Raw genomic sequence first — 55,374 nt, 5'->3', positions numbered from 1 at the left:
CCGGCCGCGAGGGCGCGCACGGCGGCGCCGGCCAGGCCGTACTTGCCGCTCACCCCGCGCATCTCGATGGCGTCGGTGACGATCAGGCCGCCGAAGCCGAGCTCCTCGCGGAGCAGGCCGGTGATGATGCGGCGGCTGAGCGTCGCGGGGATCTCCGGGTCGTACGCGGGCACGAGCAGGTGCCCGGTCATCACGACCTGGATGCCGGCCTCGACGGCGGCCCGAAAGGGCACGAGCTCGCACTCGGCCAGCTGCTGCCGGTCGCGGTCGATGAGCGGCAGGGCGAGGTGGGAGTCGACGCTGGTGTCGCCGTGGCCGGGGAAGTGCTTGGCGCACGCGGCGACGCCGGCCGCTTGAAGGCCGCGGACGAAGGCGGCCGAGTGGCGGGCGACCAGCTGCGGCTCGGCGCCGAACGCGCGCACGCCGATCACCGGGTTGCCGGGGTTGCTGTTGACGTCGGCGTCGGGCGCGTAGTCGAGGGTGATGCCGGCGTTGGCCAGGTCGTTGCCGAGGTCGCGGGCGACCGCCTCGGTCAGCGCCGGGTCGTCGATGGCGCCGAGCGCCAGGTTGCCGGGTCGGGAGCTGCCCAGCCGCGACTCGAAGCGGGTGACGTCGCCGGCCTCCTCGTCGATGGCCACCAGCACGTCGGGCCGCTCGGCGCGCAGCTGCGCGGTGAGGGCCGCGACCTGGGCGGGCGACTCGACGTTGCGGGCGAAGAGCGCCACGCCGCCGAGGCCCTCGCCCAGCCAGCGCCGCACCCAGTCGGGCGCGCTGATGCCGACGAACCCCGGCTGGAGCACCGTCGCGGCTAGCTCCGGCAATTCGCCAAATTCCGGCATTTGTCCCCCGTTGTTCCGGTGACCTGGTCCCATGCGGGTCCCATAGTCACATCGGAGCACGATTTAGTCAACAAACCTTCCTATTAGTTGCCGGTCGTTAAGCTGGCGGCCGTGACTACCCATCCCCTCGCCGCCTCGGGCGTCGACTGGTCCGAGGTGCACGCCGTCCGCCTGCTCGGGGTCGCCCTGGCCGCGCTGCTCCTGCTGTGGGCGATCCGCCGCATGTTCGGCGGCAAGAAATAGCCGCATGTTCGGCGGCATGATTTAGGGGTACCCATCCGACCGCCCCACCCGCCGCCCTTGACCGGACTGAAGGCAGAGCTGGATATGCGCATCGGATACTTCCTGTCCTGCGAGGAATACTCGCCCGCCGAGCTGATCGAGCAGGCCCGCGGCGCCGAGCGCGCCGGCTTCCAGGGCCTGTGGATCTCGGACCACTACCACCCGTGGGTGGACGCCCAGGGACAGAGTGCCTTCGTCTGGTCGATGATCGGCGCGATCAGCCAGGCCGCGCCGAGCCTCGAGATCACCACGGCGGTGACCTGCCCGACCGTACGGGTCCATCCCGCCGTGATCGCTCAGGCCGCCGCCACGAGCGCCGTGCTGACCGGGGGCAAGTTCCGGCTCGGGGTGGGCACCGGCGAGGCGCTCAACGAGCACATCTTCGGCGACGCGTGGCCCGAGCTCGACGTACGCCTGGAGATGCTCGAAGAGTCGATCGAGATCATGCGGGGCCTCTGGCAGGGCGGCAACTACTCCCACCACGGCAAGCACTACACAGTGGAGAACGCGCGCATCTACACGCTGCCCGACAAGCCCGTCGAGATCCACATCTCCGGGTTCGGCCCCAAGGCGGTCGAGACGGCCGGCCGTCTCGGCGACGGCTACGTCAGCGTGATGCCCGACGGCGACCTCGTCGCGCGGTTCCGCAAGGCGGGCGGCGGCGACAAGGTCGTGCAGGGCGGGTTCAAGGGCGCCTTCGCCGCCACCGAGGAGGAGGGCGCGCGCCTCGCGTACGAGAAATGGCCGAACGCGGGCGTGCCCGGCGAGCTGTCCCAGGTGCTGCCGACGCCGAAGCACTTCGAGCAGGCGTCGCAGCTCGTCACCCAGGACATGGTCAAGGAGAGCTTCGTCTGCGGCAACGACCCGCAGGCCCACCGCGAGATGATCGACAAGTACCGCCAGGCGGGTTTCGACGAGGTGTACGTGGCCAACACCGGCCCGCATTACCAGGGACTGCTCGACATGTACGCCAAGGAGATCCTGTAGGCGTTTGCGTTCGCGGGCACCGGGGCACAATGGCCGCTCGATGAAGATCCCCGTCTACGGACCACGTCTGCGCAAGGTCGCCCGCAAGCACTTCGGGTGGTCCTCCCTGCGCCCGGGCCAGTTCAAGCCGATGCGCGCCGTGCTGCGGCGCCGCGACGCCCTGGTCGTGCTGCCCACCGGCGCCGGCAAGTCGGCGATCTACCAGATCCCGGCGGTCCTGCTGCCCGGGCCCACAGTGGTGATCTCGCCGCTGCTGGCCCTGCAGCAGGACCAGATCGCCGCCCTCAACGAGCGCGACGACCCGAAGATCCGCGCGGTGCGGGTCAGCTCGGCCGAGACCCCCGCCCAGCAGCGCGCCGCCATCGCCGCGGTCGCCGCCGGCGAGGCCGAGTTCCTCTTCATCACGCCCGAGCAGCTCAGCGACCCGGAGCGGATGGCCGAGGTGCGCGCGCTCAAGCCCGGCCTGGTCGCCGTCGACGAGGCGCACTGCATCTCGGCGTGGGGCCACGACTTCCGGCCCGAGTTCCTGGCGCTCGGCGACCTGATCAAGGGCATCGGCCGGCCGCCCGTGCTGGCCCTGACCGCGACGGCGTCGCCGCCGGTCCGCGAGGACATCATCGAACGGCTGCACCTCAACAAGCCCGAGGTGCACGTCTCGGGCCTGGACCGGCGCAACCTGTTCCTCGAGGCCGCCTACTGTCCCGACGAGGACTACCGCTGGCGCAGGCTCACGTCGCTGCTCGACGCGGCCGAGCGCCCCGGCATCATCTACGTCCCGACGCGGCGCTCCGCCGAGGAGCTCGCCGCCCGCCTCACGGACGCCGGATACCCCGCCGAGTTCTATCACGGTGGCATGGCCGCGGGCGCCCGCGAGCAGAAGCACGAGGACTTCACCGACGACAAGGTCGACATCATGGTCGCCACGTCGGCGTTCGGCATGGGCATCGACAAGCCCAACATCCGCTGGGTCGCGCACATGGCCCTGCCCGACTCGCCGGACAGCTACTTCCAGGAGATCGGCCGCGCGGGCCGCGACGACGAGCCGGCGCAGGCCCTGCTCCTGTGGCGCGCCGAGGACGAGGCGATCCAGCGCTTCTTCACCGGCGGCGCCCCCGACGAGGTCGAGCTCCGCGAGCTGGCCGCGGCCGTCCGGTCCGGCCCGGCCACGAAGGCCGAGCTCAAGGAGAAGACCGGCCTGGGCCCGCGCAAGCTCTCCGCCTACCTGGCCCTGCTCGAAGAGGTGGGCGCGGTCGTGAGCGGCCGCGGCAACCGGGTCACCGTGCCCGTCTTCGCCCCGCTGCCGGCCGCCGCCGCGTCGGCCGCGGTCAAGGCCCACGAGCGGCAGCAGGTGCTCGACCGGTCGCGCACGGACATGATGCGCGGCTTCGCCGAGACCCGGGCATGCCGTACGCAGACCCTGCTCGCGTATTTCGGCGAGGAGCTCGCCAAGCCGTGCGGGCACTGCGACAACTGCGCCGAGGGCTCCGCCGAGGAAGTGGAGTCCGCGTCCGGCGACGAGCCGTTCGCCGTGCACAGCAAGGTCCGCCACCCGGAATGGGGCGCCGGCATGGTGATGGGCTACGAGCAGGACCGCGTCACCGTGCTGTTCGACGAGGTCGGCTACAAGACCCTCTCGGTCCCGGTCGTCGTCGAGAACGAGCTGCTCACCGCCCAATAGGCCGAAGCTGCCGGTGAACGGCCGGTTGTCGTTCTGGTGAGGCGCGCCCTTTCCCCGTTGACTGGGAGCACGTCGATGTCAGCGCAGGGCGGCCAGGGCTTCACGGACGTCGTCGGCCTCGGGACCGCCCAGCACGGTGTAGTTGTCCAGCGCCTGGCGCAGGTGCGAGCGGGCCGGTTCGGGGCGGCCCAGGTCGCGCCACGAGCGGCCCAGGCCCAGATGGGCGCGGGCCAGCTGGTCCGGGGCGTCGGCCTCCGCGGCGACGGTCAGGGCGGCCGTGTGCTGGGCGACGGCCTCGGCGGGACGGCCCGCGGCACGGGCGGCCTCGCCGAGGCCGTTCAGCGCGGACGCCTCGCCGTCCCGCTCGCCGATCTCGCGGAACAACTCCAGGGCGGACTCGTGGGAGGAGGTGGCATCGTGCGGACGGCCCAGGCCCGTGTACGCCACGCCGATGCCGTCCAGCGTCCACGCCTCGCCCGACCGGTGGCCGAGCGCGCGGAACAGGTCCAGCGCCCGCAGCTGATGCCGCGCGGCCACGGCGAAGTTGCCCAGCTTCTCCTCGATCTCGCCGAGATTGGTCAGCGCGGCGGCCAGGCCGGTCCGGTCCCCGGTGCGCTCGTGCAGCGCCAGCGCCTCGCGGTGCCACTGCGCCGCGGCCGGATAGTGGCCGAGTCGCGACTCGATCTCGCCGAGGTTGTTCACCGCCCGCGCCTCGCCCACCAGGTCACCGGCGCGCCGGAAGGTCGCCCTCGCCCGCTCGTGGAAGGCGACGGCCTGCGCGTACCGGCCGGACCGCTGCTCCACCGCGCCGAGGTTGCCCAGCGTGCGGCCCATCCCGACGGCGTCGCCGAGCCGCTCGAAAAGCTGCAGCGCGGCGGTCAGGTCGGCGGTCGCCTCCCGGTGCCGGCACAGCCGGCTGTGCACGGTGCCGGAGCCGAGCAGCGCCGAAGCCTCCCCGGCCGGGTCGCCGGCCGCCCGGGCGTCGGCCCGCGCGTGGCCGTGGACGGCGAGCGCCTCCGGATAATGGCCGCCCAGCAGGTAGCGGAACAGCGCCGAGGCCAGCGGCACCGAGCACCGCGGCCCGCCGCGCGCGGCCACGGCCACCAGGCAGGCCCGCTCGGCGTCGAGCCAATCACGGGCGGCGCCGGGATCGGTCAGATCGGGCGCGGGCGTGTCCGGCCGCGCGACGTGCGGGTGCCGGGCGGCCTCCTCGGGGTAGAGCACGTTCGCCGCGGTCACCGCGGTCGCCAGGTAGTGGTCGAGCAGCCGGTGCCACGCCGCGTCCGGGTCGTCGCCGGACTCCGTGACGAGGCCGGCCGCGTACGCCCTCAGCAGGTCATGCATCGCGAAACGGCCCTCGCCGGCCGGAGAGGCCAGATGCGCCCGAGTGAGATCACGAAGCGCGCGCCGGGCCGCCGGCAGGTCGAGACCGGCGAGCGCGGCCGCCGCGTACGCGTCGAAGTCCGGACCCGGATGCAGGCCCAGCAGGCGAAACGTCCGCGCCGAGGCGGACGGCAGCGAGCGCAGCGACCACGAGAACACGGCCCCGACCGCCGACCGCTGATCACCGCCCGGGTCGAGCAGCCCGAGCCGCTGCCGCTGGTCGGCCAGCTCGGCGACCAGCTCCGCCAGCGCGCTGCCCGGCCGGCTCGCGGCCAGCTCGGCGGCGACCCGCAACGCCAGCGGCAGCCGCGCACACTGCTCGATCAAGGCCGCGGCCGCCTCCGGCTCGTCGTCGACCCGCGCCCCGATCAGCCGGCGCAGCAGCGCGGTCGCGTCCGCCACCGGCAAAAGATCGAGATCCAGGCGGTACGCGCCCTCGCGCGCGACCAGCCCCGCCAGGCTGTCCCGGCTGGTCACCAGCGTGACGCAGTCCCCGGCGCCGGGCAGCAGCGGGCGCACCTGCTCGACCGAGCCGGCGTTGTCGAGCACCACGAGCATGCGGCGGCGGGCCAGCAGGGTGCGATAGCGCGCGCCCTGCTCGTCCACCTCGAGCGGGATCTCGGCGGGCGGCACCCCGAGCGAGGCAAGCATGCGGGCGAGCGCGTCGCCGGGCTCCACCGGGCGTCCCGGGTCGTAGCCGCGCAGGTCCACATAGAGCTGACCGTCGGGGAAACGCTCCCGGGCGCGGTGTCCCCACCGTACGGCCAAAGCGGTCTTGCCCACCCCCGCGGTGCCCGCCACCGCGCAGATGATCGCCGTGACGCCGCCGGTGGTCAGCATGTCGTCGAGCCGGGCCAGCTCCGCGGCGCGCCCGGTGAAGCCCGCGACATCGGCCGGAAGCTGCGCCGGAACCGGCGGCGCGGCGCTCCCCGCCGCGGCGGTCGCCGTTGCGCTCGCTTCGCCTGCCGCTTCGGTTGCCGCGTTCGCTCCGGTTGCCGCGCTCGCTCCGGTTGCCGCGCTCGCTGCGCTTGCCGCGCTCGCTGCGCTTGCCGCCAGGAGGAACGTCTCCCGCTGCGCCCCCTGCAAGGAGAACGCGTCGGCGAGCAACCGCACCGAGGCGGCCCGCGGCGCCCGCCGCCGATCCGCCTCCATCTCGCGGATCGTGCGCACGCTGACCCCGGTGCGCGCGGCCAGCTCCTCCTGGGTCAGGCCGAGACGCCGCCGGTGCTCGCCGACCAGCCGCCCGAACATGTCGCCAGTGTGCCAGCATGTTCCCCATGCGTGCTTCCCTGACCACGCAGAGACTGCGGCTCCACCACTTCACCATGGACGACGCCGAGGAACTGCACGGCCTGTTCGCCGACCCGCTGACCCACACCATCGGCTCGGGCCCGTTCACCGACCCGTCCCAGACCGAGCAGTGGATCCGCAACCGCACCCGCGCTCAGCAGGAGCACGGCCTGTGCTGGTACGCCCTGCGCGACGCCGACACGGGCACCTTGATCGGCAACTGCGGCATGCTGACGGGACGCACCGGCCACGCCGAACCGGAGCTCGGCTACCTGATCGGCAAGTCACACCGGGGCCGCGGCTACGCCGCCGAGGCCGCGAGCGCAGTGCTGGCCGAATGCCACTCGGCGGGGCTGCATCGTGTGTGGGCCAGCATCCGTCCCGCGAACGCGGCGTCACGCCGTATCGCTGAGGCTCTCGGCATGCACGTCGACCACGCCGAGCGGGACGAGCGGGGGGAGCTGCTCTTCTACGTCATCGACCTGCGCGCGCGGTGACGGCGGCCGCCCCGCCGGTCTGTGCCGCAGGGCAGAACGAACGTTCTTTCTGCCCTGCGGGGACGTTCCGTCCCGGCGCACGGGTTCACGTGCCGCTCTGCATGGCGAGACAGAACGTTCGTTCTGCCCCACGGGTAGGGCAGACGGAACGTTCTTTCTCCCGGGCTGGGGTGCGAGGGGAGGCGTCTACTCCTGCCGACCGGGTTCGGTGTCCATCAGGTGGACCTCCGTGATGCCCGGGACCGTGCGCGTCAAAGCTCTCACCACCGCCCGGTCCGTCTCGTCCCGGTAGGGGCCTGTCACGGTGGCCACGCCGGCCTTCACCGTGGCCGTCCAGTGTGGGGCGTAGTCGTCCAGCCGGTGCTGGGTCTCGGCGGCCAGGACCTCGTCCGTGCGGACCATGGCTCGGAGGATGTCGCGGCGGCTGACGATGCCTACCACTGTTCCCGCGTCGAGGACCGGGATGCTTCGGACGTCGTGTTTGAGCATTGCGGCGGCTATGTCGGCCACGTCGGCTTCGGGCCATGTGGTCACGGGGTCGGGGGTCATGGCCTCGGCGACCGTGGTGGGGCGGGTGGCCTCGGGCGCGGGTGGGGGCATCAGGTGGGCCGTCGGGTCGGCGGGGACGCGGTGGCGCAGCAGGTCGCCCTCGCTGACCATGCCGGTCAGGTCGCCGGTCGAGGTGATCACGGGGAGGGCGGTCACGCCGTTCGTGGTCAGCAGGGCCACCGCGTCCTCGACGGGGGCGGTGGGGGCGACGGTGAGCACGGGGGTCGTCATCACGTCCTTGGCTCTCATGTCTCCATGGTGTCGCACCGGCGGGCCGGCGGCCCGGGACCAAAGTCCCGGGACGGTCGGGAGATTCGGCCCGGGTGGTCCGGTGATCTCCGGAGGAGGGTGAGTGACGTCAAAGCGATAGAGGAGGAACGATGAACGTCACCGCCACGAGCCGCGTCAACCACCTCGAGAACGTCGAGGCCCCGGGTGCGATGCTCACCACGACCGCCGCCCGCGCCCTTGCCGTCCTGCGTATCTCGACCGGCCTGGTCTTCCTCTGGGCGTTCCTGGACAAGACCTTCGGCTTCGGCTATGCCACCCCGGCGGAGCGGGCCTGGATCAACGGCGGGTCGCCCACCAAGGGCTTCCTGTCCAACGTGGAGGTGGGTCCGCTGCAGGGCTTCTTCGGGGACATCGCCGGCGCGCCGTGGGCGGACTGGGCGTTCATGCTGGGCCTGCTCGGCATCGGCCTAGCGCTGGTCCTCGGCATCGGCCTGCGGATCGCGGCGGGCGCCACGATCGCGATGATGGCGCTGATGTGGGCGGCGGAGTGGCCGCTCGCCCGGGGTGCCGGATCGAGCAACCCGCTGATCGACTACCACGTCATCTACGCGATCGTGACCGTCGTCCTCGCCGTCACCTACGCCGGCCACACCTGGGGCCTGGGCCGCCAGTGGGCGAAGCTTCCGCTGGTCCGCGGGAACCGCTGGCTGATCTGACCCGCGAGCAACAACTGGCAACTCTTTGCCGCCGCCGCACGCCCGACGAAACCATCGCGTAACAGTGATGCGGGTCACCCCGCACCGTCAGCGCGAAGGAGACGAGATGAGAAAGATGCGTGCGGCGACGGCGCTGGCCGGTGCGACGGTGCTGGCCGTCGCGCTGACGGCCTGCGGCGGCGGGGACGACGGGGGCGGCGACGGCGAGGGCAAGACGCTCAACGTTCTGATCGGCGCGAACACGCAGTACCCGGAGGAGTTCCAGGCCTGGCAGAAGGACATCAGCGCGAAGTTCAAGGCGCAGACCGGCGCCGAGGTCAAGTTCGAGACGTTCGCGAGCGCCAACGACGAGCTCACGAAGATCCAGACCTCGGTGGTCGCGGGTTCGGGCCCCGATGTGTACGCGGTGGGCACCACGTTCACGCCGACGGCGTACTCGACCGGTGCCTTTGTGAAGCTGGGCGACGAGCAGTGGCAGAAGATCGGGGGCAAGGACAAGTTCAACCCCGCCACGCTCGGCATCTCCGGACCGGACGAGCAGAACCAGGTCGGGATCCCGTGGGTCAGCCGGCCGTTCGTCATGGCGTACAACACCGATCTGCTCAAAGCCGCCGGCATCGAGAAGCCCGCGACGACGTGGGACGAGCTCACCCAGCAGGCGAAGCAGCTCACGAAGGGCGACCAGTACGGGCTCGCGATCGCGTACAAGGACAACTTCGATCCCTGGAAGTTCGTCTGGGGCATGGCGGCGCAGGCCGGCAACCCGCTGGTGGACGGCAAGACGGCCCGGCTGCAGGACCCGACCGTGCAGAAGGCGTACGAGACCTACTTCGGCTGGCTCGCCAAGGACAAGGTGGTCGACCCGGCCGCCGTCGGCTGGACCAACCCGCAGGCCGTCGCCGCCTTCGCCAAGGGCAAGACCGGCTACTTCATGCTGACCACGACGACCGCGGCGAACTCGCTCAACCAGGGCGCGGTCAAGGGCAAGTGGAAGTTCGCCCTGCTGCCGACCGTGCCGCCCGGCGCGACCAGCCGGCCCGCGAACGGCGTCGAGGCGGCCAGCATCCTCTCCGGCGACAACCTGCTCGTCGCCGACTACTCCAAGAACAAGGACCTGGCGTTCGAGTACGTCAAGCTCGTCACCGACCAGGACGTGCAGCTCGACTACTACAAGAAGTTCGGCAACCTGCCGGCGAACGCGGCCGCCCTCCAGTCGCTGGCGAGCGACCCCACCCTCGGCCCGGTGACCGAGGCGGCGAAGAAGTCGGTGGCCACCCCGTTCACCGGCGCCTGGAGCGACATCCAGCTCGCGCTCACCAACGTGGCGGTCCAGTCGCTGCCCGACCTGGCCAAGGGCTCCATCAGTACGCAGCAGATCGACGCTCGCGTGGCCGACGCGCAGAAGGCCGCCCAGTCGGCGCTCGACAGGGCCAAGTGATGACCACCTTGACCCGGCCCGAGCAGAAGGCGCCGGCGGCCCCTCGCCGCCGCCGGGGTGTGACGCAGCAGCAGCGCCCGCTGTGGCTGCTCACCCCCGGCGGGGTGCTCCTCGTGCTGGTGGTGCTGATCCCGCTGGCGCTCGCGGTCTACCTCTCGCTGCTCGACCTCGACCAGTACACGCTGCGCCGGTGGATCGAGGCGCCCTTCATCGGGCTGGGCAACTACGTCGAGTCGCTCGACTCGGGCCTGCTGCACTCGATCTGGATCAGCGTGTCGTTCTCGGTGCTGTCCACGGCGGTCACGGTGCCGATCGGCATCGCGGCGGCCTTGGTCACCCAGAACGCCTATCGGGGGCGCGGGCTGGTGCGGGCCGCGTTCCTCATCCCGTACGTGTTGCCGTCCTTCGTCGTCGCCTCGGTGTGGCGCACGATGCTCCAGCCGGACGGCGTCGTGAACGCGTGGCTCGCCAAGGCCGGCGTGGACGGCGGGCTCTGGCTGAGCGGCTCGAAGTCGTACTGGACCCTCGTGCTCGTGGAGATCTGGGCGGCCTGGCCGTTCATCTACCTGATGGCGCTGGCGGCGCTGCAATCGGTCGACCACGAGGTGCACGAGGCGTCGGCGGTCGACGGAGCGACGTGGTGGCCCAAGCTGCGCCGGGTGATCCTGCCCTACCTGCGCGGGCCGGTCCTGCTGGCCTGCCTGCTCGCCACGCTCAACCACATCAACAACTTCACGCTGCCGTTCGTGCTCTTCGGCGCTCCGGCGCCGGACGACGTCAACGTGATGCCGATGCTGGTCTACGTCACCAGCTTCCAGGGCCTGCGGTTCGGGCTCAGCGCGGCCATGGCGGTGGTGTCGCTGATCCTCATCGCGATCCCGCTCTACGTCTACCTGCGGGCCGTGCGGCTCGACGTGCACGAGGAAGGGGGCCGCAAGTGAGTGCTTCCGCCGAGGCGACCCGGCTGCTGCCGCGGCCGATGCTGGTCACGCTGACCGTGCTGCTCTGCGCGATGGTGCTGGTGCCGGTCTCCTACATCGTGCTGGCGTCGCTCAACTCCGACGTGGGCGTGGCCTCGGGCGAGTTCTGGCCCAGCTCGTTCAGCCTGGAGAGCTACACCAAGATCTGGACGACGGCCGACCTGTCCACGGGCATCGTGAACAGCCTGATCGTCTGCGCCTGCACCGCGGTGGCCTCCGCGTTGCTGGGCACGACGACGGCGTACGTCCTGGTCCGCTACAGCTTCCTCGGGCGGCTCACGATCCTGCGCGGGCTGGTCGGCCTGCAGAGCATCCCCGGCACGCTGATGCTGCTTCCGGTCTTCGTGCTCTTCTCGTCGGCCGGCAACTACCTGGGACTGACCGTCATCGGCACCCGGTGGGGCCTGTTCGTGGCCTACCTGACCTTCGCGCTGCCGTTCTCGACCTGGGTGATGGTCACCTATCTGCGCGGACTGCCGCGCGAGCTGGAGGAGGCGGCGCGTACGGAGGGAGCGTCCACCCTGGTCATCCTCTGGCGCATCGTCTTCCCGCTGAGCCTGCCGGCGATCGTGGTCTCCGGCATCTTCGCCTTCCTGCTCGGCTGGAACGACGTGCTCTTCGCCTCGGTGCTGACCCGGCCCGAGACGCACACCGCCGCGGTGGCGCTCCAGATCTTCGGGACGTCGCAGGAGGGCGGCGCGCTGCCGGTCTACTCGCAGATGATGGCGGCGGCGCTGATCTGCGCGATGCCGGTGGTACTGCTCTATCTGACCTTCCAGCGCTACCTGGTGGGCGGGCTGACGGCGGGTGGCGTCAAGTGAGGGTGGCGGTGATCGGGCTCGGCACCGTCTCGGTGGTGCACCTCGCCGCGATCGACAAGCTCGACGTCGAGCTCGTGGGCGTGTCCGAGGGGCGCTACCGGGACCATCGCCTGCTGCTCGACGAGCTGCGGCCCGAGGTGGTGCACATCTGCACGCCGCACGACCAGCACGTGCCGGTGGCGATCGACGCGCTGGAGCGCGGGGCGCACGTGCTGCTGGAGAAGCCGGTGGCGCACGTCCTCGGCGAGGCGGATCGCCTGGTGGCCGCGGCCAAGGACCACCCCGCGCTGACCGTGGGGGTGTGCCTGCAGAACCGCTACAACCTGGCGTCGGTGGCCGCGAAGAAGCTGTTGGCGTCGGGGGAGCTGGGCGCGGTCGTCGGCGGGTCGGGAACGGTTCTCTGGCATCGGGACGACGCCTATTACGACGCTCGGCCGTGGCGTGGGCAGCTGCGGCGCAGCGGTGGCGGCGTCTTGATCAACCAGGCGATCCATACGGTGGACCTGTTGCAGTGGCTGCTCGGCGAGGTGGCGGGCTTGTCGTCTTATACCGGGCATTTCGCCTCTCGTGAGGTCGAGGACACGGTTACCGCCGTGCTCGATCACGCCGGCGGGGCGCGCAGCGTCTTCTTCGCGACGGTGGCCAACGCGGTGGACTCGCCGGTGACCATCGAGATCACCACGGAGCGGGCCGTGCTCACCATCCGTGGCGACCTCACGATCCGGCACGCCGATGGCCGCGTCGAGGTGATCACGGAGCGTCGCGCCGACGGCGGCGGGCGCGACTACTGGGGCGCCTCGCACGAGCTGCTGATCGCCGACTTCTACCGGTCGCTGCGCGCCGGCGAACCGTTCCCCATCGATCTGGAGGAGGGGATGACCTCCCTGCGCCTCGTCGACGAGATCTACCGACAGAACACGTGAAAGGGCGGCGCCATGTGGACTCTCTCCGGCTTCTCCGACGAGATCTCTCCCGACTTCACCGAGCAATGTGAGGTGGCGAGCGGGCTCGGCCTCAAATATCTGGAGGTGCGCAGCGCCTGGGACGTCAACATTCTCGACCTGTCGCCCGATCAGCTGGCCACACTGCGAAAGACGCTCTCCTCGTACGGATTGAAGGTGTCCAGCATCGGCTCGCCGATCGGGAAGATCTTCATCGACGAGGAGTTCGAACCGCACCTGGCGCGCATGCGGCACGCGGCCGAGGTCGCCAAGCTGCTCGAAGCGCCGTACATCCGGATCTTCTCGTTCTTCCTGCGGCCCGGCGCCGACCCGGCGGAGCACCGCGAGGCGGTCATCGAGCGGATGCGCGCGCTGGTGCGGGTCGCCGAGGAGGCCGACCTGATCCTGCTGCACGAGAACGAGAAGGAGATCTACGGCGACGTCCCCGCCCGCTGCCTCGACCTGATCCGCTCGGTGGGCTCGCCGTACCTGCGGCTGGCCTGGGATCCGGCGAACTTCGTGCAGGTGGGCGTGCGGCCGTACACCGACGGCTACGCGACGCTGCGGCCCCACGTGGAGTACGTGCAGATCAAGGACGCGCTGTTCGCGGACGGCTCGGTCGTGCCCGCCGGTGAGGGCGACGGCGAGCTGGCCGAGACCGTTCGCGCGCTGCGCCACGACGGCTTCGACGGCTTCTTCTCGCTGGAGCCGCACCTCGCCTCCGGCAACGCCTACGGCGGGTTCTCCGGGCCGGAGCTCTTCCGTACGGCCTGGTCCGCCTTCACCACCCTGCTCCAGAACGAGGAGATCGAGTACGCATGAGCTCTTACCGAGTCGCACTGGCGGGCGCCGGGGTCATCGGGCGCCACCACGCAATGGTCATCAGTCAGCTCGCCTCCGCGCTGGAGCTGGTGGCGGTGGCGGACGTGGTGCCGTCGCGCGCGGCCGCGCTGGCCGCGGAACGGGGTGGGCGGCCCTATGCGTCGCTCGGCGAGGCGCTGGCGGCCGAGGAGGTCGACATCGTGGTCGTCTGCACGCCGACCGGGTTGCACGGCGAAGTGGCGATCGAGGCGCTGGCCGCGGGCAAGCATGTGATCGTCGAGAAGCCGGCGGAGATCACGGTCGCCCGCACCGACGAGATCATTCGTGCTCGGGACAAAGCGGACAAGATGGTTACCGTGATCTCGCAGCATCGGTTCGATCCGTCGACGGTGCGGGTGCTCGACGCCATCAGCTCGGGGCAGTTCGGGCGGGTCAGCTCGGGGATCGCGTCGATCGACTGGTGGCGGGGGCAGAGCTACTACGACTCCGGCGACTGGCGTGGCACGTGGGAGCTCGACGGTGGCGGCGCGCTGATGAACCAGGGCGTGCACACCGTCGACCTGCTGGTGGCGGCGCTCGGCAAGCCGGTCGAGGTGTTCGCGTACACCGGGACGCTCGCCCACGCGCGGATCGAGGTCGAGGACGTGGCCACGGGCGTGGTGCGCTTCGAGTCCGGGGCGCTCGGGGTGCTGCACGCGACGACCTCGGCGTACCCCGGCCTCAGCGCGCGCCTGCAGGTGCACGGCGACCGCGGCTCGGCGGTGATCGACAACGACGAGCTCGCGTTCTTCCACGCGACGCCGGTCGGCGAGCCCATCGAGGAAAGGCTGATGGGTACGACACAGGCATTGTCGGCCGCCGATTCGTCAGTGGCCGCCGACCCGGGCGCCCTGTCGGACGCGCACCGGTTGCAGTATCTCAATTTTCTCGGCGCGCTCGACGGAACCGAACGGCTCGTGGTCGACCTGGAGACCAACCGCCAATCGATCGCCGTCATCACCGGCGCGTACGAGTCGGCGCGCACCGGAAAGCCGGTGAGGCTCGCATGAGCCGGATCGCCGCGAACCCCATTCCCTATTGGGCCACCGCCGGCAAAACGCGCGCCGTCTTCGACGAGGCGTTCGCCGACTTCCGGGACATCGGATTCACCGCGGTCAAGGCGGACGTGCCCGACGACATGACGGCGGCCGCGTACCGTGACTGGATCGGCGGTTACGGACTGGAACCGGCGCTGAGCCTGTTCAACTCTCCGTTCGACGAGACCGTCACGCTGGCCGACGAGGTGGAGAAGGCGAAGCGGTTCGCCGCCACCCAGGCCGAGCTGGGCCTCGACCGTACGATGATCTCGTCGATGGCCCGCCCGGAGCGCCTGGCGCAACCGGCGGTCGGCGCGGGCTTCGACGAGGCGCGGCTGACCCGGGCGATCGACATGTGCGGCGAGGTGTGCCGGGCGCTGGCCGCCGAGGGCCTGCGGCCGCTGCACCACTCCCATGTGGGCGGCGTCTTCGAGACCGAGCACGAGATCACCCGCCTGCTCGACGACCTCGGCCCGGACGTGATCGGCTTCGGCCCGGACACCGGCCACCTGCGCTGGGCGGGCATCGAGCCGGCCGCGTTCCTGCGCCGCTACGCCGACCGGCTGGGCGGCATCCACCTGAAGGACTGCTTCCCCGATCACCTGGACGCGCGGGGCCTGTCCTACCGCGAGGCCACAGCGTCCAAGCGCCTGTGGGCCGAGCCGGGCCTCGGCGTCGTCGACTTCGACGCGGTGCTGGCCGCCATCCCGGCGGACTACGACGGCGACTTCATGATCGAGGTGGACGAGCCGAGCGTGGAGTCGAAGCGGGAGTCGCACCGCATGTCGTACGCCTGGGCGCGGAAGGCCCTCGCGGACCGGGTCACGCCCTGACGCGCTCCGGTGGCCTTTGCCGTGGCTCGGCTCAGTCGCTTGTCGCCGTCGCCGTCGGCTTCTTTTGGTTGCCGGCTTCGGGTGGGCGGTTATCGTCGTCGGCTTCTTTGGGTTGCCGGCTTCGGGTGGGCGGTTATCGTCGTCGGCTTCTTTTCGTTGCCGGGCCTCGGCCGGGCGCTTATCGTCGTCGGCTTCGGGCGCGGGCGCGGCCGGTGGAGCGGCGCACGACGAGCCGGACGGGCAGCACCAGTGGCTGCCCGCTCGGCCGGGCGCCCTGCGCGATCGCGATGCAGTTGCGCATGCCCGTCAAGCCCATCCGGTACAGCGGCGACGCGATAGTGGTCAGCTGCGGCTCCACCAGCTCATCGAAGATGATGTTGTCGAACCCCACCACGCTCACCCGCTCGGGCACCCCGATCCCGAGCTGCCGCAGTCCTTTGAGGACACCGATGGCAAGCTGATCGTTGTACGCCTGCACGGCCGTCGCCTCGAGCTCGGCCACGCGCAGCGCCGCGCTCAGCCCCGCCAGCACCGTGGGCCCGTACGGCCCCACCCGCCGCGCGTCGAGACGCAGATCCGCCGCCGCCTGCCGCAGCGCCCGCCACCGCACCCCGTCCGACCAGCTGGTCTCCGGCCCCGCCACGTACGTGATCCGCTCGTGCCCCAGCTCCGCCAGATGCTCGACGGCCCGCCGTATCCCCCGCTCGGCGTCGTTGAGCACGCAGTTCGCCTCCGGAATGATCCGGTTCAGCAGCACGACGGGCTTGCGCCGGGCCACCATCCGCAGCGCCGAGTCGGTCATCCGCGAACTGGCGATCACCACACCGTCGACCTGCTCCAGCTCCTGCTCGATCGTCTGCCGCTCCACCTTCGGCGACTCGTTGGTGTGCGACAGGATCAGCTGATACCCGGCGTCGCGCGCGGCCTCGTACGCTCCCTTGATGATGTCGCCGTAGAACGGGTTGGTCACATCGGCCACCACCAGCGCGATGGCCTTGCGCGGCGCCTCGTCGCCGGCCGGCGCCCGCCTGGCCGGCCGCGCCCGATACCCGATCCGATCCGCCGCCTCGAAAATCTTCTCGGCGGTCTCCACGTTGACCCGCCCCGGCCGCGCATAGGCCCGCGAAACGGTGGAGGGGGCGACACCGGCCTCCCGAGCCACGTCATAGATAGTCGGGCGGCCCATTTCAAGGATGTTAAATCGGCGCGGCCCTCCCGCATAGACGGCCAACGATCATGACTTGCGCAACTGGCGCCCTGCCGGCCCGCGGCGTTCTCCCGGTCTGCGCCCTCCCGGCCCGCGGCGTTCTCCGGGCCCCACGCTTTCTGGGCCCCACGCTTTCTAGGCCCCCCGATCTCTGGGCCCCACGCTCTCTGGGCCCCACGCTCTCCGCGCTCCGCAGCTCCCGGCCCGCGGCTCTCCCGGCCCGCGGCTCTTCCGGCCTGTGGCGCTCTCCCGGCCTGTGGCGCTTTCCCGGCCTGTGGCGTCCCGCCGGCACCGCGGCGCACGCGGTGTTGCCCTTGTGCGCCGTGTCGTTGCCGCTCGGGCCTGCGCCGTCCCCGCGGGCGGAGGAAGAACGTTCTGTCTGCCCTTGCCTGGCGGCACGGATCCGCCTGAGACGCCGGTTCTGCTCGGCGGCGGAAGAACGGCTGGCTACTGTGGTCGGCCGAGCAGAACGAACGTTCTGTCTACCTGGCGGAGTGGGTGAAACGAACGTTCTGTCTTTCGGCCCGGGGTGGGGCGGAACGAACGTTCTGTCTTCGGTCCGGGTGGGGTGGAACGAACGATCTCCCTCTCGGCCCGGCTGGGGTGGAACGAACGTCCTGTCCCTCGGCCAGGATGGTGGGTAGAACGAACGTTCTGTCTGCCAATCGGGGGGCCGAGGGGAACGAATGTTGCCGGGCGTCGAGGGGGCGAACGTTCCGTCCACAGTCGCCGAAGCAGAACGAACGTTCTGGCCAGGCGCCCGATAGACGAGAACGAACGTTCTGTCCACCGTGCCTGGAAGGCCGGAAGTCCGCCGTGGCTGGGAGGTAGGGAGTCCGCCGTGGCTGGGAGGTAGAGAGTCCGCCGTGCCTGGGAGGTAGAGAGTCCACCGTGCTTGGGAGGCCGGAAGCCCGCCGTACCCGATAGGCAGAAAGAACGTTCGTTCTAGGCACCTGGGGACAGCACCCGATCGACGGCCACCGGTGCGGCTACCGCGGGCCGGAAAGGCGTTACCCCGTCACCGGGCGATCGGGGCCAGGCGGGTCAGCTGGGTGACGTGGCCGGGGTTCAGCTCCTCCAGCGAGTGCGTGCCGAGCAGCTTCATCGTCCGGATGATCTGGTCGCTGAGGATCTGGATGGCCTTGTCGACTCCGGGGCGGCCGCCGGCCATCAGGCCGTACAGGTAGGCGCGGCCGATGAAGGTGAAGCGGGCGCCCAGGGCCACGCAGGCGACGATGTCGGCGCCGTTCATGATGCCGGTGTCGACGCTGACCTCCACGTCGGCGCCGACCTCGCGGACCACCGACGGGAGCAGGTGGAACGGGATGGGGGCGCGGTCGAGCTGGCGGCCGCCGTGGTTGGACAGGACGATGCCGTCGACGCCGAAGTCGGCCAGCTTGCGGGCGTCCTCGACGGTCTGGACGCCCTTGACGGCCAGCTTGCCGGGCCACATCTCGCGGATGACGCGCAGATCCTCGTAGCTGATGGTGGGGTCCATCGCGGCGTCCAGCAGCTCGCCGACCGTGCCGCCGGTGGCCGACAGGGAGGCGAACTCGAGCTTCGGGGTGGTGAGGAAGTCGTACCACCACCAGGGGCGCGGGATGGCGTTGGCGATGGTGCGCAGGCTCAGCTGCGGCGGGATGGAGAAGCCGTTGCGCTTGTCGCGCAGGCGGGCGCCGGCCACGGGGGTGTCGACGGTGAAGAACAGGGTGTCGAAGCCGGCCTTCGCGGCGCGTTCGACCAGCGCGTACGAGATCTCGCGCTTGTTCATCACATACAGCTGGAACCAGTTGCGGCCGGCCGGGTTGGCCTCCTTGACCGTCTCGATGCTCGTGGTGCCGAGCGTGGAGAGGGTGAACGGGATGCCGGCCGCCCCGGCCGCGCCCGCTCCCGCCGTCTCGCCCTCGGTCTGCATGAGCCGGGTGAAGCCGGTGGGGGCGATGCCGAACGGGAGGGCCGACGGGCCGCCGAAGACGGTGGCCGACGTGTCGACGTGGGCGACGTCGCGCAGCACGTGGGGGTGGAACTCGATGTCCTTGAACGCCTGGCGGGCACGGGCCAGCGAGAGCTCGCCCTCGGCGGCGCCGTCGGTGTAGTCGAAGGCGGCGCGCGGGGTGCGGCGCTTGGCGATCGCGCGCAGGTCTTCGATGGTGAGCGCGGACTCGAGCCGGCGGGTGCGCGCGTTGAGCTGCGGCCTCTTGAACCGCATGAGCTCGAAGACCTCGACGGGGCGGGGGAACTGGCGTTGGACCACGGATCGACGATATTCCACCGGCTGATCGCGGAACAGGGTCGCGCGGTCCCCGTACCCTTGCAAGGGTGTTGAAACCCACCCGGCGAATCGCCGCCGCACTCAGCTCAGCCGCCCTCGGTCTCGCGCTCCTCACGGGATGCAGCAGCGACAACGTCGACTGCGGGCTCGACCAGTGCACCGTGACGATCCAGCGGGAGACGAACGCCAGCGCGAGCTTCCTCGGTGTCGAGGCGAAGTTCATCAGCGCCGACGAGAACACGGTGACCCTCGAGGTGGCCGGCGAGCAGATCTCGCTCACCAAGGGGCAGCAGGCCGTGGACGTCGCGGGGCTGCAGGTGTCGCTCGACAGCGTGACGTCCGACGCGATCGGACTGCAAGTGTCCAAGGCGTGACGTTTCAACAACGACGCTTTCGGTGACATCGGAGGGCATGACTTCCGCCGCCTCGAACGTCAAGTACACGGCATCGCGGGCCGCCGACAGCAAACCGCTGGAGTATCTGGCCCGGGGTGGGTTCATCGGTTACGGCATCATCCACCTCATCTTCGCCTGGATCGCCCTCCAGGTGGCCTTCCAGGGTTCCTCGCAGGAGAGCGACCAGTCGGGCGCGCTGCAGACCCTGGCCGGCAACGGGCTCGGCAAGACGCTGCTGGTCGTGATCGCCATCGGCATGGCCGCGATGGCGATCTGGCAGGCCTTCGAGGCGGTCATCGGCGAGAGCGGCGAGCAGACCCGCGGCATGATGGCCGAGCGCGTGCTCTCCGGCGTGCGCGCCGTGCTGTACGGCTACCTCGCCTGGATGGCCGTGAAGATCCTTCAGGGCTCGAACGCCTCGATGGGCGACAGCTACCAGAGCAAGTCGTCGGGCATGATGGGCAGCACGGGCGGCCGCTGGCTGGTCGGCCTCATCGGCCTGGTCATCCTCGGTGTCGGTGTCGGCATGGTCTACTACGGGCTGCGCCGCAAGTTCGTCAAGCACCTCAACACCGAGCAGATGACCCACGGGACGCGCCAGCCGATCATCCGGCTCGGCATGGCGGGGTACGCGGCGAAGGGCGTCGCCTACGCGATCGCCGGCGTGCTGTTCGTCGTCGCCGCCGTCAACTACGACCCGGACAAGGCGCGCGGGCTCGACGCCGCGCTGAAGACGCTGGCCGGCTCGTCGTGGGGCGTCTGGCTGCTCGCCCTGATCGCGGCCGGCATCGCGGCCTTCGGGGTCTACTGCATCGCGCAGGCCAAGTACCGCAAGGTGTGACCAAACTCCGATCCGCTGCTTGAGCGTTGCGGGAGCCGGCGACCTGGGAAAGTCAGGTCGCCGGTTCCCGCTTTTCTGCGACAGGAGAGGAACGTGCCTGACGTCATGACCGCCCTGCTGATCGTTCTCGGGTCGGCGGGTCTCGCGATCGTCGTGGTCGAGGTGTTGCACAGGCTGGTCGTCCGGGTCGGCCGCCGGTCGGCCCTCGCCGCCGACCTCGCCCGGACCGCGCATCACCCGTTCCTGGCCACGGTCACCGTCTTCGCCGTGCAGCAGTCCATCCGGGCCGGCGCCGGCGAGTTCCCGGCCCGGGGCGGGGTGCTGCACGCGCTGGTGATTCTGTTCATCGCCTCGTTCGCGTGGCTGGTCGCCGCCCTGCTCCTGGTGGTGGAGGACGCGGCGCTCAACCGCTGGCGCCTCGACGTGCCGGACAACCTGCGGCGCCGCCGCTTCAAGACCCAGCTGGTGATCCTGCGCCGGGTCACGGTGGCCGCCATCGTGGTCATCGCCTTCGGCGTCGTGCTGATGACCTTCCCGAACATCCGGGCCCTGGGCGCCAGCGTGCTGGCCTCGGCCGGCATCGTCAGCGTCGTCGCGGCGCTGGCCGCGCAGAGCACGCTCGGCAACGTGTTCGCCGGGCTCCAGCTCGCGTTCAGCGACGCCGTCCGCGTCGACGACGTGGTGGTGGTCGAGGGGGAGTGGGGCCGCATCGAGGAGCTCACCCTGACGTACGTGGCGGTGCAGATCTGGGACGACCGGCGGCTCATCCTGCCGACGTCCTACTTCACCACCAAACCCTTCCAGAACTGGACCCGTACGGGCTCCGCGGTGCTCGGCACCGCGGAGGTCGACGTGGACTGGGCGACGGACATCGAGCCGCTCCGCGCCGAGCTGCGCAGCACGTGTGAGGGCTCGGAGCTGTGGGACGGCCGGGTCTGCGTGCTCCAGGTGACCGACGCGGTCGGCGGCATGGTGCGCCTGCGGGCCCTGGTGAGCGCGAACGACGCCGGCGCGTTGTGGGACCTGCGCTGCCTGGTGCGTGAGCGGCTGGTGGGCTTCGTCTGGCAGCACCAGCGCGACTCCCTGCCGCGGGTGCGCGCCGACGTGAGCCGCCCGCAGCCGCCGAGCCCGGTGAGCCCTGTGCCCAAGACCGACCCGGACTCGCCGGACGCGCGGGTCTTCTCCGGCGGGGACGACGGCGACACCAGGGGTCTGGTCTTCGGCGGACCCGACGAACCGGCACCGGCGAGTGCCCGTCCCTGATCAACTTGTGGCGGGTTTCCAGCAACAGGATTGACTCTCCGGTGATCAGGGCATACACCGAGACACGGAAGGAGGTCACCATGGCCGATGTTCTGAACGGCAGCGAGGCTCGACCGCTCGCCGATCAGTCCACCTCCGAGTTGGTGCAGCGCGCGAGCGACCAGATCAGCAGGCTGGTCCGTGACGAGATCGCGCTGGCCAAGGCGGAGCTCGCGGAGAAGGGTAAGCACGCCGGCATCGGTGTCGGCCTGTTCGCCGGGGGTGGGGTCTTCGCCCTGTACGGCGTCGGTGCCCTCATCGCGACCCTGATCATCGTCTTCAATCTGTTCCTCGATCTCTGGCTCGCCGCCCTGATCGTCACGGTCGCCCTCTTCCTGGTGGCCGGCGTCCTGGCGCTGATCGGCAAGAAGCAGGTGTCCAAGGCGGTGCCGCCGGAGCCGAGCGCCGCGATCCAGAGCGTCAAGGCCGACGTCGACGAGGTCAAGCAGGCCGTCAGCAGGGAGCGGAACGGGGCATGAGCGTGGACGACAAGAACCCGCCCGCGGCCCCCAAGCCGTCGATCGACGAGCTGCGGGCCGAGATCAAGGCGACCCGGGCCGAGCTCGGTGAGACGGTGCAGGCGCTCGCCGCCAAGGCGGACGTCAAGGCCCGCGCCAAGGATCAGGTCGAGCAGACCAAGGCTCGCGCCAAGGACCAGGTCGAGCAGACCAAGCAGCGCCTCCTCGGCAAAGTCCGCACCACGGCGGACCGTGTCAACCACACTGGCGAAGAGGTGGTGCGCACCAGCCCGGTGCCGCTTCCGTTGGTCGTGGCCGGCGTGGTCGCGATCGTGGGTGTCATTCTGATCGTTCGAGGGAGGCGCCGGTGAGCGGCGGCAAGGTTGGCAAACTCGCCTACAAGCCGGTCGGCATTCTGCTGGGCATCGGGGCGGGCGCGGTCGCCGGCTTCGTCTTCAAGGAGGTCTGGAAGCTTGCCTCCGGGGACGACGACGCACCGAACGCCACCGATGAGGACCGTGGCTGGGGCGAGATTCTCGCGGCGGCCGCGTTGCAGGGTGCGATCTTCGCTCTCGTGAAGGCGGCCGTCGATCGGGGCGGTGCCACCGGCGTACGGAAACTGACTGGTCAATGGCCGAAGTGAAGACTGCTTAACAGTCCCGGGTCTCCCACATCGCGAGAGCGAAGTGGGGGACCCTTTCTCGAATCCGCCGACATTTATCGGATTCTCCGGGGGGCAGCTTTACGGGCCGCTTTTCAGGTACAGTGTGCCCAGTTTTTGCGTACGTGGTTCGCTGCTTCCGCCTTGCTTGCTGATCCAGCCGGGGTCAACGATCTTGACGGATGGGACGTCCTCTGAAAGGCCGCCTCACGGCGCCGCTGCTCGAAAACGGTCATCGGCCCGGGCATCACAGGGTCGGCATTTTCAGAAGGAGAGTTCAGCATGGCGCAAGGAACCGTGAAGTGGTTCAACGCAGACAAGGGCTTCGGCTTCATCACCGTCGACGGCGGGGGTGCTGACGTGTTCGTCCACTTCTCGGCCATCCAGACGAGCGGCTACCGCACGCTGGAGGAGAACCAGCGGGTCGAGTTCGAGATCGCCCAGGGCCAGAAGGGCCCGCAGGCGGAGCAGGTTCGCCCGCTCTGAGACCACCCTGCCGGTCCTCCGACCGGCTGCCGATCGCCTGGCGGAGGTCGGCTCTAGTCAATGAATCCCCCGCATCCGGCAGGATGCGGGGGATTCGCTCTTTCGCAGAGCTTTTAGACTCGCTTGGAACGGGCGCGAGCGCGCTCGCCCACAATGATCAAAATCAGTCCCGCTACCGCGATCACGGGGCCGATGATCGACCAGATCGCCACGCCGCTCATCCGGCTGTCGGTGATGATGTCGAAACCCTGCAGCGTCCACAGGGCACCAACGACCAGCGCCAGCACCCCTAAAGCCATGAGAAGCCAGCCTTTGAGCTTTTTCTCCGGCGGTGCCGCTTCGTTCACCATCTGTCGTGGACCTGCGGGCGGATCAGCTCGTCATAGACGGCCGTGACAGCCTCGTGCGTCTCCGGTGGCAGCGGCGCGAGGTCCCCGGCGGCCGCGTTCGCCCGGGCCTGTGCGGGGTTGCGGGCGCCCGGGATGACCACGGTGACGGCCGGCTGGTCGATGATCCAGCGCAGCGCGAACTGTGCCATCGTGGCGCCCGCGGGCACCAGCGGGCGCAGCCGCGAGACCGCCTCGAGCCCGGTCGCGAAGTCCACACCCGAGAAGGTCTCGCCGACGTCGAACGCCTCGCCGTGCCGGTTGTAGTTGCGGTGGTCGTTCTCGGCGAACGTGGTGTGCGAGTCGTACTTGCCGGAGAGCAGGCCGCTGGCGAGCGGCACCCGGGCGATGATGCCCACGCCGGCCTCGGCGGCCGCGGGGAGCACCCGCTCGAGGGGCTTGAGCCGGAACGCGTTGAGGATGATCTGCACGCTCGCGGTGCCCGGGCGGGCGATGGCGGCGAGCGCCTCGTCCACCTTTTCGACGCTCACCCCGTACGCCTTGATGCGCTTCTCCTCGACCAGGGTGTCGAGCGCGTCGTAGACGGCGTCGGTCGAGAAGACCGGGGTGGGCGGGCAGTGCAGCTGCACCAGGTCGAGCGTGTCGACACCCAGGTTGGCCCGCGACCGGTCGGTCCAGGCGCGGAAGTTGTCGAGCGTGTAGTTGCCGGGCTCCTGCGCGACCCGGCGTCCCATCTTGGTGGCGACGGTGAGCTGCGGTTTGTCCTTGATGAACGAGCCGATGATCTGCTCACTGCGGCCGTCGCCGTAGACGTCGGCCGTGTCGATGAAGGTGACACCGGAGTCCACCGCGGCCTGCAGGGTGGCGTGCGCGTCGGCCTCGCTCACCTCGCCCCAGTCGGCTCCGAGCTGCCAGGCGCCCAGGCCGATGACCCCGACGGTCCGTCCCATCCTGCGAAAACTTCGATTGTCCACAGGTTCGCACCCTACCGTTTTCCTGATAGTTTGCTTGCAAAACGTACGTACGGTTTGGGAGGAACGATCATGTGGGATCCGGCCGTCTACCGCCGGTACGGCGCCGAGCGCTCGCGCCCCTTCTTCGACCTGGTCGCACGGGTCGGCGCCACGTCGCCCCGGGCGGTCGTCGACCTCGGCTGCGGCCCGGGGGAGCTGACCCTGTCGCTCGCCGAGAGGTGGCCCGGTGCACGGCTCACCGGCGTCGACTCCTCGCCCGAGATGATCGGCAAGGCAAGGGCGCACGGCGGGCCGGCCCACTTCGAGCTCGGCGACGTCCGTGACTACCGCCCCGCCGCCGACGTGGACGTGCTGGTCACCAACGCGACGCTGCAGTGGGTGCCGGGCCATCAGGACCTGCTCGCGCGCTGGGCGGGCGAGCTGCCGGCCGGCGCGTGGCTGGCGATGCAGGTGCCGGGCAACTTCGGCGCCCCCTCGCACCGGCTGCTGCGCGAGGTCGGCCGCCGCTACGGGCTCGGCGACGTGCTGCGGGAGGCGCCGGTCGACGACCCGGCCGACTATGCGGGGCTGCTCACCGGCGCGGGCTGCGACGTGGACGCGTGGGAGACCACGTACGTCCATCTGCTGCCCTCGGCCGGCGCGGAGCACCCGGTGCTGCGCTGGATGGAGGGAACGGCGTTGCGGCCCGTCAAGGCGGCGCTGGACGAGAATGCTTGGGAGTCGTTCCGTGCCGACCTGGCGCGGGAGCTGGCCGGCGCCTACCCGGCGGCCGGTGGCTACGTCGCGTTTCCGTTCCGCCGCGTCTTCGTGGTGGCGCGGACCGCCCTCCGATCGTCTGACAGGGAGTAAGCATGACCGAGCTGACCTCGTTCATCGCCGGCCTGCCCAAGGCCGAGCTGCACGTCCACCACGTCGGCTCGGCCTCGCCCCGCATCGTCGCCGAGCTGGCCGCCCGCCACGAGGGCAGCACACCCGTACCGGCCGACCCGGCCGCGCTGGCCGACTACTTCGCGTTCCGCGACTTCGCCCACTTCATCGAGGTCTACCTCAGCGTCGTCGACCTGATCCGCGACGACGAGGACGTGCGCACGCTGACCTACGAGGTGGCCCGCGAGCTGGCCCGCCAGCAGGTGCGGTACGCGGAGCTCACCATCACGCCGTACTCCAGCGTGCGGCGCGGCATCGCGGCGCCCGCCTTCTGCGCCGCGATCGAGGACGCCCGCCGCTCGGCCGCCACCGACTTCGGCATCGAGCTGCGCTGGTGCTTCGACATCCCCGGCGAGGCCGGTCTCGCCTCCGCCGAGGAGACCCTGCGGATCGCGCTGGAAGAGCAGCCCGACGGCCTGATCAGTTTCGGGCTCGGCGGGCCCGAGATCGGCGTGCCGCGGCCGCAGTTCAAGCCGTTCTTCGACAAGGCGCGCGCCGCCGGGCTGCACAGCGTCCCGCACGCGGGCGAGACGACCGGGCCCGAGACGATCTGGGACGCGCTGCGCGAGCTCGGCGCGGAGCGCATCGGGCACGGCATCTCGGCCGCCCAGGACCCCGCGCTCATGGCGCACCTGGCCGAGCACCGGATCCCGCTGGAGATCTCGCCGACCTCCAACCTGCGCACCCGGGCGGTGCCGTCGCTCGACGAGCACCCGCTGCCCCGGCTCGTCGAGGCCGGCGTGCTCGTCAGCATCAACTCCGACGACCCGCCGATGTTCGGCACCACGCTCGAGGAGGAGTACGCGGTCGCCGCGAAGCTGCTCGGCCTCGACGCGAAGGGTGTCGCCGGGCTGGCCCACGCCGCCGTCGAGCAGAGCTTCCTCGCGCCGGAGCGCAAGCGGGAGCTGGCCGCCGAGATCGACGGCTACCTGACGCGCAACGCGTAGAGGGGCTCCTGCCACACCGCCAGCACGACCACGATCCCGATGGTGAGGATCGCGATCACGCGGATCAGGCGGCGCTTGTTGAACCTGGCCGGGCCTTCCTCCGGCTCGGCCAGGGGCTTGCTCAACGTGCTCGGCATGGACTCACTCCTTGCCTAGTCGGGTACCGCCGTCCAACTCTGGTGACGCTGACCGTTGCCCTTCTGGAGCACGAGCACGCGGTGCGCACCGAAACGCTGGCTGCCCACCCCGGCGACGAGGTCGCCGACCGTGGTGCGCAGCGTGAATCCGTAATCGGAGGCCTGGAGGGTCCACTCGGCGCCGCCCGCCGCGCAGTCGACCTGCACGAGCGGGGCGCCCGCGACGACGTCGCCGCCGAGCGGGCCCACGCACTTGCCGGTGGCGCGCGACACCAGCGAATAGCTGCCGCCGCTCGCCGGCACCAGCTGCCACTGCTGCTGCGCGTCGTCGTCGGTGCCGCTGAGCGTCACCGGGGTGCCGAGGGCGGTGCGCGCCGCGTAGAGATCGGCGGCGCCGCCGGTCAGCGCGTTGGTCAGGGTGAACCAGGAGCTCTGCGCGGGACGGGCGGCCGGCGCCGTCTCGACGGTGGCGCGCGCCTTGTACGAGCTGCCGGACCGGACGGTGACCTGGTATTTCGCGCCCGGCTTGAGGCCGATCAGCCGCGCCCGGGTCGCCTTGGTCGTGGCGATCGGCTCGTTGTCGACCCAGACCTGATAGGTGGCCGTGTCGGAGGCGGCGCTCCAGGTGAGCCGGACGGAGCCGCTCGTGGCGTCGCGCACCTCGACCACGGCCTGGACCGCGTCGCCGGTCGGCACCCCGCCGGCCGCGGGCACCTCGGAGGGGGCCGGCGGGGGAGCGGCGGTCGCCGGGGCCTTGCGGCCCGGGTTCGGCTGAGCCGCCTTGGGGTGCGGGCTCGCCACCTTGGCCTGGGCGGCCTGTGCCACCTGTGCGGCGTCGGCGGCCTGCTCGGGCAGCTCCGTCTCGCCCTTCGGATCCTCGGCCGGCGGCTCGCTGGGGCTCTCGCTCGGCGAGACCGACGGTGTCGGCGGGGCATCGCCGCCGCCGTCGGCCGGGCCGGGGCCGGCGCTCGGGGTGGTCTCGCTGGGCAGCGCCGACGGCGTGGAGGCGCTGGGCGACGGCGTGGCGGGCGAGGTGGGCGTGGCGGTCCGGGACGGAGCCGGCTCCGGGGCGCCCGGCGCGTCCGGGATGTCGTCGCCGCCGTCGCTGCGCAGCAGGAACTCGCTCTGCGCGACGTTCCAGCTCTTCGCCAGGTAGCTGCCCGGCCTGGGGTCGGTGCTGAAGTAGTCGTCGTGCCCGCAGTCGAGGCGCGTCTCGTGCCTCTTGGGGCAGGCCGTGCGGACCTGCTTGCGCGATCGGTCGGGGCCGCAGAGCAGGTCGTAGTCGTCGAGGCAGCCGCCCGCGCCGCTGGCGTTCGGGGAGCCGGCCTGGAGGGCGCCGAGCGTGTGGGCCAGCTCGTGCGCGGCCATCGCCGAGCTCCAGCAGCCCGCGTCGACCCGCCCGTACGACGGGCCGCCGTTGTTGCGGTTGCCCAGGCCCGGACGGCGGTCGGCGACGAACGTGGCGATGCCGCAGTAGACGTTCGCGTCGGCGAACATCAGGTATTTGCGGTCGGTGCGGTTGTAGCCGAGGGCGCGCAGCGCGGCGATGCTGCCCGCGAACGACTCGAGCCCGCCGGCGGGCAGCTGCACCTCGTAGACGTCCACCCGGCACTGCGGCGTGGTCACGAAGCGGACGTGCCGCGAGCCGCCGGTCTCGGCAGCGCTCTCGTCGAAGATCTGGTCGACGCCCGCCGACCACGTGCGGATGGAGCCGAGGAACTCGGTGTAACGGCTCGGGGTGCCGAACTCGTGCAGGTAGAGCACCTGCACCCGCTTGCCGCTGCGGCCGTCTCCCTCGCAGGCCACGTCGTGCGCGCCCATGATGAAGTCGGCGTCGCCGGGCGCCGCGTCGGGGATCAGGGCCGGGGCGTCGGCGGTCAGCGCGCTGCCGCCCTCGTCGCGGGCGATCTCGGCGTCGGTCGGCACGGCGGCGGCCGGCTCGCGGCCGGGCTGCACCGGCTCGGGCGCCTTGGCGGTGATCGGGCTGACGTCGCTGCGCACCTTGAGGCCGACCGGCGCGGGGTCGGGCCCGTGCGTGCACGTCTGCTCGTCGACCTGATAGGAGCCGGCGCAGACCGAGCCCGCCCGGCCCGCCTGGAGCCCGTCGTAGACCAGGCCCTGGTCGGGCACGTCCTGGGGCACCGACGTGAGGGCGAGGTCGCGCGCCGGCTCACCGGTGCCCGCGACGTTGTCCACGACGCTGGGGCCGACCACGCCGCCGACACCGAGCAGCGCGAGGCCGAGCGCGATCGGCAGCAGCCGGTGGGATCGCGTGCGGGCCGCGCGGCGGTGGCCCTTGGGGACCGGCCGGCGGTGGGTGGACAACTCAGCTCCTTGCCTGGCGGGTGCGCGGTGGGAGACGGCGATGGGGCGGCCGCCTCTCACCGCGCGGAGGCCTCCGCGGCTCGTCTCGTGGGGACGGAGCGCGCCGGGAAGCCGGATGGGATCGGAGGGTAGGTTGCCAGCCCGCGCGCGCGAGGGGAACCCCTTTAATACAGATCTAAGCAACTATCCGGCCCGGTTCACTCTGAGCGTGACGGCTTGCCGCCGCGCTCGCGGGCGAGGCGACCGACCAGGCCGAAACGGTTCACCTGCTTGGGCGTCGCGTCCGCGTCGGCGAGCAGCATCACGACGCTCGCGCCGCCCATCGCGGCCCGGTCGAGGTTGACCGAGCCGCCGGCGGCCTGCGCGGCACGCCGGGCGATGTCCAGCCCGAGGCCGGTCGAACCCTGGTTGCTCTGCCCGCGCTGCATCGCCTTCTCCGGATCGGGGATACCGGGGCCCGCGTCGTCGACCCGCACCGCCACCCAGCCGTCCCGCCGGGAGATGCCTACTTCGAACGCCGTGCCCTGGGGGGTGTAGCGGAACACATTACCCAGAATCGCGTCGAGCGCCGCCGCCAGCTCCGCGCGGGCGACGGGCACCGGGATGCGCATCTGCGCGCCGACCACCCGGTAGCTGCGGTTCTGGTCGTCGGCGAGCGCCGACCAGAAGGTCATCCTTTCGCGCACGACCTCGCTGACGTCGCAGACACCCGGCTCGGGCGCGGCGGCCACCTGGGCCGCGACCGCCTGGCGCGTGGTGTTGATGAGCTGGTTGACCTCGCCCTCGAGCGTGACGATCGCCTGCCGGATGCGCCGGATGCCGCGGCGCCGGTCGACCTCGTCCGCGGAGAGGTCGATGATCTGGGTGTCGTCGGGGTCGAGCGCCTCGGCGTCCAGCCGCAGCGCGGTCAGCGGGGTGCGCAGCCGGTGGGACAGGTCGGCGACCAGCTCCCGCTCGTTCGTGCGCGAGGTGACCAGGCGGTCGGCCATGCGGTTGAAGGCGTAGCCGGCCTCGGCGAGCTCGCGCGGGCCCGACGGCGTGATCCGGACGCCGAGGTCGCCGCCACCCACCGCCAGCGCCGCGTGCACGAGGTTGCGGGCCGAGCTGACCGCGCCCCGGGCGAGCCGGTCGACGACGATCACCGCCCCCACGACCAGCACCAGCGCGATGCCGAGCAGCACCCACCAGTCGCGCGCGGTGCCCGCCTTCAGCTCGGCGTCGGGGACGAAGACCTCGACCACCGACGTACGGGTGCCGGCCGTCACCGGTTGCAGGCGCGCGACGCCGCCGTCGACGTCGGCCTCGATGGTGCGGCCGGTGCTCGCCGCGCGCTGCACCTCCTCGCCCGGCGCCCGGCCGCCGGCAGTCTGGCCGGGCGGGTGGATCACGGTCTGCCCGCCGGCCGCCGCGACCGTGGCGGCGACGCCCTTGGCCGGCGCTCCGGACACGATGGCACCGGCCACCGTGGCGCTGCGCCGCTCGGCGGCGGCCATGGCCTGGTCACGGTGGTCGTTGCGGAGCTCCCAGCCGAGCGGGACGAGGAAGACGAGCGCGGCGACGGCGGTGGTGGCGGCGGTCGTGTACGCCAGCCGGGCCCTCAGTCCGGCGCCACCAACCGGAATCCGACCCCCCGCACGGTGCGCAGGTAGCGAGGTTTCGCCGCGGACTCGCCCAGTTTCCGGCGTAGCCAGTAAAGGTGCACGTCGATTGTTTGATCCTCGCCGACCGATGGCTGTCGCCATACCTCCTCCAGCAGCTCACGGCGCGAAACCACTCGGCCCGGACGGGCGGCGAGGTACGCCAGCAGGTCGAACTCCTTGCGGGTCAGAGCAAGCGGCTGCTCCGCCAGGGTGGCGCTGCGCTCGCCGACGTCCACCCGCAGCTCGCCCACCTCGTGCACGGCCGGCTGGGCCGCGCGGCTGGCGCGGCCCACCCGCCGCAGCACGGTGGCGATGCGGGCGTCGAGGTGGGCGCCGGTGAACGGCTTGACCATGTAGTCGTCGGCACCGGCGCGCAGCAGCCGCACGACGGTCTGCTCGTCGTCGCGCGCGGTGGCGATGATGATCGGGACGTCGGTGATGCCGCGCAGCATGCGCAGCGCGTCGGAGCCGTCCAGGTCGGGCAGCCCGAGATCGAGCACGACCAGGTCGGGCGTCTCGGCGGCGACCCGGCGCAGCGCGTCGAGCGCCGTGCCGACGGCGTGCACGGCGTGGCCCCGGTCGGCGAGCGACCGGAGCATGGCGCCGCGCACGACGTGATCGTCCTCGACGAGCAACACCGTGGCCATGCGAAGAAGGTACTGCGCATGGCAAGCCGGGCCTAACCGGTCATCCAGGGACACCCTTCAATCACCGACAGTGATGAGATATCGTCCCTTTCGCCGATGTCATTCACTCTCTTCCCCGGTACGCGGCTGGCGCTGGCCCTGGAGAGCCTCGCCGGTCTGAGCGTGGGTGACGCGCTCGGCGCCCAGCATTTCGCCGCCCCCGTCGACCTCGCCGACCCGCCGCCCGCGCCGTGGGAATGGACCGACGACACCGAAGAGGCCTGCTGCCTCGTCGCCGTGCTCGCCGAGGGTGACTTCGACCGGGACGGTTTCGCCGCGATGCTCGGCCGGCACCACGATCCCTACCGCGGCTACGGGCCGGGCGCGGTGGTCATGCTGCGCGAGATCCGCGAGGGGCTGCCCTGGCCGATCGCCGCGGCCGCGGCCTTCGACGGGCAGGGCTCGGCCGGCAACGGCGCCGCGATGCGGGCCGCGCCGCTCGGCGCGTGGCACGCCGACTCGCTCGCGCACGCGGCGGCGCAGGGCGCCCGCGCCGCCGAGGTGACCCACGCCCACGCCGAGGGCATCGCGGGCGGCGTCGCGGTCACGGTCGCGGCGGCCCTGGCGGCGGCCGGGCGGCTGGACGGCGTGCGTCCCCCGCTGCTGCGCGCGGTCATCGCGCACACGCCCGAGGGGCACGTCCACGACGGCCTGGTCAGGGCGGCCCGGATCGGCGATCCCGGCGAGGCGGCGCACCAGCTCGGCAACGGCGCCCGGGCGATGGCACGCGACACCGTGCCCTTCGCGGTGTGGGTGGCCGACCGCTATCTCGACGACTATCCGGCGGCCATCGGCGCGTGCCTGGCGGCGGGCGGCGACGTCGACACGACCTGCGCGATCGCCGGGGGCATCGTGGCGGCGTACACCGGCCTGGACGGCATCCCGCCGCACTGGCTCTCCGCCCGCGAGCCGCTGCCGGGCTGGCTGGCCGCCGCCACCGCGGCCGGCGAGTGACCTGCCCCTCACTCGCTCCCGAACGGTGACTCATGTGTCCCGCGCGGCCACCGATTGCATGGCCGTGATCAAGAACGAGAACCTGATTCCCGGCGCGAGTGTGCTGGTGGCGGCCCTGTGGTGGATCGTCGAGCCCACCGCGCGTGGTGGCCTGGAGGCCGTCGCCGTGCTGGTGATGATGCTGCTGGCCTGGCGGCTGCTGGCGCGGCGGAGCGCGAGCCTGCGCGCCCTGCGCCGCGCGGTCGCCCGGGAGCAGGTGCTCAGCGAGCTGGGCACCGTTCTGATCACCACCACCGACGAGGCCGAGGTCCACCGGCACGCGGTGCATGCCGCCGAGAAGCTGCTCGCCGAGTGCCCCGGCGCCCGCGCCTCACTCGCCGCGACGGCGGGCGACGGTTTCGCCATCACCGACTCGGCGGGCGAGGGCAAGGCCGCCGTGCTCGGCCGCCAGGTGCCGGTCGCGAGTGTCCCGGCGGACGTGCTGGCCCGGCTCAGGGGCGGCGAGGTCGTCAGGATCGCCGACATGGCCGCCGCCGGGTACGCGGACGTGGACGAGGCCACCTCCCGCCCGTACACCCTCCTGCCCTTGATCAACGGTGAGCGGTTCTTCGGCGTCCTCAGCGTGAGCGCGCTCGCCGAGCTGCCCACCGAGGTGTTCCAAGCCCTCCAGGCGCTGCGCACGCAGGTGTCGCTGGCCCTGGGCAGCGTGGCGCTCACCGCCGAGCTCACCGAGCGGGCGCTGCACGACCCGCTGACCGGGCTCGGCAACCGGGCGATGCTGCGCGAGCGGCTCACCGCCGCGATGGCCCGTTCCCGACGCAGCGGCCGGCCGGTCGGCGCGCTGCTGCTCGACCTCAACGGCTTCAAGCAGGTGAACGACGCGCACGGGCACCTGACCGGCGACGAGCTGCTCAGGGTGGTGGCCGAGCGGCTGCGCGGCTGCGTGCGCACCGAGGACGTGGTCGCGCGCCTGGGCGGCGACGAGTTCGTGGTGATCGTCGAGGACCTGCGCTCGGCCCGGGACGCCGTGGTGATCGCCGACCGGATCGTGGCGGCGCTCGACGAGGCCGTGACGGTGGGCCGCCGCGAGCTGCGCACCCCGGCCAGCGTGGGGATCGCCCTGTCGCACGCCGACGTGACGGACCCGGACGAGCTGCTGCGCATGGCGGACACCGCGATGTACGCGGCCAAGCGGCGCGGCGGCGGATCGTACGAGCTGCACGGCGCGCCCGTCGCACCGGAGCCCTCGCCGGTCGCCGCCGCGGCGCCCGCCCTGCACGGCGCCACCCTCACGCCGTCCACGCTGCGCGGCGCGACCGTCGCGCCGGCCCTGCCGCACGGCGCGACCGTGGACCGGCGGCGGCCTAAGCTGCCGGTGTGACCGACGACGCTGCGTACTCACCGACCGTGGGCGAGCCGGACGGCCTGGAGCGGCTGTGGATGCCGCACCGCCTGGCCTACGTCACGGGCGAGAACCGCCCCGAGGGGTGCCCGTTCTGCGTGGCGCCCGGCCTGGTCGAGCCCGACAGCCTGGTGGTGGCGCGCGGCGATCTCGTCTACGCGATCCTCAACCTCTACCCGTACAACCCCGGCCACCTGATGATCTGCCCGTACCGGCACGTCGCCGACTACGCCGACCTCACCGAGGAGGAGACGGCGGAGCTGGCCGCCTTCACCCGCACCGGCATGCGCGTGCTGCGGTCGGTGAGCAGCCCGCACGGCTTCAACATCGGCATGAACCAGGGCTCGATCGCCGGCGCCGGCATCGCCGCCCACCTGCACCAGCACATCGTGCCCCGCTGGGGCGGCGACGCGAACTTCATGCCCGTGATCGGCCGCACCAAGGTCCTGCCCCAACTCCTTGGCGAGACCCGGCAGCTGCTGATCAAGGCGTGGCCCGCTTAGCTATTTGGCGGTCTCCTTTCGTACGGCCTCGGCCAGGTGGGCGGGCATCGGCTCGTGCCGGACGTACGTGCGCGTGAACGTGCCCGAGCCGGAGGACAGCGCGCGCAGCTCCACCGCGTACCGCACCAGCTCTGTCGCCGGGACCTCGGCGCGCACCAGGCTGTGGTCGCCGTCGTTGTCCGTGCCGAGCGGGCGGCCCCGCCGGCCGGAGAGGTCGCTCATCACCGGGCCGACGTAGACGTCCGGCACCCGCACCACGATCTCGTCGATCGGCTCGAGCAGCGTCACCTGGCCCGCCGCCGCGGCCTCGCGCAGCGCCAGCGCACCGGCGGTCTGGAAGGCGGCGTCCGACGAGTCGACGCTGTGCGCCTTGCCGTCGAAGAGCGTGACCCGCAGGTCGACGACCGGGTAGCCGGCTACCAATCCCTTGTCGAGCTGGGCGCGCACGCCCTTCTCCACCGACGGGATGTAGTTGTGCGGGACCGCGCCGCCGACCACCTTGTCGACGAACTCGAAGCCGGAGCCGCGGGGGAGGGGCTCCACCGAGATGTCGCAGACCGCGTACTGGCCGTGGCCGCCGGACTGCTTCACGTGCCGCCCGTGTCCCTTGGCCGAGCAGCCGAAGGTCTCGCGCAGCGGCACCTTGACCGGCTCGGTGTCGAGCTCGACACCGCCGGAGCGCAGCCGGTCGAGCACGACGTCGGCGTGCGACTCGCCCATCGTCCAGAGCACCAGCTGGTGGGTGTCGGCGTTGCGCTCCAGCCGCAGCGTCGGGTCGCCCGCGACCAGGCGGGCCAGGTTCTTGGCCAGCGCGTCCTCGTCGGAGCGCGACTTCGCGACCACGGCGATCGGCAGCAGCGGCTCGGGCATCGACCACGGCTCCATGAGCAACGGCTGATCCTTGCTGCTGAGCGTGTCGCCGGTCTCGGCGCTGCCCGACTTGGTGATCGCGCAGATGTCACCGGCGATCGCGTACGGGACCTCGCGCAGCTGGGCGCCGAGCGGCGAGTAGATGTGCGCGACCCGCTCGTCGGCGTCGTGATCGGGGTGGCCGCGCTCGGCCAGGCCGTGCCCGGACACGTGCAGCGTCTGCTCGGGGCGCAGCGTGCCGGAGAAGACCCGGACCAGCGAGACCCGGCCGACGTGCCGGTCGATCGTGGTCTTGACGACCTCGGCCACGAGCGGGCCGTCCGGGTCGCAGGTGATCGGCGGCCGCGGCGAGCCGTCCACGCCGGTGACCACGGGCAGGTCGTGCTCCAGCGGCGAGGGCGCGCCGTTGACCAGGCCGTCGAGCAGCGCGTCGAGGCCCACGCCGGTGCCCGCGCAGACCGGGATGACCGGGAAGAAGTTGCCCCGCGCCACCGCCTTCTCGAGGTCGGGCACCAGCGTGTCGGTGCTGATCAGCTCGCCGCCGAGGTAGCGGTCCATGAGGGTCTCGTCCTCGCTCTCGGCGATGATCCCCTCGATGAGCGCGTTGCGGTCGTCGGAGATGGGGTTGAGGTGCTCGGGCTCGGCCTCGCGGGCCCGCGGCGGGTAGCCCTCGGAGTAGTCGAGCACGCGGAGCGTGACGAGGCCGATCAGGCCCTCCACCGACTGGCCGTCGTCGCCCAGCATCGGCTGGTAGATCGGCATGACGTTCTCGCCGAACTTGTCCTGGCAGTCCTCGAGGGTCTGCTCGTAGTCGGCGCGCGGGTGGTCGAGCCGGGTGATCGCCACGGCCCGCGGCATGCCGACCGCGGCGCACTCCTCCCAGAGCGCGGCGGTGGCCTCGTCGACGCCGTCGACGGCCGAGACGACGAAGAGCGCGGCGTCCGCGGCCCGCAGGCCGGCGCGCAGCTCCCCGACGAAGTCGGCGTAGCCGGGCGTGTCCAGCAGGTTGATCTTTACGTCGGCGTAGCTCAGCGGCGCGCAGGACAGCGACACCGAGCGCTGCTGGCGGATCGCGGCCGGATCGTGGTCGGACACCGTGGTGCCCTCGGTCACCGATCCCGCCCGTGAGATGGTGCCGGTGGCCGCCAGCAGGGCCTCGACCAGGGTCGTCTTGCCCGAGCCGGAGTGTCCCACCAGCACCACGTTGCGTACTCTGCCGGGCTCGGTCACCACCGGCGCCGCCGCGCCGTTGAGCCCCTTCTCCGAGGTCTTCTGCGCCATGTGCGGCCGCTCCCGTCGTTTCTTGACTGTTACGGGCCTGTTGGTAAATCCCACACCCGCCGGTGTGCGGCTGGCAACCCTTTGGAGTTTGGGCCTTTGCCCTTTTCGCGCCGGGTGCTCAGATGGATCTTCAGGCCGTCGGAAGCGACGATACGGGCACGTTGGCTTGCCGGGGCGCGAGGACCCGGGCGTCGCCGATAAGGTGGGCAGGCCATGGCAAAGATCGTCCAAGTTCCCGCGCGCGCCGTAGTCGCCTACGGCGTCAACCCGACCGCACGCTTCCTGCTGCGCCTCGGGGTCACGCCCAACGCCGTCACCGTCGCCGGCACCGTCGGCGTCCTGATCGGCTCCTACTTCGGCGCGATGGGTCACCTGTTCTGGGCGACCTGGATCGTCACCGCCTGCGCGCTGACCGACGTGCTCGACGGCACGATGGCCCGCATGCGCGGCGGTGGTGGCAAGTTCGGCGCGCTGCTCGACTCGTCGATGGACCGCATCGCGGACGCGGCGGTCTTCGGCGCTGTCGCGTTCTATCTGGCCGGCGAGGGCAATCCGTACGGCGGCATGGTCGCGGCCCTGATCAGCCTGGCCGCCGGCCAGGTCGTGTCGTACGTGAAGGCCCGCGCCCAGAGCCTGGGCCTGAACGCGGACGTCGGCATCGCCGAGCGCCTCGAGCGGCTGGTCATCGTGGGCATCGGCGGCCTGATCGGCAGCACCGGACAGGACTGGGGCCTGCCGGCGGCGCTCTGGGTGCTGGCCGTGCTCTCGATCATCACGATCTTCCAGCGGCTGATCTCGGCGAGCCGCTCCGACCTGCCCGCCGGCGCCCGCACCGAGCCGAGCGTGGCCGACTCGCCCGTCGCGGTCCCGCCCGCCACGCCGCCTTCCGCTCCCGCGGCGCCGGCCTCCGGGGCGCCTTCCGCTCCCGCGGCGCCGGCCTCCGGGGCGCCTTCGGCTTCCGCGGCGCCCTCGGCCGAGCCTAAGGATCCGTCTGCGTGAAGGATCGCCTGATCGAGTTCGGCTACGCGGCCGGGTGGCGGGTGGTGCGCGCCCTGCCGCTGCCGGTCGCGCGCCGGCTCTTCACGGCCGCCGCCGACCGCGCGTACCAGAAGAACGGTCCTGGCACGCAGCGGCTGCGGCGCAACCTGCGGCAAGTGGTGCCGGACATGCCCGACACGCTGGTACGCGACGCGCTGCGCTCCTACGCGCGCTACTGGATGGAGGCCTTCCGGCTGCCGTCGCAGACCAGGGAGGACTTCCTCGCCGGCCTGCACATGGCCCCCGAGCACTACGACGAGCTCAAGTCGGCGATCGCCGACGGCAAGGGCGTGGTGCTCGCGCTGCCGCACGTCGGTAACTGGGACGCGGCCGCGGCGTGGGTGGTCTCCAACGGCTGGCCCATGGTCACGGTGGCCGAGCGGCTCAAGCCCGAGGGCGTGTTCCGGCAGTTCGTGGCGTACCGCGAAAAGCTCGGCATGGAGGTGCTGCCGCTCACCGGCGGCCGGCGGCCCCCGCTCGACGTGCTCGGCGAACGGCTCCAGCAGGGCTGGGCGGTGGCGCTGCTCGGCGACCGCGACCTGTCCCGCGGCGGCGTCGAGGTGACCTTCTTCGGCGGCCGCACCCGGATGCCCGCCGGCCCCGCGATCCTGGCCATCCGGACGGGCGCGCCGCTCTACGCGGTCGACCTCTCATTCTCGGACACTCAGACGGTTGCGGTGCTCCGGCGGATCATCCCGCCGACCGAGGGCCCGTTGGACGTACGCGTCAAGCAGACCACGCAGGCGCTGGCCGACGCATACGCCGAAGGCATAGCCGAGCATCCACAGGACTGGCACATGCTGCAGAAACTGTGGCTGTAGGGGGAGTGCCATGCGGATCGGGATCGTCTCGCCCTACTCGTTCGACGTGCCCGGCGGCGTGCAGAACCACATCATGGACCTCTCCGAGGCACTGATCGGCCTCGGACACGAGGTGTCGGTGCTCGCCCCGGCGGACGAGGACGCGGACCTTCCGCCGTACGTGGTGCCTGCCGGCCGCGCGCTGCCCCTGCCGTACAACGGCTCCGTGGCCCGCATCGCCTTCGGCCCGGTCTCCACCGCACGGGTGCGGCGCTGGCTCAACCGCGGCCAGTTCGACGTGCTGCACGTGCACGAGCCGATGACGCTGAGCCTGTCGCTGCTCGCGGTGCTCTCCGCCCGCGGCCCCGTGGTCGCCACGTTCCACACGGCGATGACCCGCTCCCGCGCCCTGTCGGCGGCGCAGGGCCTCCTCCAACTGGTCGTCGAGAAGATCACCGCCCGCATCGCGGTGAGCGAGCTGGCCCGCAAGGTGCAGGTCGAACATCTCGGCGGAGGAGCGGTCGAGATCCCGAACGGGGTGGCGGTCGCCAAGTTCGCCACCGCCGAACCGCTGCCCGGCTGGCCCGGCGACGGCGGGACGCTCGGCTTCCTCGGCCGCTTCACCGAACCGCGCAAGGGCTTCGACCTGCTGCGCTCGGCGTTCGTGACCCTGGCGCGCCGCCGAGCCGGCCTGCGCCTGCTGGTGGCGGGCCCGGGAGACCGAGCCGACCTGTACGACGAGATCCCCGCCGACCTGCACGACCGCGTGACCTTCCTGGGCCTGGTCTCCGAGGAGGACAAGGCCCGCATGCTGCGCAGCGTCGACGTCTACGTGGCCCCCAACACCGGCGGCGAGAGCTTCGGCATGATCCTCACCGAGGCCATGGCCGCCGGCACGGCGATCGCCGCCAGCGACCTGGACGCCTTCCGCCGGGTCCTCGACGGCGGCCGGGCCGGCGCCCTGTTCCCGACGGGCGACTCGTCGGCCCTCTGCGGCCTGCTGGACCAGCTGCTCGACGCCCCCGACCGCCGAGCCGCCCTGTCCGAGGCGGCCCGCACGGCGGTGGCGGCCTTCGACTGGCCCAGCGTGGCGCTGCGGGTCCTGGAGGTCTACGCCACCGCCATCGAGGCCACGGACGGCCGCGTGATGGACGAGGCCCCCGACCCGCGTCTGGGATAGCGGCGCTGTGACGGGCCGGACAGGCCCTAACATGCCCGAGCGTTGGGGCACTACCATTCCCGCCATGTGGTGGGTCCTGGCAGTCGTCGCGGTCGTCGCACTGCTCACGGCATACCTGGGCTGGACGGCCCACCGCGTCGAGCGCGTCCACCGCCGGGCCCAGTCCGCCGAACGAGCCCTCGACGCCCACCTCATGCGCCGCGCGGCAGCCGCCGCGGTGGTCGCCGAGCTCGGCGACCACGTGGAGCTCTACGCCGCGGCCCGCCTGGCCCTCGACGCCGACCCCGGCGACCGCGAATCCGCCGAGAACGACCTGACCCGCCAGCTCAACACCATCGAGCTCGCCGAGTCCGACCCCGCCGGCCGCACCCTGATCGCCTCGAACCGCCGTGTGGTCCTGGCCCGCCAGGTCCACACCGACACGGTCCGCGACGCCCTGACCGCCCGCCGGCGGCCGCTGGTGCGGGCGCTCCGGATGGCGCGGCGTTATCCGCGGCCGCAGTACTTCGACATCGAGGATCCGGCGCTGCCGGTCACCACGGTGCCGGCCCCTACGTCGCCGGCGGTTCCGCTGGAGGCGGTTTAGCCGTCCCTTCCCGCCCGTCACGCGGAGTCGTTCTGCCATCGCGGCGCCGGCGAAGTTCCGGCTGGGCACGTTCGTCTCCGCACGGTTCGGCTGCGGCAGGCAGAGAGAAAGAACGTTCGTTCTGCCTTTGGGGCGCCTGCGCGTGTCCGTCTCGGCGCGAACGTCTTGGCGTGGTCGGGTTCGGCGCGCTGAGAGAAAGAACGTTCGTTCTCCCCTTGCGGCGCCGGCCGGCGCCCAGCACGGCTCGGCGCCGAGATAGACAGAACGTTCTTTCTGCTGTCCTGAGGCGGGGGTGGGGCGCTAAGCCGACGGCACCCGTGTCTCATGGGTAGAACGAACGTCCTGTCTGTGCATGCGCGCCCTGAGCCGACGGCGTCCGCGTCTCATGGGCAGAAAGAACGTTCTGTCCAGGCGCCACCGCCAGGCGTCCGGTGTAAGGCCGTCATGCCCCAAGCGCAAGACGCCAGGCGTCAGGTCCCCAGCGCGAGGCGCTAGGCGTCAGGTCCCCAGCGCGACGCGCTAGGCGTCAGGATCCGAGCGCGAGGCGCCAGGCGTCAGGCGTCAGCCATCGGGCGCGAGGCCCGTCAGGCAAGACAGAACGTTCGTTCTGCTCCACGACACGCTTGTCCTGCCCGTAGCCGTGGGTGCGGCGTCAGCGCGGATCCCAACCTCCGATCCGGCTCCCTCCCACGGCGAGCGTTCCACGGCCCGCCGAGAGAAAGAACGTTCGTTCTGCCTAACGAGCGGGCCGCGAGAAACAGCCCCGGCCGCACGCCTCCGAGACGCCGGCCGGTGCGCCGCGAACAGGCACCAGGGAACCGATGCCGGACGGCGCAGCCTGCCAGCCGCTCCGATGCGGGCTACCAGCCGCGCTCGGCGAGGCGGTGGGGGACCGGCACGTCGTCGACGTTGATGCCGACCATGGCTTCGCCGAGGCCCCGGGAGACCTTGGCGAGGACGTCGGGGTCGTCGTGGAACGTGGTGGCCTTGACGATCGCGGCGGCGCGCTGGGCCGGGTTGCCGGACTTGAAGATGCCGGAGCCCACGAAGACGCCCTCGGCGCCGAGCTGCATCATCATGGCGGCGTCGGCGGGGGTGGCGATGCCGCCGGCGGTGAAGAGGACCACGGGGAGCTTGCCGAGTTCGGCCACCTCGCGGACCAGCTCGTACGGGGCCTGGAGCTCCTTCGCGGCCACGTACAGCTCGTCCTCGGGGAGGGTCTGGAGGCGGCGGATCTCCTGCCGGATCTTGCGCATGTGGGTGGTGGCGTTGGAGACGTCACCGGTGCCGGCCTCGCCCTTCGAGCGGATCATGGCGGCGCCCTCGGTGATGCGGCGGAGGGCCTCGCCGAGGTTGGTGGCGCCGCAGACGAAGGGGACCGTGAAGTTCCACTTGTCGATGTGGTTGGCGTAGTCGGCGGGGGTCAGCACCTCGGACTCGTCCACGTAGTCGACGCCGAGCGCCTGGAGGATCTGGGCCTCGACGAAGTGGCCGATGCGGGCCTTGGCCATGACCGGGATCGAGACGGCGTTGATGATGCCGTCGATCATGTCGGGGTCGGACATGCGGGAGACGCCGCCCTGCGCGCGGATGTCGGCGGGGACCCGCTCGAGCGCCATGACCGCGACCGCGCCGGCGTCCTCGGCGATCTTCGCCTGCTCGGGGGTGACGACGTCCATGATCACGCCGCCCTTGAGCATTTCGGCCATGCCGCGCTTGACGCGGGCGGTTCCGATGGCGGGCTTGTTGTCGGACATGGAGATCGGCTCCTCACGCAGGGTTGTCGGTACCGGGGAAGCGTACGGACGCGTGAGGCCCGGGCCGATGGCCAATCGACCCCAAGGTGGCCTGCGAGCCGCTCAGGAGAGCAGCTGCGGGATGCGGGCGAAGAGCTGCTCCGTGTACGTGATCATCTCCTGGAGCATCCAGTTGCCCGAGAACAGCAGGGCGGCGCCGACGGCGGCGGCCTTCGGGACGAACGAGAGCGTCGCCTCCTGAATCTGGGTCACCGACTGGAACAGCGAGATGGCGAAGCCGACGACCAGGGCGGTGATCAGCACCGGGGCGGACATCTTCGCCGCGATGGTCATCGCCTGGAGGCCGAGCTCAACGATCATCGTGTCGGTCATACCCTGCTGTTCGGGCGTTTCGGGCCGATGAAAAGTGCACAACGGTTGCTAAATGGTTAGACCCGCGAAAAAGACTTAACTCCGGCGTTCGACCAGCACCAGCCAGTTGCCCGTGTTGTCGCGCATGACCGCTTCCACGCCGTACGGGCGGTCGGACGGCTCCTGAAGGAACGTCACGCCGGCGGCGCTCAGCTCCTCGTACGTCTGCCGGCAGTCGTCGACCCGCAGCCCCAGGCCGCCCATCTGGCCGGATTCGAGCTGCTTGCGTACGAAATCTGCCGCCTCGGGGGAGAGCGGCGGGCCGGGCACCATCAGCGTGACCTCGAGCTCCGGCTGGGCCGGGTGGACCATCGTCACCCAGCGGAACTCGCCCATCCTGGTGTCGACGCGCGGCTCGAAGCCGAGGTGCTTGACGTAGAAGTCGCGGGTGGCGCCCTGGTCGAGGCAGTAGACCGTGGTCAGCGAGATGTTGAGAATCATGCGCCGACGCTATGCCCGTGCGGCCGCGCCACGCTTCTCCGCGATTGAGGTGCGGGCGAGGGCGGCGGCGCGGACTGCGGGATGACGCCCCGCATGAACAGGTAACAGCCCGGGATGTGCGGAGCCGCCGAAGCCCAGCGGCGCTGATAGGCGAGCGGGCTCTCGCCGACCAGCTCGGTGAAGCGCGACGAGAACGACCCCGGCGAGGAGAACCCCACGGCCATGCAGACCTCCGTGACCGTCAGGTTCGCGTGCCTCAACAGGTCCTGGGCGTGCGCGATCCGGCGGCGCGACAGGTACTGGATCGGCGTGTCGCCGTAAGCCGCGCGAAACGCTCGTACCAAATGAAAGCGCGACATGCCCGCCATGACCGCCAGATCGCCCAGCGTCAGCGGGTCGGCGGAATGCCGATCGATATGGTCGCGCACCCGGCGGAGGCTGAACACGCAGCAAGCCTAAGCTTGGCGCGTGAACATCGGAGTGCTCGCCCTCCAGGGCGACGTGCGGGAACACCTGGCCGCGCTGGCCGAGAGCGACGTGCTGGCCCGGCCGATCCGGCGGCCCGAGGAGCTGGCCGGCGTCGAGGCGCTGGTGATACCGGGCGGCGAGTCGACGGCGATCAGCAACCTCGCCGTCTCGTTCGGCCTGCTCGACCCGATCCGCAAGCGCATCGCCGACGGCATGCCCGTCTACGGCTCCTGCGCCGGCATGATCATGCTGGCCGCGAACGTGCTCGACGGACGGCCCGACCAGGAGTCCTTCCAGGGCATCGACATGACGGTGCGGCGCAACGCGTTCGGCCGGCAGGTCGACTCGTTCGAGGCGGACGTCGCGATCGAGGGCATCGCGGGCGATGATTTTCACGCCGTTTTCATCCGCGCGCCATGGGTCGAGGAAGTCGGCGACGACGTGCGGGTGTTGGGCCGCGTCACCGGCGGACCCGCCGCCGGTAGGATTGTCGCCGTTCGGCAGGGCAACCTGCTCGCCACGGCTTTCCACCCGGAGCTCACCGGCGACCTCCGCGTCCACCGGTACTTCGTCGAGATGGTCCGCCAGGCCGCCTGAGACCACGGAGGTTTTTGCATGTCCGGCCACTCCAAGTGGGCGACGACCAAGCACAAGAAGGCCGTCATCGACGCCAAGCGCGGCAAGATGTTCGCGAAGCTCATCAAGAACATCGAGGTCGCGGCCCGCACCGGCGGTGGGGACCCGGCGGGCAACCCGACCCTCTACGACGCCATCCAGAAGGCGAAGAAGAGCTCCGTCCCCAACAACAACATCGACAACGCGGTCAAGCGCGGCTCCGGCCTCGAGGCCGGCGGCGCCGACTGGCAGACGATCATGTATGAGGGGTACGGCCCCAACGGCGTCGCCCTGCTCATCGAGTGCCTGACCGACAACCGCAACCGCGCGGCCACCGAGGTGCGCACGGCCCTGACCCGCAACGGCGGCACCTTCGCCGACGCCGGCAGCGTCTCCTACCTGTTCAACCGCAAGGGCGTCGTGATCGTCCCGAAGGGCGCGCAGAGCGAGGACGACATCATGCTGGCGGTCCTCGACGCGGGCGCCGAGGAGATCAACGACCTCGGCGAGTCCTTCGAGGTGGTCAGCGAGCCCACCGACCTGGTGGCGGTCCGCACGGCCCTGCAGGACGCCGGCATCGACTACGACTCGGCCGAGTCGTCGCTCGTCCCCACGATGACCGTCCCGGTCGACGAGGAGGCGGCGCGCAAGGTCTTCAAGCTGATCGACGCCCTCGAGGACTGCGACGACGTCCAGAACATCTTCGCCAACTTCGACGTGAGCGACGAGGTCATGGCGGCGATCGACGCCTGACGGGTAGTCGCCTCTTCAGCTCCTGACGGGGCCGGTCGCCGATGCGACCGGCCCCGTCGCCGTCTCTGCCGGGTGAAGTCGCCGAATTGGCACGGGTTGACTGATGACAGGTGGTCCCGTGACCAGTAGCGTGCATGGCGATGGATCGATCGATTCATCGCCATCGGCGTCTTTGATGGGCAGGTCGAACGTGGTGATCACACTTGAAGCGGATACGCTGACCGGCGAGGAGGTGTCCGTGATGCCCAGCATTTCCCTGCCGCCCATCGAGGACCTCGACGTCGACGACCTGGCCTCGTTGCCCGAGGGCTACCGATACGAGTTGCGCGGGGGAAATCTCGTCATCATGACGCCGTCCAGCTTCTGGCACAAAGAGTTGGCGTGGCGCATCTGCACGATGCTTCGCGCAGCCGGAGCCAAGGCCTTCCCGGACCCTGGCGTCCGCGGAAAGCTGCCCCGGGATTGCCGCCTTCCCGACGTCGGTGTGGTCACCGCCCTGCCGCCGGGTCTTCAGGACGTGTCGAGTCTGCCTGGCTCGTCCTACAGTCTGGTCGTCGAGGTTGTGTCGGAGCGGTCGCCGAACGGTGAGTACACCGAGAAGGCCGCCTGGTATGCGGAGCAGGGCATCCCGGAGTACTGGATCGTCGATCAGGCGGAGGGTCGCCCCGAGGACGACGGGCTCGTGCAGATCCACCGCCTGACGCTGATCGGCGACCGGCCTGCCTATACCCGCGAACGCAACATCCTTCTCTCCGAGCTCGAGGCCGAATACCGCGCCCGCTGAAACCGGCCGGGGCAATGTCCGTGATCGATACCAAAGGCGCGGTCAGGAGTCGGGGGAGATTGAGGTCATGAATTGGATCATTGTGGCTATGAGGAGGATGCCGCCGGCGATCAGGCGGCCCGCTCGGTGCCATAGCTGGCGGCGGTAGGCCTGGACCCAGGCTATGGCGGCGTCGGCGGTTGCCTCGACGCCCGTTCTGTGGGTGTCGGGCACCAGGTCCGCCTTGCGCAGGGCCAGGGAGGCCGTGGGGCCGCCGCCTCGGCGGTACATAGCCAAGGGCGGGGGCATCACGCGGACGTCGACCTCGTAGATCTGGTCGTCGCGCCACTGCTTCGTGCGGGTGGCCAGCCTCTTCGTCATGTAGTCGCGGGCCGCGTGGGGGTGACCGAGCAGGCGGCGGCGCCACGTCAAACGGCGCCAGTGGCAGGCCACGTCGGCCAGGACGTCCATGTAGAGGTGGGCCGCCTCGTGGTCGCCGCCGACCAGTCGGGTGGTCTCGCGGCGCAGGTCGCTGACGTGCAGGGCGACGAACGTGACGTAGTCGGGTGGTGGCTCGTCGTCCATGGGTGGCACGAGATACATGGCTCACCGCCTCCTCAGCCCATCGTCGAGGCGTGTCGCTGCCGGGCGCAAGAGGCACGCGTACTAGTGTGTCGAACACACGTACGTGAGGCAGGGGAGGTCCATGGTGCGCGTGCTCGGCATCGACCCGGGGCTCACACGCTGCGGAGTCGGTGTCGTCGAGGGTGTGCCGGGCCGTCCGTGCAAGCTGATCGCCTACTACGTGGTCTACACCGAGCCCGACGACGACATCTCGCTGCGACTGCTGCACCTCGACCGGTCGCTCGGTGAGCTCGTCGCCGAGCACAAGCCCGAGTCGGTCGCCGTCGAGCGGGTGTTCTCGCAGCACAACGCGCGGACCGTGATGGGCACGGCGCAGGCCAGCGGGGTCGCCATCCTCGCCGGCGCGCGGGCGGGGCTGCCCGTCGAGACCTACACGCCGAGCGAGGTCAAGGCCGCCGTCACCGGCTCCGGCACGGCCGGCAAGGCTCAGGTCACCGCGATGGTGACGCGGCTGCTCAACCTCGACGCGCCGCCCAGGCCGGCCGACGCCGCCGACTCGCTCGCCATCGCCATCTGCCACATCTGGCGCGGCGGCACCCGCGCCCGCATCCAGGCGGCGACGATCGCCGCCCAACGCAAGACGATCGCCGCCCAGCGGAAGATCGACGCCGTCCGAAAGGCAAGGGGAGCTCAGAGATGATCGCCAGTGTGCGGGGGGTCGTGACCGCGATCGCGCCGGACAGCGCCGTCATCGAGGTCGGCGGGGTCGGCCTCCAGCTCCAGTGCGCGCCGGGGACGCTCGCCGGGCTCAAGTCGGGCGCCGAGGCGCGCCTCGCCGCCAGCCTGGTCGTGCGGGAGGACTCGCTCACCCTCTACGGCTTCGCCGACGACGACGAGAAGCACCTGTTCGAGCTGCTCCAGACCGCCAGCGGCGTCGGGCCGCGGCTCGCTCAGGCGGTGCTCGCCGTGCACAGCCCCGAGACCGTGCGCCGGGCACTCTCCGGCGGTGACCTCGCCACGCTGACCCGGGTGCCCGGCATCGGCAAGAAGGGCGCCGAGCGCATGGTGCTGGAGCTGCGCGACAAGATCGGCCCGATGGCTCTCGTGGATCAGCACGGCGGTGTCCTCGACGGCGCCTGGCAGGACCAGGTGCGCCAGGGCGTGCTCGCGCTCGGCTGGTCCGCCGCCCAGGCCGACCAGGCCGTGGCAGCGGTCGCCGAGACGATCGACGGTGAGGTGCCGCCCGTGCCCCAGCTGCTCCGCCAGGCGATCAGGCTGCTGGGCAAGACCCGATGAGCGACCTGGTCTCGGCCGACGCGGGCGACGACGACCTCGACGAGGAGGTCAGCGTCCGGCCCCGCCGGCTCGCCGACTTCATCGCCCAGCACCGGGTGCGCGACCAGCTCGAGCTGCTGCTCAAGGGCGCGATGGGCCGCGGCGCGCCGCCCGACCACATCCTGCTCTCGGGGCCGCCCGGCCTCGGCAAGACGACGCTGGCCAACATCGTCGCGGCCGAGCTCGGCACCAGCATCCGCACGACGAGCGGGCCGGTGATCGAGCGCTCCGGTGACCTCGCCGCGATCCTCACCAGCCTCGGGGCGGGTGACGTGCTCTTCATCGACGAGATCCACCGCATCGCGAAGCCGGCCGAGGAACTGCTCTACAGCGCGATGGAGGACTTCCGGGTCGACGTCGTGGTGGGCAAGGGGCCGGGCGCCACCGCGATCCCGCTCGACGTGGAGCCGTTCACGCTGGTCGGGGCGACCACCCGGGCCGGCCTGCTGTCCGGGCCGATGCGCGACCGGTTCGGCTTCGTCGCCCACCTCGACTTCTACTCGCCGGCCGATCTCGACGCGCTGCTGCATCGCTCGGCGCGCATCCTCGGGGTGCCGATCACGGCCGAGGGGGCCGCCGAGATCGCCGGCCGTTCGCGCGGGACGCCTCGAATCGCAAATCGGCTGCTACGCCGCGTACGGGACTATGCCGAGGTGCGCGCGGACGGCGTCGTGACCGAGTCCACAGCCCGCGCGGCCCTCAAGGTGTACGACGTCGATGAGCTGGGCCTGGACCGTCTCGACCGGGCCGTGCTGAGAGCACTTATCGAGTCCTTCCGCGGCGGACCGGTCGGTTTGTCCACCTTGGCGGTGGCGGTCGGCGAGCAGTCTGACACCGTTGAGGAGGTGTGCGAGCCTTTCTTGGTACGAGCCGGGCTCCTGGCACGCACGCCGAGGGGCCGGGTGGCGACCGAGGCCGGTTGGGTTCATCTGGGAAAGACGCCCCCGTCGGGCGTGATCCAAGGGGATTTGTTCGCACGAGACGCGTAAATCTCCTCGTAATGCGAACGTGATGTGTGCCGCATTCGGACTTCCCAGGTTGACCGATTAGACTCGCCGCCGTTCCAACCGGGATGTGTTTATCGCCCCGGTCACGCGCGCGGGCGCGTCGCCGGTGGCCTACGGAAGGTTTTTTTCGTGCCCTTGGCAGCCGAGGCATCGGGTGGTGGCAGCTTCACGCCGCTGCTCCTCATCGTCCTCCTCTTCGTCGTCATGTACTTCCTGATGATCCGGCCGCAGCAGAAGCGCCGCCGTGAGGCGATGCAGATGCAGAACTCGCTGGGGCCGGGCGACCAGATCGTGACGATCGGTGGCCTGCACGGCACGGTCGTCGCCGTCGACGACGACGTCGTCACCCTCGAGATCGCCGACGGGGTGCAGGTGCGCTTCGCCCGCCCGGCGATCGCGCGCGTCGTCCAGCAGAACCAGGCGCCGGCCGCGGTCGCCACCGAGGAGACCGCCGAGCCCGCCGTCGAGGAGCCGGTCGCCGACCCGATCGTCGACACGCGTAAAAAGGACTGACAGTTCCACCCCGGCGGGCCGGTCCGTCCATGATGGGCCGGTCCGTCAGGCCGCGCGCGGCCACCAGAACCGGACATCAAGCACGTAACACGCAGAGCACGTAGAGCACAGGGAGACCGAAAGCCGTGGCACGACCACCACAGGGACAGATGCATCCCGGACGGCAGCTAGCCGTGCTCGGCTTCATCTTCGTCGTCCTGTACCTGCTGGTCTTTTTCGCGGGTGGGGCGAGTGGCAGTTTCACCGACCGGCTGCACCCGAAGCTGGGCCTCGACCTCGTGGGTGGCACGCAGGCCACCTACATCGCCTCCGTGCAGGGCGGCCAGGTGCCGTCCAAGGAGAGCATGGAGCAGGCCCGCGACATCATCGAGCAGCGGGTCAACGCGCTCGGCGTCTCCGAGGCCGAGGTGGTCATCCAGGGTGACCGCAACATCGTGGTCTCCCTCGCCGGCAAGGCCGACGACCAGCTCAAGGACCTGTCGCAGGCCGCGCAGATGCGCTTCCGCCTGGTGATCGGCGCGACCGGCGACGTGTCGGCCACGGCGCTCAACCCGCCGACCGCGACGCCGTCGCCGAGCGCGTCGGGCAGCGCCAAGCCGTCGGCGTCCACCAAGCCGTCGACGAGCGCGAGCGCCCCGGCGGTGTCGAGCAGCCCGTCCTCGGGTGGCCAGGGTGGCGGCGAGGTCGTCAAGGCGCCCACGCCGAGCCCGACCCCGTCCGCCAGTGCCAGCGCCAGTGCCAGCCCGGCCGCTCCCGCGAGCGCCGACGAGAAGGCACTGCTCGCCGAGGTGCAGAAGAAGGTCGGCGCCGCCGCGTGGGCCGCGGCCGGCAAGCTGACCGCCCCGGTCGACCTGAGCACCGACCCGAACGCCGGCAAGCCCTACGCCGCGTTCGCCAAGCTGAGCGGCGACGAGGTCAACGTCCTCACGCCGCAGATGCAGATGTACGTGCCGACCGTCGGCTGCACCCAGCTCGACGCCCGGCCGAACGGCGCGATCGACGCCGTGGGCAGCCAGGTCGTCGCCTGCTACAACGGCGGCAAGATCCTGATGGACAAGGCCTCGGTGGTCGGTGACGACATCTCCAAGGCCAGCCCGCAGCTCGACCAGCAGACCGGCCAGTGGGTCGTCTCGCTCGACTTCAAGAGCGAGGGCTCGACCAAGTGGGCCGCGCTGACCCGGCAGGCGTACGAGGCCACGTCGGACGCTCCCTGCTTCACCGCCGCCACCGCGATGTACGGCTCGGTCGAGCACTGCGCCGTCGCCGTCGTGCTCGACAAGTCGGTGATCTCGGCGCCGCAGATCCAGGGCGTGCTGACCGGCACCTCGCAGATCACCGGCCAGTTCACCGGTGCCAGCGCCAAGGAGCTGGCCGACCAGCTCAACTTCGGCGCGCTGCCGGTGACCTTCTCGTCGGGCCCGGCGCAGACCGTCTCGGCGACGCTCGGCACCCAGCAGCTGCAGGCGGGTCTGATCGCGGCCGCGATCGGCATGGGCCTGGTGGCGATCTACGCGTTCTTCTACTACCGGCTGCTCGGCTCGGTCATCTTCATGAGCCTCATCCTCAGCGGTCTGCTCACCTTCGGCGCCCTGGTCTTCCTGGGCCGCACCGTGGGCTTCACGCTCACCCTGGCGGGCATCGCCGGCTTCATCGTGTCACTGGGTGTCGCCGCCGACTCGTTCGTCATCTACTTCGAACGTCTGAAAGACGAGATCCACGAGGGCCGCAGCCCGCGGAGCGCGGTGCCACGGGCCTGGGCGCGGGCGCGGCGCACGATCATCTCGGCCAACACGATCACGATCATGGCCGCGGTCGTCCTCTACATCGTCTCGGTCGGCGCGGTGCAGGGCTTCGCGTTCGCGCTGGGCATCTCGACGGTGCTCGACCTGGTCGTGGTCTTCCTCTTCCGTCACCCGATCATGACGATGTTCGCCCGTACCAAGGCGTTCCTCTCGCCGCGCGTGAGCGGTCTCGGCCGCGTGCTGCGCCGCGCTCCGACCGACGTCAAGGAGGCCTGACATGGCCCGTCAAGGTCTCGCCTCCCGCCTCTACGCGGGCGAGGCGAATGTCAACATCATCGGCCGGCGGAAGCTGTGGTTCACCATCGCCGCCGTGCTCGTGCTGATCTCGATCGGCAGCATCGCGATCCGGGGCTTCCACCTGGGCATCGAGTTCGCCGGCGGCACGTCGTTCAGCGTGCCGGCCACGAACGGCAGCACCACCTACACCCAGGACGAGGTGTCCGACGCCGTCGAGCGGGCGATCCAGTCGGTCGACCCGAACGCCGAGGTCGTCTCGTCCCAGACGCTGGGCAGCACCGGCGGTGGCGGCGACACCTACACGGTCCGGGCCTCGACGCTCACCGCGGCGCAGGCCGAGCAGGCGAAGACCGCGCTGGTCACCGACCTCGGGCTGGACGCGAGCAAGGTCAGTGACGACCAGGTCTCCGCGGCCTGGGGCGGTCAGGTGACCCGGCAGGCGCTGCTCGGTCTGATCATCTTCCTGATCGTGGTGATGATCTACCTGGTCATCCGCTTCGAGTGGCGCATGGCGGCGGCGGCCGTCTCCTCGCTCCTGCTCGACCTGATCATCACGGCCGGCGTCTACTCGCTGGTCGGCTTCGAGGTTACGCCGTCGACGGTGGTCGGCTTCCTGACGATTCTGGGTTACTCGCTGTACGACGTGGTGGTCGTCTTCGACAAGGTGCAGGAGAACACGCGGGGCATCACCGCGAGCAGCATCCGCACCTACAACGAGGCGGCCAACCTGGCGGTCAACCAGACCCTGATGCGGTCGATCAACACCGGCCTGGTGGCGCTGCTGCCCGTCGGCGGCCTGCTCTTCATCGGCGCCGGCCTGCTCGGCGCGGGCACGCTCAAGGACCTGGGCCTGGTGCTCTTCGTCGGCATGGGCTTCGGCGTCCTGGCGTCGATCATGTTCGCGGCGCCGCTGCTCACCGCGTTCAAGGACCGCGAGCCCAAGATCAAGGCGCACACCGCCCGGGTGCTGGCGCGGCGGGCCTCGGCCAAGTCCGGCGACGTGGCGCGCGGCGAGCGCGTCGGCCGCCAGTCGAACATGGCCGAGTCGGACGAGGCCCCGGCGATGGCGGCCTCCGCGCCGCGGCCCGGCGCCCGCCCGGCCGCGAAGCGCAACAACAGCCCCAACCGGGGCCCGAACAACCGGCCCGGCGGCAAGCGCCGCTGAGATCCCGCGGGGGGCGGCCCACCACCTGGTGGGCCGTCCCCTTTTCTGTGCCAGACTTGCGCCCGTGACAGACCAGCAGACCGATCTCGCGGCGATCGTCGAGGCCAAGGCCGTCGACGTGCCCGACTTCCCCAAGCCCGGCGTCGTCTTCAAGGACCTCATGCCGCTGTTCGCGGACGGGCCCGCCTTTCGCCAGGTGATCGACGGGATCGTGGCACATCACGGCGCGGACAACTTCGACGTCGTGGCCGGCGTGGAGGCGCGCGGGTTCGTGGTCGCCGCCGCCGTCGCCTACGCGACGGGCGCGGGTGTCGTGCCGATCCGCAAGGCGGGGAAGCTGCCGCGCAAGGCCCTGTCGGCCTCGTACGAGCTCGAATACGGCGAGGCCACCCTCGAGGTGCACGAGGACGCCTTCATCGCCGGACAGCGCGTTCTGGTGGTCGACGACGTGCTCGCCACGGGCGGCACGGCGGGCGCCGCGCTCGACCTGGTGGAGCGGGCCGGCGGGACGGTCGCCGGCTTCACGGTGCTCATGGAGCTCGCGTTCCTGAAGGGCCGCGAACGCCTCGCCCCGCGCACGGTCCACGCGCTGCTGACCGTTTGATCCGCCTTCGTCCGGGCGGTGCCGTTGTTTCGGAGGTTCGGGCGGGCGTGCCGGGAAGACGGTACGGGTAGGATGACGTTCCTAACCAGGTGAGCAACCCACTTGTGACGAGGGTGTGAGGAGGCCGGTGTCCAGCGACGTCGCCCCTCCGGCGGAGGGCACGGTGCAGCCGACCGAGAACACACGGACCGGCGCGGACGCTGCGGCGCCCGCCGATCAGCCACGCCCCGAGGGCCCCCGGCCCGCGGTGCCGGTGACCGACCCCGAGGCGACCCAGCCGCTGCCGCACAGCGACGAGCCGGCCGCCGCGTTCGGCGGTCTGGCCAGCGCGCCGACCGGGCGCCGCGTGCGGGCGCGTCTCGCGCGCTTCAACGCCCCGTGGCAGAGCACCCAGGTCAGCGAGGTGCTCGAGCCGCTCATCGCGACCCACCGGGCCAGCCACCCCAAGGCCGACGGGCGCATGCTCCAGCGCGCCTTCGACGTGGCCGCCCGGTGGCACTCCGGCCAATACCGCAAGTCCGGCGACCCGTACATCACGCATCCGCTGGCCGTCGCGACCATCCTCGCCAACCTCGGCATGGACACGACCACGCTGGTCGCGGCCCTGCTGCACGACACGATCGAGGACACCGACTACTCGCTCGACCAGATGCGCGCCGACTTCGGCGCCGAGGTGGCGCTGCTGGTCGACGGCGTCACCAAGCTCGACCGGGTCAAGCTCGGCGACGCGGCCAAGGCCGAGACGATCCGCAAGATGGTCGTCGCGATGGCCAAGGACCCGCGCGTGCTGGTCATCAAGCTCGCCGACCGGCTCCACAACATGCGCACCCTGACCTTCCTGCCCCGCCCCAAGCAGGAGCAGAAGGCCAAGGAGACGCTCGAGATCCTCGCGCCGCTGGCGCACCGCCTCGGCATGAACACGATCAAGTGGGAGCTCGAGGACCTCGCGTTCGGCACGCTCTTCCCCAAGCGGTTCGAAGAGATCAACCGGCTGATCGGCGAGCACCAGCCGCAGCGCGAGGCGCTGCTGCGCCAGGTGACGAACAGGGTGGGCCTCGACCTCAAGTCGGCGAAGATCAAGGCCGAGGTGACCGGCCGCCCGAAGCACCTCTACTCGATCTACCAAAAGATGATCGTGCGGGGCCGCGACTTCAACGACATCTACGACCTGGTCGGCGTGCGCATCCTGGTCGACACGGTCCGCGACTGCTACGCGGCGCTGGGCGTCATCCACGCCAACTGGCAGCCGGTGCCGGGCCGGTTCAAGGACTACATCGCGATGCCGAAGTTCAACATGTACCAGTCGTTGCACACGACGGTCATCGGCCCGACCGGCAAGCCGGTCGAGATGCAGATCCGCACGTTCGCCATGCACCGCACGGCCGAGTTCGGCATCGCCGCCCACTGGAAGTACAAGGAGCAGAAGGGCGCGACGATCGTCGGCCCGCCGGCGCACATCGACGAGATGACCTGGCTGCGGCAGCTGCTCGACTGGCAGCGCGAGGCCAGCGACCCGAGCGAGTTCCTCGACGCGCTCCGGTTCGACCTGTCGAGCCAGGAGGTGTACGTCTTCACGCCCAAGGGCGACGTCATCCCGCTGCCGACGGGCTCCACCCCGGTCGACTTCGCCTACGCGGTGCACACCGAGGTCGGGCACAAGTGCATCGGCGCCCGGGTCAACGGCAAGCTGGTGCCGCTCGAGTCGACGCTGTCCAACGGCGACGTGATCGAGATCTTCACGTCCAAGTCGTCGAACGCGGGCCCCACCCAGGACTGGCTCGGCTTCGTCAAGAGCCCCCGCGCGCGCACGAAGATCCGGCAGTACTTCAACAAGGAGCGCCGCGAGGAAGCGATCGAGGTCGGCAAGGAGGCGATCGTCAAGGCGATGCGCAAGCAGGGGCTGCCCCTCCAGCGCATGCTGACGAACGAGAACCTGACGACCATCGCCCGCGACCTGCACCTGCCCGACGTGGCATCGCTCTACGCCGCCATCGGCGAAAACACCGTCTCGGCGCAGTCGGTCGTGCAGAAGCTCGTGGCCGGCTTCGGCGGCGAGGAGGGCGCGGTCGAGGACATCGCCGAGACCGCCGTCGCGACCCGCCCGCCGCGCAACCGCAGCACGGCGCAGGACCCGGGCGTCGTGGTCAAGGGCGTCAGCGACGTGTGGGTCAAGCTGGCCCGCTGCTGCACCCCGGTGCCCGGCGACGCGGTGTTCGGCTTCGTCACCCGCTCCGGCGGCGTGAGCGTGCACCGCGAGGACTGCGCCAACGCGGCCGACCTGCGCGAGCAGGAGGAGCGCGTGGTCGAGGTGACCTGGAAGCCGACCAGCGCGTCGACCTTCCTGGTCGCCATCCAGGTCGAGGCGCTCGACCGGCACAAGCTGCTGGCCGACGTCACCCGGGTGCTCTCCGAGGAGCGGGTCAACATCCTGTCCGCGACGGTCACCACGACCCGCGACCGGGTGGCGGTCAGCCGCTTCACCTTCGAGATGGCCGACCCGAAGCACCTCGGTCACCTGGTCGCCGCCGTCCGCAAGGTCGACGGGGTCTTCGACGCCTACCGCGTCACGTCAGGAGCATAGAAAACGGCTCTTGTGATCGATGTGTGGGTGGTTTTGCGGTCATTGGCCGGGTAGTTCGGGTCCGTGGCCGCCGAGGCTGAGCATGGCCAGGGCGATGATGGCGTGGGTGCAGTGGAATCCGAAGCCGCGGCGGATGATGAGCCGGATTTTGGTGTTTGTGGATTCGACCAGGGCGTTGGACAGCCGGTTGGTGATGCTCGCGATGATCGCGTCGCGGTAGCGGGTGATGCTGCGGCCGGGCGGTGGTTTCCGTTGTTCGCGCGGGTGGTGCCCTTCGCGGCGCCGCGGGCGTGGTTCCAGGCCTGCCGGCGCAGTTCGTCGAGAGCGTCGGTGGCCCAGCCGACGACGTGGAACGGGTCGGCGCAGCGGATCGCTTGCGGGCAATGCTCGGTGACGGCTTCGCGGATCCAGCCGGCGGCGTCCGAGCTGATGTGGGTGATCTGCGCGCAGCGTTCGGGTCCGAGCCGGGTGAAGAAGGCGGCCAAGGCTGCCTTGTCCGCGCCAGGAGTGGCCCGGGCGGATCGCCGCGACGACGGCGTCTTGCTGCTCATCGAACTCGACACGCTCGACGACTGCTTTCCGCAGACCGAGCAGCGGCAGTAGAACCAGAAAAACGGCCCCCTTATAAAAGGGGGCCGTTCTCGTGTTTTGACCGTGTGAGGGCAGGGTCGTCTTGTAGTGGGGTGTGTGGGTGTTTGTGGTGGTGGGGTGTGGGTTGTCATTTGCCTTTGTGGACGGCGTTTTTGCGGATGATC

General features: G+C 71.0%; 55 protein-coding genes and 2 pseudogenes (1 of these 57 only partly in view). 39 read left to right on the top strand and 18 right to left on the bottom strand.

Annotated elements, in window-relative coordinates:
- A protein-coding gene (locus tag Ade02nite_RS22155; protein ID WP_203766764.1) for a glycoside hydrolase family 3 protein crosses the window boundary here: on the bottom strand, window positions 1-839 show its 5' portion. It extends 721 nt beyond the left edge of the window; 839 of the gene's 1,560 nt are visible here — the first part of the coding sequence; it begins with the start codon at window positions 837-839; its stop codon lies beyond the left edge, outside the window.
- 111 nt (window positions 840-950) lie between these two features.
- Between Ade02nite_RS22155 and Ade02nite_RS50340 the strand changes: the two genes are divergently transcribed.
- From Ade02nite_RS50340 to Ade02nite_RS22145, 3 genes are all read left to right on the top strand, one after another.
- Window positions 951-1,082: a hypothetical protein gene (locus tag Ade02nite_RS50340; RefSeq protein WP_275409936.1), complete on the top strand. Its 132-nt coding sequence runs from the start codon at window positions 951-953 to the stop codon at window positions 1,080-1,082.
- 84 nt (window positions 1,083-1,166) lie between these two features.
- Window positions 1,167-2,108: a TIGR03557 family F420-dependent LLM class oxidoreductase gene (locus Ade02nite_RS22150; protein WP_203766762.1), complete on the top strand. Its 942-nt coding sequence runs from the start codon at window positions 1,167-1,169 to the stop codon at window positions 2,106-2,108.
- Between the two features lie 40 nt (window positions 2,109-2,148).
- Complete coding sequence (locus Ade02nite_RS22145) at window positions 2,149-3,786, top strand: RecQ family ATP-dependent DNA helicase (protein WP_203766756.1); 1,638 nt, start codon at window positions 2,149-2,151, stop codon at window positions 3,784-3,786.
- A gap of 78 nt (window positions 3,787-3,864) precedes the next feature.
- Here the strand turns inward: Ade02nite_RS22145 and Ade02nite_RS22140 are convergent, their stop codons facing one another.
- Complete coding sequence (locus Ade02nite_RS22140) at window positions 3,865-6,420, bottom strand: ATP-binding protein (RefSeq protein WP_203766749.1); 2,556 nt, start codon at window positions 6,418-6,420, stop codon at window positions 3,865-3,867.
- A 26-nt stretch (window positions 6,421-6,446) separates the two neighbouring features.
- On the opposite strand from Ade02nite_RS22140, the gene Ade02nite_RS22135 reads away from it, so the two are divergent.
- On the top strand, window positions 6,447-6,956 hold the full coding sequence (locus tag Ade02nite_RS22135) for a GNAT family N-acetyltransferase (RefSeq protein WP_203766747.1): 510 nt from the start codon (window positions 6,447-6,449) through the stop codon (window positions 6,954-6,956).
- Window positions 6,957-7,142: 186 nt separating this feature from the next.
- Here the strand turns inward: Ade02nite_RS22135 and Ade02nite_RS22130 are convergent, their stop codons facing one another.
- Window positions 7,143-7,754, bottom strand: coding sequence for a CBS domain-containing protein (locus tag Ade02nite_RS22130; RefSeq protein ID WP_203766745.1), 612 nt, complete (start codon window positions 7,752-7,754; stop codon window positions 7,143-7,145).
- 131 nt (window positions 7,755-7,885) lie between these two features.
- Here Ade02nite_RS22130 and Ade02nite_RS22125 point away from each other — a divergent pair, with 131 nt between their 5' ends.
- The 8 genes from Ade02nite_RS22125 (at window position 7,886) to Ade02nite_RS22090 (ending at window position 15,363) form a co-directional block, all read left to right on the top strand.
- Window positions 7,886-8,452: a DoxX family membrane protein gene (locus Ade02nite_RS22125; protein WP_203766736.1), complete on the top strand. Its 567-nt coding sequence runs from the start codon at window positions 7,886-7,888 to the stop codon at window positions 8,450-8,452.
- 106 nt (window positions 8,453-8,558) lie between these two features.
- Entirely contained in the window at window positions 8,559-9,890 is a 1,332-nt protein-coding gene (locus Ade02nite_RS22120) for an ABC transporter substrate-binding protein (RefSeq protein ID WP_203766734.1), read from the top strand.
- Window positions 9,890-10,831, top strand: coding sequence for a carbohydrate ABC transporter permease (locus Ade02nite_RS22115; protein WP_203766726.1), 942 nt, complete (start codon window positions 9,890-9,892; stop codon window positions 10,829-10,831). The genes Ade02nite_RS22120 and Ade02nite_RS22115 overlap by 1 nt, the downstream gene beginning before the upstream one ends.
- On the top strand, window positions 10,828-11,691 hold the full coding sequence (locus tag Ade02nite_RS22110; protein ID WP_203766724.1) for a carbohydrate ABC transporter permease: 864 nt from the start codon (window positions 10,828-10,830) through the stop codon (window positions 11,689-11,691). Before Ade02nite_RS22115 ends, Ade02nite_RS22110 begins: the two co-directional genes overlap by 4 nt.
- Complete coding sequence (locus tag Ade02nite_RS22105; RefSeq protein ID WP_239168958.1) at window positions 11,688-12,614, top strand: Gfo/Idh/MocA family protein; 927 nt, start codon at window positions 11,688-11,690, stop codon at window positions 12,612-12,614. Before Ade02nite_RS22110 ends, Ade02nite_RS22105 begins: the two co-directional genes overlap by 4 nt.
- Window positions 12,615-12,626: 12 nt before the next feature.
- Window positions 12,627-13,454 carry a sugar phosphate isomerase/epimerase family protein gene (locus tag Ade02nite_RS22100; RefSeq protein WP_203766722.1) on the top strand — a complete coding sequence of 276 codons (828 nt, stop codon included), beginning with the start codon at window positions 12,627-12,629 and terminating at the stop codon, window positions 13,452-13,454.
- Complete coding sequence (locus Ade02nite_RS22095; protein WP_203766720.1) at window positions 13,451-14,503, top strand: Gfo/Idh/MocA family protein; 1,053 nt, start codon at window positions 13,451-13,453, stop codon at window positions 14,501-14,503. The genes Ade02nite_RS22100 and Ade02nite_RS22095 overlap by 4 nt, the downstream gene beginning before the upstream one ends.
- Window positions 14,500-15,363 carry a sugar phosphate isomerase/epimerase family protein gene (locus Ade02nite_RS22090; protein ID WP_203766717.1) on the top strand — a complete coding sequence of 288 codons (864 nt, stop codon included), beginning with the start codon at window positions 14,500-14,502 and terminating at the stop codon, window positions 15,361-15,363. Before Ade02nite_RS22095 ends, Ade02nite_RS22090 begins: the two co-directional genes overlap by 4 nt.
- 178 nt (window positions 15,364-15,541) lie before the next feature.
- Here the strand turns inward: Ade02nite_RS22090 and Ade02nite_RS22085 are convergent, their stop codons facing one another.
- Window positions 15,542-16,594 (bottom strand): LacI family DNA-binding transcriptional regulator, encoded by a 1,053-nt coding sequence (locus Ade02nite_RS22085; RefSeq protein WP_239168957.1) that lies wholly within the window; start codon window positions 16,592-16,594, stop codon window positions 15,542-15,544.
- Between the two features lie 994 nt (window positions 16,595-17,588).
- Window positions 17,589-18,824 carry an alpha-hydroxy acid oxidase gene (locus Ade02nite_RS22080; protein WP_203766715.1) on the bottom strand — a complete coding sequence of 412 codons (1,236 nt, stop codon included), beginning with the start codon at window positions 18,822-18,824 and terminating at the stop codon, window positions 17,589-17,591.
- A gap of 65 nt (window positions 18,825-18,889) precedes the next feature.
- Here Ade02nite_RS22080 and Ade02nite_RS22075 point away from each other — a divergent pair, with 65 nt between their 5' ends.
- From Ade02nite_RS22075 to Ade02nite_RS22045, 7 genes are all read left to right on the top strand, one after another.
- Complete coding sequence (locus Ade02nite_RS22075; RefSeq protein ID WP_203766713.1) at window positions 18,890-19,216, top strand: hypothetical protein; 327 nt, start codon at window positions 18,890-18,892, stop codon at window positions 19,214-19,216.
- 37 nt (window positions 19,217-19,253) lie between these two features.
- Window positions 19,254-20,078, top strand: coding sequence for a DUF1206 domain-containing protein (locus tag Ade02nite_RS22070; RefSeq protein WP_203766712.1), 825 nt, complete (start codon window positions 19,254-19,256; stop codon window positions 20,076-20,078).
- A gap of 105 nt (window positions 20,079-20,183) precedes the next feature.
- Window positions 20,184-21,341, top strand: coding sequence for a mechanosensitive ion channel family protein (locus tag Ade02nite_RS22065; protein ID WP_203766992.1), 1,158 nt, complete (start codon window positions 20,184-20,186; stop codon window positions 21,339-21,341).
- 80 nt (window positions 21,342-21,421) lie between these two features.
- On the top strand, window positions 21,422-21,859 hold the full coding sequence (locus Ade02nite_RS22060; protein ID WP_203766710.1) for a phage holin family protein: 438 nt from the start codon (window positions 21,422-21,424) through the stop codon (window positions 21,857-21,859).
- The gene (locus Ade02nite_RS22055) at window positions 21,856-22,209 is read left to right on the top strand and encodes a DUF3618 domain-containing protein (RefSeq protein ID WP_203766708.1); all 354 of its coding nucleotides are present in this window, start codon (window positions 21,856-21,858) and stop codon (window positions 22,207-22,209) included. The genes Ade02nite_RS22060 and Ade02nite_RS22055 overlap by 4 nt, the downstream gene beginning before the upstream one ends.
- Complete coding sequence (locus Ade02nite_RS22050) at window positions 22,206-22,481, top strand: DUF4235 domain-containing protein (RefSeq protein ID WP_203766706.1); 276 nt, start codon at window positions 22,206-22,208, stop codon at window positions 22,479-22,481. Before Ade02nite_RS22055 ends, Ade02nite_RS22050 begins: the two co-directional genes overlap by 4 nt.
- Before the next feature lie 300 nt (window positions 22,482-22,781).
- Window positions 22,782-22,985 carry a cold-shock protein gene (locus Ade02nite_RS22045; RefSeq protein ID WP_011905669.1) on the top strand — a complete coding sequence of 68 codons (204 nt, stop codon included), beginning with the start codon at window positions 22,782-22,784 and terminating at the stop codon, window positions 22,983-22,985.
- Window positions 22,986-23,098: 113 nt separating this feature from the next.
- Here Ade02nite_RS22045 and Ade02nite_RS22040 read toward each other — a convergent pair whose 3' ends face one another.
- Together Ade02nite_RS22040 and Ade02nite_RS22035 are read right to left on the bottom strand one after the other, a co-directional pair.
- The gene (locus Ade02nite_RS22040) at window positions 23,099-23,335 is read right to left on the bottom strand and encodes a hypothetical protein (protein WP_203766704.1); all 237 of its coding nucleotides are present in this window, start codon (window positions 23,333-23,335) and stop codon (window positions 23,099-23,101) included.
- Window positions 23,329-24,306 carry an aldo/keto reductase gene (locus Ade02nite_RS22035; RefSeq protein WP_203766702.1) on the bottom strand — a complete coding sequence of 326 codons (978 nt, stop codon included), beginning with the start codon at window positions 24,304-24,306 and terminating at the stop codon, window positions 23,329-23,331. The genes Ade02nite_RS22040 and Ade02nite_RS22035 overlap by 7 nt, the downstream gene beginning before the upstream one ends.
- Window positions 24,307-24,375: 69 nt before the next feature.
- On the opposite strand from Ade02nite_RS22035, the gene Ade02nite_RS22030 reads away from it, so the two are divergent.
- Together Ade02nite_RS22030 and Ade02nite_RS22025 are read left to right on the top strand one after the other, a co-directional pair.
- Window positions 24,376-25,155, top strand: coding sequence for a trans-aconitate 2-methyltransferase (locus Ade02nite_RS22030; protein WP_203766700.1), 780 nt, complete (start codon window positions 24,376-24,378; stop codon window positions 25,153-25,155).
- 2 nt (window positions 25,156-25,157) lie between these two features.
- Window positions 25,158-26,180 (top strand): adenosine deaminase, encoded by a 1,023-nt coding sequence (locus tag Ade02nite_RS22025; protein ID WP_203766698.1) that lies wholly within the window; start codon window positions 25,158-25,160, stop codon window positions 26,178-26,180.
- Here Ade02nite_RS22025 and Ade02nite_RS22020 read toward each other — a convergent pair.
- The 4 genes from Ade02nite_RS22020 to Ade02nite_RS22005 all read right to left on the bottom strand — a co-directional run bounded on the left by Ade02nite_RS22020 (window position 26,159) and on the right by Ade02nite_RS22005 (window position 30,929).
- On the bottom strand, window positions 26,159-26,317 hold the full coding sequence (locus Ade02nite_RS22020; protein ID WP_203766696.1) for a hypothetical protein: 159 nt from the start codon (window positions 26,315-26,317) through the stop codon (window positions 26,159-26,161). The genes Ade02nite_RS22025 and Ade02nite_RS22020 overlap by 22 nt on opposite strands.
- 15 nt (window positions 26,318-26,332) lie before the next feature.
- Window positions 26,333-28,642 carry an RICIN domain-containing protein gene (locus tag Ade02nite_RS22015; protein ID WP_239168956.1) on the bottom strand — a complete coding sequence of 770 codons (2,310 nt, stop codon included), beginning with the start codon at window positions 28,640-28,642 and terminating at the stop codon, window positions 26,333-26,335.
- 197 nt (window positions 28,643-28,839) lie between these two features.
- A complete protein-coding gene (locus tag Ade02nite_RS22010) occupies window positions 28,840-30,135 on the bottom strand; it encodes a HAMP domain-containing sensor histidine kinase (RefSeq protein WP_239168955.1) in 1,296 nt (431 codons plus the stop codon).
- 104 nt (window positions 30,136-30,239) lie between these two features.
- A complete protein-coding gene (locus Ade02nite_RS22005; protein WP_203766694.1) occupies window positions 30,240-30,929 on the bottom strand; it encodes a response regulator transcription factor in 690 nt (229 codons plus the stop codon).
- A 96-nt stretch (window positions 30,930-31,025) separates the two neighbouring features.
- On the opposite strand from Ade02nite_RS22005, the gene Ade02nite_RS22000 reads away from it, so the two are divergent.
- From Ade02nite_RS22000 to Ade02nite_RS21990, 3 genes are all read left to right on the top strand, one after another.
- Window positions 31,026-31,922: an ADP-ribosylglycohydrolase family protein gene (locus tag Ade02nite_RS22000; protein ID WP_203766692.1), complete on the top strand. Its 897-nt coding sequence runs from the start codon at window positions 31,026-31,028 to the stop codon at window positions 31,920-31,922.
- Window positions 31,923-31,986: 64 nt separating this feature from the next.
- The gene (locus tag Ade02nite_RS21995; RefSeq protein WP_203766690.1) at window positions 31,987-33,303 is read left to right on the top strand and encodes a GGDEF domain-containing protein; all 1,317 of its coding nucleotides are present in this window, start codon (window positions 31,987-31,989) and stop codon (window positions 33,301-33,303) included.
- On the top strand, window positions 33,300-33,827 hold the full coding sequence (locus Ade02nite_RS21990; protein ID WP_379038714.1) for an HIT family protein: 528 nt from the start codon (window positions 33,300-33,302) through the stop codon (window positions 33,825-33,827). The genes Ade02nite_RS21995 and Ade02nite_RS21990 overlap by 4 nt, the downstream gene beginning before the upstream one ends.
- On the opposite strand, the gene Ade02nite_RS21985 is transcribed toward Ade02nite_RS21990, so the two are convergent.
- Window positions 33,828-35,978, bottom strand: coding sequence for an elongation factor G-like protein EF-G2 (locus Ade02nite_RS21985; protein WP_203766683.1), 2,151 nt, complete (start codon window positions 35,976-35,978; stop codon window positions 33,828-33,830).
- A gap of 213 nt (window positions 35,979-36,191) precedes the next feature.
- On the opposite strand from Ade02nite_RS21985, the pseudogene pgsA reads away from it, so the two are divergent.
- The 4 genes and pseudogenes from pgsA to Ade02nite_RS21965 form a co-directional block, all read left to right on the top strand.
- Window positions 36,192-36,785 (top strand): annotated as a pseudogene (gene pgsA, locus Ade02nite_RS21980) (phosphatidylinositol phosphate synthase); the annotation flags it as partial.
- A gap of 188 nt (window positions 36,786-36,973) precedes the next feature.
- Window positions 36,974-37,837: a phosphatidylinositol mannoside acyltransferase gene (locus tag Ade02nite_RS21975; protein WP_203766681.1), complete on the top strand. Its 864-nt coding sequence runs from the start codon at window positions 36,974-36,976 to the stop codon at window positions 37,835-37,837.
- A 10-nt stretch (window positions 37,838-37,847) separates the two neighbouring features.
- Window positions 37,848-38,996: a glycosyltransferase family 4 protein gene (locus tag Ade02nite_RS21970; protein WP_203766679.1), complete on the top strand. Its 1,149-nt coding sequence runs from the start codon at window positions 37,848-37,850 to the stop codon at window positions 38,994-38,996.
- A gap of 55 nt (window positions 38,997-39,051) precedes the next feature.
- Window positions 39,052-39,582 carry a hypothetical protein gene (locus Ade02nite_RS21965; protein WP_203766977.1) on the top strand — a complete coding sequence of 177 codons (531 nt, stop codon included), beginning with the start codon at window positions 39,052-39,054 and terminating at the stop codon, window positions 39,580-39,582.
- An 860-nt stretch (window positions 39,583-40,442) separates the two neighbouring features.
- Here the strand turns inward: Ade02nite_RS21965 and pdxS are convergent.
- From pdxS to Ade02nite_RS21945, 4 genes are all read right to left on the bottom strand, one after another.
- Complete coding sequence (gene pdxS / locus Ade02nite_RS21960; protein ID WP_203766672.1) at window positions 40,443-41,339, bottom strand: pyridoxal 5'-phosphate synthase lyase subunit PdxS; 897 nt, start codon at window positions 41,337-41,339, stop codon at window positions 40,443-40,445.
- Window positions 41,340-41,441: 102 nt separating this feature from the next.
- On the bottom strand, window positions 41,442-41,699 hold the full coding sequence (gene fliQ / locus Ade02nite_RS21955) for a flagellar biosynthesis protein FliQ (protein WP_379038711.1): 258 nt from the start codon (window positions 41,697-41,699) through the stop codon (window positions 41,442-41,444).
- A gap of 87 nt (window positions 41,700-41,786) precedes the next feature.
- Entirely contained in the window at window positions 41,787-42,191 is a 405-nt protein-coding gene (locus Ade02nite_RS21950) for a VOC family protein (RefSeq protein ID WP_203766668.1), read from the bottom strand.
- On the bottom strand, window positions 42,188-42,637 hold the full coding sequence (locus Ade02nite_RS21945; protein WP_203766660.1) for a helix-turn-helix domain-containing protein: 450 nt from the start codon (window positions 42,635-42,637) through the stop codon (window positions 42,188-42,190). The genes Ade02nite_RS21950 and Ade02nite_RS21945 overlap by 4 nt, the downstream gene beginning before the upstream one ends.
- Window positions 42,638-42,659: 22 nt before the next feature.
- Between Ade02nite_RS21945 and pdxT the strand changes: the two genes are divergently transcribed.
- The 3 genes from pdxT to Ade02nite_RS21930 all read left to right on the top strand — a co-directional run bounded on the left by pdxT (window position 42,660) and on the right by Ade02nite_RS21930 (window position 44,811).
- On the top strand, window positions 42,660-43,256 hold the full coding sequence (pdxT, locus tag Ade02nite_RS21940) for a pyridoxal 5'-phosphate synthase glutaminase subunit PdxT (protein WP_203766658.1): 597 nt from the start codon (window positions 42,660-42,662) through the stop codon (window positions 43,254-43,256).
- Between the two features lie 18 nt (window positions 43,257-43,274).
- On the top strand, window positions 43,275-44,027 hold the full coding sequence (locus Ade02nite_RS21935; RefSeq protein WP_203766656.1) for a YebC/PmpR family DNA-binding transcriptional regulator: 753 nt from the start codon (window positions 43,275-43,277) through the stop codon (window positions 44,025-44,027).
- Window positions 44,028-44,145: 118 nt separating this feature from the next.
- A complete protein-coding gene (locus tag Ade02nite_RS21930; RefSeq protein ID WP_239168954.1) occupies window positions 44,146-44,811 on the top strand; it encodes a Uma2 family endonuclease in 666 nt (221 codons plus the stop codon).
- Between the two features lie 42 nt (window positions 44,812-44,853).
- Here the strand turns inward: Ade02nite_RS21930 and Ade02nite_RS21925 are convergent, their stop codons facing one another.
- On the bottom strand, window positions 44,854-45,393 hold the full coding sequence (locus Ade02nite_RS21925; protein ID WP_203766654.1) for a hypothetical protein: 540 nt from the start codon (window positions 45,391-45,393) through the stop codon (window positions 44,854-44,856).
- A 106-nt stretch (window positions 45,394-45,499) separates the two neighbouring features.
- On the opposite strand from Ade02nite_RS21925, the gene ruvC reads away from it, so the two are divergent.
- The 8 genes from ruvC (at window position 45,500) to Ade02nite_RS21885 (ending at window position 54,619) form a co-directional block, all read left to right on the top strand.
- Window positions 45,500-46,075, top strand: coding sequence for a crossover junction endodeoxyribonuclease RuvC (ruvC, locus tag Ade02nite_RS21920; RefSeq protein ID WP_203766973.1), 576 nt, complete (start codon window positions 45,500-45,502; stop codon window positions 46,073-46,075).
- Window positions 46,072-46,671 (top strand): Holliday junction branch migration protein RuvA, encoded by a 600-nt coding sequence (ruvA, locus tag Ade02nite_RS21915; protein ID WP_203766652.1) that lies wholly within the window; start codon window positions 46,072-46,074, stop codon window positions 46,669-46,671. The genes ruvC and ruvA overlap by 4 nt, the downstream gene beginning before the upstream one ends.
- Window positions 46,668-47,699, top strand: coding sequence for a Holliday junction branch migration DNA helicase RuvB (gene ruvB, locus Ade02nite_RS21910; RefSeq protein ID WP_203766650.1), 1,032 nt, complete (start codon window positions 46,668-46,670; stop codon window positions 47,697-47,699). The genes ruvA and ruvB overlap by 4 nt, the downstream gene beginning before the upstream one ends.
- 147 nt (window positions 47,700-47,846) lie before the next feature.
- The gene (gene yajC, locus Ade02nite_RS21905; protein WP_203766640.1) at window positions 47,847-48,230 is read left to right on the top strand and encodes a preprotein translocase subunit YajC; all 384 of its coding nucleotides are present in this window, start codon (window positions 47,847-47,849) and stop codon (window positions 48,228-48,230) included.
- 149 nt (window positions 48,231-48,379) lie between these two features.
- Window positions 48,380-50,248, top strand: coding sequence for a protein translocase subunit SecD (secD, locus tag Ade02nite_RS21900; RefSeq protein ID WP_203766631.1), 1,869 nt, complete (start codon window positions 48,380-48,382; stop codon window positions 50,246-50,248).
- 1 nt (window position 50,249) lies between these two features.
- Complete coding sequence (gene secF, locus Ade02nite_RS21895; protein ID WP_203766629.1) at window positions 50,250-51,434, top strand: protein translocase subunit SecF; 1,185 nt, start codon at window positions 50,250-50,252, stop codon at window positions 51,432-51,434.
- Between the two features lie 64 nt (window positions 51,435-51,498).
- Window positions 51,499-52,038, top strand: a complete 540-nt coding sequence (locus tag Ade02nite_RS21890; protein WP_203766627.1) for an adenine phosphoribosyltransferase — start codon at window positions 51,499-51,501, stop codon at window positions 52,036-52,038.
- A gap of 127 nt (window positions 52,039-52,165) precedes the next feature.
- Window positions 52,166-54,619 (top strand): RelA/SpoT family protein, encoded by a 2,454-nt coding sequence (locus Ade02nite_RS21885; RefSeq protein WP_203766625.1) that lies wholly within the window; start codon window positions 52,166-52,168, stop codon window positions 54,617-54,619.
- Window positions 54,620-54,658: 39 nt separating this feature from the next.
- Here Ade02nite_RS21885 and Ade02nite_RS21880 read toward each other — a convergent pair.
- Window positions 54,659-55,149 (bottom strand): annotated as a pseudogene (locus Ade02nite_RS21880) (ISL3 family transposase); the annotation flags it as partial.
- Window positions 55,150-55,374 lie beyond the last annotated feature (225 nt).

This window comes from Paractinoplanes deccanensis (assembly GCF_016862115.1).
GTDB classification, from domain to species: Bacteria; Actinomycetota; Actinomycetes; order Mycobacteriales; family Micromonosporaceae; genus Actinoplanes; species Actinoplanes deccanensis.
The sequence above is the reverse complement of the archived record's forward strand: the minus strand, read 5'-3'. Positions and strand labels throughout refer to the sequence as shown.

Coding starts and splice junctions, on each gene's coding strand:
- Ade02nite_RS22150 (WP_203766762.1), top strand. CDS start 1,167: ATGCGCATCGGATACTTCCTGTCCTGCGAGGAATACTCGCCCGCCGAG.
- Ade02nite_RS22145 (WP_203766756.1), top strand. CDS start 2,149: ATGAAGATCCCCGTCTACGGACCACGTCTGCGCAAGGTCGCCCGCAAG.
- Ade02nite_RS22140 (WP_203766749.1), bottom strand. CDS start 6,420: ATGTTCGGGCGGCTGGTCGGCGAGCACCGGCGGCGTCTCGGCCTGACC.
- Ade02nite_RS22135 (WP_203766747.1), top strand. CDS start 6,447: ATGCGTGCTTCCCTGACCACGCAGAGACTGCGGCTCCACCACTTCACC.
- Ade02nite_RS22130 (WP_203766745.1), bottom strand. CDS start 7,754: ATGAGAGCCAAGGACGTGATGACGACCCCCGTGCTCACCGTCGCCCCC.
- Ade02nite_RS22125 (WP_203766736.1), top strand. CDS start 7,886: ATGAACGTCACCGCCACGAGCCGCGTCAACCACCTCGAGAACGTCGAG.
- Ade02nite_RS22120 (WP_203766734.1), top strand. CDS start 8,559: ATGAGAAAGATGCGTGCGGCGACGGCGCTGGCCGGTGCGACGGTGCTG.
- Ade02nite_RS22115 (WP_203766726.1), top strand. CDS start 9,890: ATGACCACCTTGACCCGGCCCGAGCAGAAGGCGCCGGCGGCCCCTCGC.
- Ade02nite_RS22100 (WP_203766722.1), top strand. CDS start 12,627: ATGTGGACTCTCTCCGGCTTCTCCGACGAGATCTCTCCCGACTTCACC.
- Ade02nite_RS22095 (WP_203766720.1), top strand. CDS start 13,451: ATGAGCTCTTACCGAGTCGCACTGGCGGGCGCCGGGGTCATCGGGCGC.
- Ade02nite_RS22090 (WP_203766717.1), top strand. CDS start 14,500: ATGAGCCGGATCGCCGCGAACCCCATTCCCTATTGGGCCACCGCCGGC.
- Ade02nite_RS22070 (WP_203766712.1), top strand. CDS start 19,254: ATGACTTCCGCCGCCTCGAACGTCAAGTACACGGCATCGCGGGCCGCC.
- Ade02nite_RS22065 (WP_203766992.1), top strand. CDS start 20,184: ATGACCGCCCTGCTGATCGTTCTCGGGTCGGCGGGTCTCGCGATCGTC.
- Ade02nite_RS22060 (WP_203766710.1), top strand. CDS start 21,422: ATGGCCGATGTTCTGAACGGCAGCGAGGCTCGACCGCTCGCCGATCAG.
- Ade02nite_RS22055 (WP_203766708.1), top strand. CDS start 21,856: ATGAGCGTGGACGACAAGAACCCGCCCGCGGCCCCCAAGCCGTCGATC.
- Ade02nite_RS22045 (WP_011905669.1), top strand. CDS start 22,782: ATGGCGCAAGGAACCGTGAAGTGGTTCAACGCAGACAAGGGCTTCGGC.
- Ade02nite_RS22040 (WP_203766704.1), bottom strand. CDS start 23,335: ATGGTGAACGAAGCGGCACCGCCGGAGAAAAAGCTCAAAGGCTGGCTT.
- Ade02nite_RS22030 (WP_203766700.1), top strand. CDS start 24,376: ATGTGGGATCCGGCCGTCTACCGCCGGTACGGCGCCGAGCGCTCGCGC.
- Ade02nite_RS22025 (WP_203766698.1), top strand. CDS start 25,158: ATGACCGAGCTGACCTCGTTCATCGCCGGCCTGCCCAAGGCCGAGCTG.
- Ade02nite_RS22020 (WP_203766696.1), bottom strand. CDS start 26,317: ATGCCGAGCACGTTGAGCAAGCCCCTGGCCGAGCCGGAGGAAGGCCCG.
- Ade02nite_RS22010 (WP_239168955.1), bottom strand. CDS start 30,135: ATGGCCGCCGCCGAGCGGCGCAGCGCCACGGTGGCCGGTGCCATCGTG.
- Ade02nite_RS22005 (WP_203766694.1), bottom strand. CDS start 30,929: ATGGCCACGGTGTTGCTCGTCGAGGACGATCACGTCGTGCGCGGCGCC.
- Ade02nite_RS22000 (WP_203766692.1), top strand. CDS start 31,026: ATGTCATTCACTCTCTTCCCCGGTACGCGGCTGGCGCTGGCCCTGGAG.
- Ade02nite_RS21985 (WP_203766683.1), bottom strand. CDS start 35,978: ATGGCGCAGAAGACCTCGGAGAAGGGGCTCAACGGCGCGGCGGCGCCG.
- Ade02nite_RS21970 (WP_203766679.1), top strand. CDS start 37,848: ATGCGGATCGGGATCGTCTCGCCCTACTCGTTCGACGTGCCCGGCGGC.
- pdxS (WP_203766672.1), bottom strand. CDS start 41,339: ATGTCCGACAACAAGCCCGCCATCGGAACCGCCCGCGTCAAGCGCGGC.
- fliQ (WP_379038711.1), bottom strand. CDS start 41,699: ATGATCGTTGAGCTCGGCCTCCAGGCGATGACCATCGCGGCGAAGATG.
- Ade02nite_RS21950 (WP_203766668.1), bottom strand. CDS start 42,191: ATGATTCTCAACATCTCGCTGACCACGGTCTACTGCCTCGACCAGGGC.
- Ade02nite_RS21935 (WP_203766656.1), top strand. CDS start 43,275: ATGTCCGGCCACTCCAAGTGGGCGACGACCAAGCACAAGAAGGCCGTC.
- Ade02nite_RS21925 (WP_203766654.1), bottom strand. CDS start 45,393: ATGTATCTCGTGCCACCCATGGACGACGAGCCACCACCCGACTACGTC.
- ruvA (WP_203766652.1), top strand. CDS start 46,072: ATGATCGCCAGTGTGCGGGGGGTCGTGACCGCGATCGCGCCGGACAGC.
- ruvB (WP_203766650.1), top strand. CDS start 46,668: ATGAGCGACCTGGTCTCGGCCGACGCGGGCGACGACGACCTCGACGAG.
- secD (WP_203766631.1), top strand. CDS start 48,380: ATGCATCCCGGACGGCAGCTAGCCGTGCTCGGCTTCATCTTCGTCGTC.
- secF (WP_203766629.1), top strand. CDS start 50,250: ATGGCCCGTCAAGGTCTCGCCTCCCGCCTCTACGCGGGCGAGGCGAAT.